Below are 45,353 nucleotides of genomic sequence, written 5' to 3'. Positions count from 1 at the left end.
CTTATCCGGTTTATGACAGCGAGTACAAGGATGCTCTGGACACGGTCAGCGGCTGGCTGAACACGCTCAAGAACTTCCAGACTGTTGGTCGCAATGGCCTACACCGCTACAACAATCAGGATCACTCGATGCTGTCGGCGATGTATGCTGCCCGCAATATCATGGGTGAGAACAATGATGTGTGGGATGTGAATGTCGAGCGGTCCTATCACGAAGAGTTCGAGGCCGACACCAAGAAAAAGTCGGAACCAAACAAAAACCTCCGTAACAGAACCGCAACCTGAGTCTATGTCTCAACCGGGGACGACAGCATTTGCAGGCTTAGCACAAGCTGAGCAGGTCGGGCGATATCCGTCAGGCAAAATGTTGATGTAGTCGTGCAATCTGGTCGTTTCCTGCGCTTCGTCCTGATGGTACAACCGGCACCGCAACCAGACTTCGGCTAGCAGCAATCGCAGCTTCAGATCGGGGTCCGTGCTGAGGATCGTCTCTTCCATTTGGGTGTTGGTCAGGCTGAACAGGTCTTGCAACTGACCGTTTCTGAAATACTCAGAACGGATGTCCAACCGCTGAAACACGGTGGCTCCAGACCCGCTTCCAATACGTCGACTCAGGGTGTGCGGAACATATCGTTTGGTGACTTCTCGCACGACCCATTTCGTGCGGATAAAGGGGTGGACTTTGTCGAAAGCAAACGGTGATGCTTTGAGCTTGTACCGCGTTGGCAGGTTAATTCCGAAACGGGCGATCCGGGTGTCGAGAAACGGAAACCGGGTCTCGACCCCGGCGGACATGCCCATTGCTTCATTGCGATGCAGAATTGCGCGCAGAGGTTCATGCATGTACTCCAACATCAACTGTTTGCCGCGATCTATAAACCTGTCGGGCAAAGCTTTAAGATTACGTTGGACAGCCAGTGTATCCTCGGTAATTACGGCACCATTCAGAACACTGTTAGCTTTCTCTGCGCGCCCCAATTGGAGAGGGCCCATTCCGGAGAAAGCCCGCATCCCGGACATGAGCGCGAAGATCCTCTGCTTACAACCATCCACTAGGTACTTCCTCGCAAGCAACGGATAACCATTGAATAATACATCCGATCCGCCACCAGACAATAGCTCCGTTATTCCCGCATCAGCGGCAAGTTGAGACGCCTTTATCAGCGCTGCGCCATTAGAGTGGGAGGCGAACGGAATCTCATAGTGCCGCATTGTCTGTGGGATCATGTCGATAACATCCTGTTCTTCGACTTTGGCGATATGTAGGTCCAATTTAAGGCTTTTGCTAAGGTCTCGGGCTGCCTCCGCCCCGGTCCGATTGCTTCCTACATTGACGTGGATTAAGGGAATTTTGTGGTGTTGGCTCGCAGAGATAGCCGCGATCAGAGAGGTCTCGACCCCATCCGAACAGAAGGCCCCGATCCGCGCATCAACAGGTAAATGTGCGGTTAAGGATCTGTGCATGAGATCGGCAAATTCATCAACGATTTCCGCCGCCGGCAGATTATCGAGCCGCGCCATCTCATTAAGATCAAGAAAATCGGTCAATTGGAAGAAAGGCGCAATGTCAACCTTCTCTGACCCATCATACCACAGGCGGCTTCCTGGTGTTAGACTTCGAACGTTCTGGTAAAAGGTCGAACCACGGATCGGATTGTTGTAGCCCAGCAGATACCCGGCCATCGTGTCGAGGTCAGGCTGCAGGGCCATCCAAGGTTCAAATGCTTTTATTTCCGAGGCGAACAGAAAGGCTGGGCCGTCTTCGGTCATGCCCTGCGCCCAGTAGAGGGGCTTCATTCCGAAACGGTCCCGGGCCAGTAGGAGGCGGTGGCTCCGCCGATCAATAAATGCCAGTGCAAACATCCCTTCGAACCGCATCAGCGCTTCTTCTCCCCATTGAACTAGGCTGTGCAGAACAACTTCGGCGTCTGAGGTTGTACGGAACGCAACCCCCAGTTTCTCGAGTTTGGTGCGCAGAAATCTGACGTTGCGGATTCCACCACTATAAACAAGGCTGTAGAGATCCATTGAATCGTTAAAAGGCTGCGGCGCCAAGCCCAAGCCTGGTTCCGTGACAGTATTACAGGCATCCAAACTACGATGGCGGATTGAGAACGCACTTTGTCGCACCCGCACGCTGTCAGGGGTACGAGCGCCATTCTCAGGGCGGATACCAAACAGGCCACTCATTCGAAACTCCGGTATCACATGGGTTAGTGGGTAAATTTTGTTCATTGCGAAAGGATCACTTTCGACAACGGCTCCGGTGAAATATAAATTGAGGGGCGTGAATGGCGCATGTCCGGCCCTGTCATCCCCCATTCATGTTTAGTCCTGATGCAGTGTGAGGGTTTGATGAAAATACTAGTTGCCGAAGACGATGATACACTGCGCAACGATCTTGACCGTCTGATGCGTACACGGGGTGACATCGTAAAGCTGGCTGAAAACGGGAATGATGCATTGTTTCTAGGTGAAACCGAAGACTGGGATGCAATTGTCCTGGATCTAGGGTTGCCTGGCTTAGACGGGCTTTCGATCCTGCGCGAATGGCGGAGCCGCAACATGGCGGCACCAGTTTTAATCCTGTCGGCACGCGACAGCTGGAATGACATCGTTTCGGGCTTGCGGAGTGGTGCGGATGATTACTTGTCAAAACCGTTTCATTCTGAAGAACTCATGGCCCGCCTCGAAGCTTTGGTGCGGCGAGCAAGCGGGCGTGGTACGCCATCGATTGATGTTGGAGACCTGTCCGTTTTGCCTGATGAAAAGGCTGCCTTTTATAAAGGGCGCAACGTGTCTCTTACGGCTTTTGAATTTCGCGCTCTGGAGCATCTTGCTCGCCATGCAGGCTCGGTTGTTAGCCGGGCGGCTCTGATTGAGTATATCTATGCCGAAGACATAAATCTGAACTCGAATGTGATTGATGTTCTTGTCTCGCGTTTGCGCCGTAAGATTTCGCCATCACTTGTAGAAACCGTGCGCGGGCACGGTTATCGCGTACCCACAAATGATGCATGACTGGGCCACGATTACGCGACGTGTTTCGCTTGCGACGATTGCAATCTGTTGCGCCATCCTAGGGGTCGGGGCCACAATCTGCATTCTGCTATACCGGACATATGAGCTTGTAGAATTGGACCTCCTGCTTGCTCAGGATATGTTGATCGAATCCGGAAGGATTACTCTGAACGGGAAACAGACCAAACTATCAGGGCCCGTTGGACGTGGGCTTTATGATGTCGCTGGTGAGAACTGGCTGTGGCAACTAACACAGGATCAGGGCGACGGCCCTCCTAGAATTCTGTTGCAGTCACCCTCACTGGGACCGGTCAATGAAGACAGCCAAATTCTGGCTATTCCAAACGAGGGGAAAGGGAACTTTGAAAGCCCGGAGGGTGGCGTTGTACGCGGCTTGTCGCAGGGGTTTCCTGGAACAAACCCCGAGGATGGAATAACCTTTCGGATCGCAGCACCGATGAAACGTGTGACAGAGGAGATAGACCATGCGGTCAGGTTAATTGCTCTGATATTCATCGGGCTCGCTCTGATGGTATCGATTGCGGTTTACTCAACGGTTAACCGGGGTCTCAAGCCGCTCAAGCGGCTCAGTGAGTCGGTCAAATCTATGCGCCAAAACGATGCGATCATTGACGGGCGGAACTGGCCGCCTGATCTGATTCCAGTGGTCGAGGAGTTGCGCGCCTTGCATAGACGTAACAATATGAATCTTGAAAAAACACGCAGAAAAAATGCGGAGCTGGCGCATGGATTAAAAACACCGCTGGCCGCATTGATCCGTGTCGCCGAGAATCTGAACGGCGACAAGCGAGATCAGGTGGCAGACCTTGTTGACCGTATGACACGTGTGATCAAGCGCAACCTCAGCCGCGCGCGGACCGAACGTCCTTATGGGAAATCTTCGCCCGTGCGGTCCAGTGCCGAAGACGTGGTCTATGCGCTTGGTGTCATTTTCAGAGATCGGATGCCTGAAATTGAAAACAACATCGATGAGGGAACCCTGTTTCTCGGCGAAGTGGCTGACATTCAGGAAATCCTTGGAAATTTGCTCGAAAATGCTTGTTACTGGGCAGAAACCCGGGTGCACATATCAGCCCCTATCAACGGGAAAGGTATGATCGCTTTAAGTGTAGAAGATAATGGACCAGGTATGGAGCGCAGTCAGACAATGCCAAAGTCACCTTCGCACGGGGCCGGAGGTGAGGGTGAGAATGAACATGGGCTGGGCCTTTTGATTGTTCAGGATATTGCCGAGCTTTATGGTGGGTCGGTTCACACAGGGAAATCGTCTTTGGGTGGTGCGCGGGTGACGGTCATGCTGCCTGGAAGGATTGCGGAATAGGAGTAACGCGACCGCGGTTTTTTGTTTCCACAAATGCATCAATACCTCGTGGTTTGATTCATTGGCGTATAATTGCATATTCAAGAAGCCCAACTGGTACAAAACTCGCAACGCACTGAGGGTTACGTGTTATCAGTAAATTGGTTGATTGAAGGATGTTTCATTTAGTTGGGTAGTCAGGGCATATATACCTTCCATTGAACAATCATCGACTACTGTGTTTTTATGAGTTTGAATAAGACGTGATGGTGTTGCGCCTTTTAATATTTCTCATTGTTCTGGCTTCCATTGTGCTGGCTGGTCGGGATGTTGCGGAATCACTGGCGGAAAAGGTCGCTCTGGCGGACGGTGCATCGCCCTATTTTGTCGCAAGTGACGCTCTGTTTCTTTATGTCTGGGTTCCGCTGGTCGCGATATCGGCTTCGATGCTATTTGTGTCTCCCGGTCTGTTCTTGATGTGGGGAGTTGCCGCGTCTGAGGACCGTTTTGAGCACTGCTTACTCAAGGGGTTTACGCTGTCTTTGTTTGGTGTGCCTGCTTTTGCAGCCGCCCTGCAGGCAGTCAGTGGCATTCCGATGGTTGGGACGGCTTTCATTTGTCTAATTGTTCTACTCTGCCTGCCCGGCATTGGCCTGATCGCCGCCCGACCCTGTCCGGCTATCCTTCAGGGCAGGTGGTGGGATTTAGCAGGTATGATCCTGCTGCCGCTTGGAGTGTTGATTTTGATGAGTCCCAAATTCTATTGGGAGGCACTAAACGATGACGGGGCGCACAGCTTTCTGAACGCAATACTGTTCATGACCCGTGGTTCACCCTTCTGGCCGCCGGAAGCAGGAGGACTAGGAGGCTACCCAACCCCCAAGATGATGACGGAAACCTTCCTGCAAACCGGGTTCATGAGGTTCTTTGGGGGCCATGAAGTCTCTATCCGTCTCGCATATTTACCAGGGGTTTCGGTCCTATTTGGGATGATGCTGTCCTTTGTTCGCGACTCCGAAGGGCGTACTGACCCACGGACCGTTTTAGGGTTGGGAGCGGCCCTGCTGTTGTTTTCCTTCGTGATGGCGTTCAACCCGTCCTATAATCCGTATTTTGCTGATATCGCCTTGCCCATGACCCGCGAACCGATGATTTTGCTGGGGGTGTTGGGCTATATCCTGTTCTTTACCGAGCGGAGATTTGGCTGGATGGCGGTTGTGTCCACGCTGGCGTTGCTGACCGCGCCGAACGGTATTCTGCTGATTGGTTTCTTCCTGATTTCCTATCTCCTGCTGACCCGGCCTTTGCCGTTCCGGCAGGTGATCGCCGGAGGAGTGATCGCCGTTGGCGTCGTGATCCTGGCATCGCTGCTTGAAATGGGGCTGCGGTCGTCGGGGTTGACAGGTGTGTCCAGCGAGTTCAACACGGGCAGCATCCTGCGCCGCCTGCGGTACGTCACGATCTTTGATACCGGACGGTTCCTGTTCTGGCTGCTGCCCTGCGGAATATTGCCCGGTCTCGCATTGCTGGCGTGGCGCTGGCAGGACAAGCTTTCCAAAGCCCTGACCCTGACTGTTATCGCCTATGTTCTGTTTTTCTATGTTCAGGCCTATCGCATCCTTCCGCATCATTTCGCACCCGCCGCAGTCATTCCGCTGATCGTTTTCTGGCGCCTGCGCCCGGTTCAGGCTGCGCCTGCACCGGCGCTGGTCTGTGCTCTGGCCGGGGTGATGGTCAGTGCCTGGATCAGTTGGCCGGAATCATTGCGCCCGTTTACCCTGACGCGGGACTTGGGGCATCGCATTACCATTGAAACAGAGACCGCTCCGTTCCCTGATCTGGACGAGATACGCGTCGTGCAGGCGCTGCTCGATAAAGCCTTCCCGCCAATCTGGACACAGGCCGAGCTTGAAAACCGCTATATGGCCGGTGGGCTTTCGGTTTATGTGCATGCCGGAATGCCCGCGCCGGACAACACCGTCGCGGACTATTTCATCCGTGCCGCATCCGAACCTCTGCAAGACGGAGAGGTCATGATCGGCGAAGCGGTCGAAGATCGGATACTGGTGATGCGTGATCGGGCCGCTTACGAAAGCGACTTTGGGAACGCCGACGTTCCGATCAGCATTGCGCGTGTCTATCACGTGCCATTCGACACAATTTTCGGGCGTGGAACGCGCGAAACACTGTACCCGGTGTGGGATATCGCGAAAATTGCAGGGTTAAAGTAGCCGATGTCTGTGCAACAATGTTTTTGCCCGAAAAGCCAAAAGCGGGCGGTTAAGTGGAGAACTTTATGAAGCAGAATCTCACCAAGCTGGTTGAAACCTATCCACTCCTCCAGAAGCCAGCCTATTTCGCTTATATCGGTGTGGTCAGTACCCGGAATTTCAGCCGCCGATTTGCCATGAATAATCTTGGTTACATGCCCAAGCAGGTTTCGGACCGTGGGCAGGACATGTGGGTGATCAACGAAGTCTATAACGGCAAACGCAACGGATTTTTTGTCGAACTGGGTGCTGCGGACGGGTTTTCCGATTCCAATACCTTTGCCTTGGAAAAGCATTATGGCTGGACCGGGTTGCTGATCGAGCCCAATCCGGTCAATTACAACAAGATCATCAACTGGCATCATCGTTCGGCCACGCCGGTCCCGCTGGCCGTCGACCCCGAACCGGGCCAGTTGGAATTCATGATCGACGGCCAGCGCAGCAGCCTGCTGGTGGAGGAAGCCGACAACATGACCGAGCGCCGCGCCGCGAAACTGGCAAGGTTCCGCGAGAAGGGCAAGGTTGTCACTGTAGAGGCGGTACCTCTGGAGGAGGTGTTCGACCGCTATGACGCGCCAAAGGACATCGACTATTTCAGCCTAGATGTCGAAGGGTCCGAGACACGGATTCTGCGCAATTTCCCGTTCGACAAGTACCGCTTCCTGGCGATGACAATCGAGCGCCCTACGCCCGAGCTCAACGAGTTGCTGTTTGCCAACGGGTATCACTTTGTGCGCAATTCGCTTTACGACACGTTCTATGTGCACGAAAGCAACCCGCGTTTCGATCAGGTCGAGAAACTGCCGTTCGAACAGTTGCCTGCCAAGCAGTTCTGAGCCCCGTCCGGTTAATCAGCCATGTCACGCGATCTGTCAGTTTCGCGTGACGCGTAGTTTCTGCTTTTGTCCCAGTACGTGATATTCGAACAGGCACCAGACATAGACGGTGGCGGAATAGACGTAATAGACCTGATGGTAGAGCAGGCATTTGAACCCAAACCATGGCCCGCCATGTCCGGCCATGGCGCGGACCAGATCAAAGTTGGCGACTAGGGCGGTTGCCAGTAACAGCAGGGGCAGGGGCCAGGTCCCGGGCCAGAACGGTAAAGCCAGAAGAGATAGCAGCAACAGCCCAGCGATTGCGGCCCGCGCCCGCTCGGCCATCGACGTATTCAGGTCATCCGTCAGCCCCTCGCGCGAGATCATCAGCCGGGCCCAGGGCAGAGCGCGGCAGAAGATATCGGTGCTCAGGCTGTTGCGGATGGTCCAGACTTTCAGGTGCTTGCCCTGCAAAAGCGGCTCGACCAGGATGCGGCGACCGGTAGCCGCGATCCGGTAGCCCAGTTCGATATCTTCGATCGAGGGGATCTCGTAGGTTTTCACATCGAAGCCACCGACCTCAAGAAACACATCGCGCCGGATCGCGCCGCAGCCGGCCCAGAAGGTACGTGCCTCGCGCTGCGCGCGCTGATGGTGATAGCGGTGCAGAAGGTTCTTGTAGCGCGAAAACCACGCCTGCCCGTCCGGGGCATCGTCATAAGATCCAAACACGGCGCCCACATTGTCTTCGGACATCGCCCGGCGAATATGCTCGGGCCCGTCCGGCCAGGCGACGACATCGGAATCCACAAACCACAGGATATCGCCCGTGGCCTGCTGCGCGGCCAGATTGCGGGCCGCGCCGGGGCCGCCATTGACGGGCGTGGTCAGCACGGTTGCCCCCATCTCGCGTGCCAGCGCCGCGGTGCCGTCGGGGGATTGGTCATCCACCACCAGAACCTGCTGCACCTGACCGGTATTCAGCATTTCAATTAATGGAGGCAGGACGCGCGGCAACAGGTGTTCGGCCCTGAAGGCGGGCATGATCACACTGATGGTAGGGGATTGATCTGACGTCATGGGGCTTCTCCGGCCGTGCCTTGCGGCGCTGATGATCGTTGAACAAGAAAAAGAAAGGCAGCTATGAAGGGCAGCAACCACATCACGCGAGCACCATATCGGTCTGCGGGTTGCGAGACCCCACCACAGACCAGCGCATTGATCGCTATTCCGATCAGAATGAACAACGCAAACAGCTTCAGCGGAGGCGCAACGCGTTCGGGCCATAGCAACAATACGATCACGGATGCCGCAGAAACCAGGTAGATCGCCGAATGAATGAAATTCGCAGATCTAAGCCAAGACTGATCGCGCGTTAACACAACGTTGTTCAGTACTCCAAGTCTTTCCTCGGGCAGGCCGGATAGCGATTTGGCATTGTTAATGACGGCCTTATTCGGAATAGTCATTTTAATGCTGTTCATCCCAAGCTGCGTCATCGCGTTTTGACTCAAGGCGAATATTGTTCCGAACGGTCGCGCCGCTAGCACTCGCAGAAAGAAAGCCCGCTGTTCTGCAGCGACAGCCTGTTGATCATCGACAGGCATCAACCGGAATGATCCAAGCCGCTCGGATTGTTCGAAAATGATATGAGTAGCGGTCATCCGATACGGATCGTCAGACCAGGATAGCGCTTCATGTAGAGCACAGGTTGCCAGATCGGATTGAGGGCAAACGTCATCTAGGTAGGCCAGACCGGGGCCATCAACGATCAATCGTGCTGTGATGTAGGGTGTATAAACCACCTCTTTTCTCGCCACGGTTTCGGTCGCGAACTCAAATGTTTTACGTTCGACTATGCCCATTACAACAATGCCTACGGTGAACCCCACTGCGAGCCATCGTCCCTGACCGATATGCAGCAAGCATGTCATCAAGACAAAGGGCACCATCAGCACTGCGATGCCCAGATGAGACGGGTGCAGCGTCACGGCAAATGCTGCCAGCACCATAGCACCCAGCCATTCCACCCAATGCATGTGGCGGCCTGCAGCCGTAGCTGCAGCAATCAGAATCAACATGATCGATGCAAAAATATCCGGCATGACATAGGCAATGTAAAATGGCAACGAGGTCGTCGCACCTGCCAACAACGGAATTGTCACTAGCTTCAGTGTGCCATGCCCGGCCTGACCAGCGCGCTGTAGCGCGCGCATTGCCAGCCAGACGGCAAGCAGCAGCATGGCCATATGTACGCCAACAATACCTGCCAGTGCATCAACCCGCCAGAAGGCCGCAACCAGAAGCGCATAGACGATAGAACGTGACCCGCCCGTTGTCTCATCCGCTTTACCGGGTGCATTCTGCTGGCCATTGCTTGTCACGCCCCCCGCTTCCTCCGTTTTCGGTGTGGGCAGGATCATTGACAGCGCCGCATCGCCTTGCCGGAAATAGCTTCCGGTATCAAAATAATAAAGCGGGCCGCGGTTGATTGGCAGGATCGCAAGACAGACGATCAGCGTCGCTGCAAGCAGCAGAAAAGCCCTGAACCGTCTGGGCAATCTTCCAGAGAATTCATGCGCGTTCATTGCTGTTCTACAACTCCCTAACAACCATGGCAGCGTGCATTTTTGCAGCTGTTTTCTGATCAGCGCCCATTCGCATCATCTTCTCTTTAATAGGCGTACACAGCAAACAAAAAGCCAGTCAGCAAATTTAGATCAAGAACGTATGCCTGAACTTCGTTTAAAAACACATCAACGCTACACGAATCCTTAGACTCTTCTAATGACAAATCCCGCCGGTCTTTCCATTCTGTGCCTTTTTCCGTCAAGCGCGATTTACAAGCCTTTCGCAAGTACAATAGGTCACTTGTTTGTGTTAATGTTTCCGATCGTGTGTGGCGTGCTTGCTACTGAACGCAGCAGGTCCGCTCGCATCTCGGCATCAGAATCAAGTCCATGGACATAGACCTCACCTGCAGAATCGAACGGGTTTAAAGCAAGCTTCGCCAAGATTTGGACGCAATATGTTCAAGAATTGGAAACAAACCTTAGATTGCAGGGGTATTATTCTGGACGGAACGCCACGTTGCCATGAAAAAGCCAGAATTATCCAAAAAAGTCTTCGTAATGATATGTAAATGAACTATTAATATTTGAAGGTAGGTCATGTGTGACTTCTGCACGTTCGAAGATATGTAAAAAGTAGGGTGGGAATTTGATGCTAAAATCTTTCAAAATGGTGGCGGTGGCTCTTGCTGCGGTTGTGACAATGGCCGGTTCAGCTAGTGCGCTGACCTCGGTATCTGCTGGTGGTAGCTATGACATCACGTCCGATAATGCTTTTATAGGCAACGTCATCGTTGACACGTCGCAACCCGGTGGAACAGGACCAGGTACGTATTCAGTCAACTTTACATCGCCTCTTACCCCGCTTCTCAGCAAGGCGAATGCATCGGTGACCTTGAATGTATCTAAAGCGTTTACCGGTTTGAGCATGAGCTGGATTGATGCCGCGACAAACAGTGTAATTTCGACGGCTGCTGTCCTTACTGGCGTAACTACACTTAACTCGACCTTCACTGCCGCAAACACTAGCGGTCAAAACCTTGTATTCTCTTGGGCTGGTGTTGCAAATACTGGCGGTAATGTGGGTTTTGACTTTGACGTGGCTGCCGTTCCGCTGCCTGCTGGTGGACTGCTGCTTCTGACTGCACTGGGTGGTTTGGCTGTCGCACGCCGCCGCAAGACGGCCTGATTACACAGACAACCCTGCATTTTTGACGAGGGGCCGTTTCCGCGGTCCCTTTTCATTTAGCCTGATCAGATCGTACCACCTGTTGCCTGGCGCAACATCCAGATCATCCGCTGGCATCTGAGGCGAAACAACGTTGTGATTGCTAGCAAAATCTCGCTGGCCGAAGCAAGCTTGCCACTGGAGATGACTTTGGGCGTATGTACGATCGCGCTCGCGGGCATGGCCAGCCCACGGATCATCCATCGCAAACGTGCGGTCATCCCATTTCCATTCAACTGGTACGCTTCCTGTGTCGTCCGCCGCCATTTGGCCTTTAGTGCAGGCCAATCCTGCCTTGAGGGATGACTGACCCGAAATGTATCTTCGTAGATCAGGCTATAACCTCGGGCCACCGCCCGCATGGTCCATTCCCGATCTTCGGACACGCCATTGATGAACCCACCGATCGTGTTGAAGACATCACGCCGCGTAAGTAGGTTGCCTGCGCCAGAAAAGCCCTGGACCTCGATATATCGGCGAAAGTTGAAAGCAAACACTGCTTCAAATGCTTCGGCCCCGCTGCGCGGCGCCGGCGTTTCGTCAAATACATCGACCCGCCCACCAATCAGATCGGCCCGATCAGAAATCGAGCGACCAACCTCCAACCAATCAGACGCCGGTACACAATCGGCATCAATAAAAAACAACCTCTGAGCGGTGGTTTCGGCAACGCCGCGATTGCGGGCATGGGCCGCACCTTTTTGGGATTCCACCACGAACCGCACCTCGGGGAAAAGCCGCTGGATCCCCTCCAAGGAAACCGGCGAGGCATTATCAACGACGACGACTTCTGTATCCGTTAGATTATTCTCTTTAAGGGCGTAAAGGCAGCGTTCCAGCCTAGGCAGGTCATTATAATGAGGAATGATAACTGCATCTGCAAAAGCCAGATCAATAGGAGCCGTACTCATTACCAAAAGCTCCGCTGATGTAACGGCATTTATTCAGAACAATCCCCATGACCTTTGTAAGTTCCGCAAGCTGCTGCTCGGCGACATCAATATGATCAATGCTGGTCTCTTCGGCCGCTGCCAGAAGCAGCGCGCAATCAACATTTCGCAGGAACCCATGACTGTCATCACTTGCCATTAGCGGAGGCGTGTCGAAGAGAATGATATCGGGTTTATATTTAGCCTCAAGCTGCTCAAGCATCTCGATTGTCCGACGGCTTTGTAAAATTTCTGCTGGGTGGCGCGTCGGAGAATAGTTTAGCCCAAAAATCACATTATTTCCGTGGCGTAATGCCTGCTCATGGAACGGCACTTTTCCTTGAATCACGTCAGCCATATTGTGCGCACCGGTCTGTTTTAATATTTCGGACAGCCCCATGCGCCGCATGTCAAAATCGATCACAATCGTGCGTAAATCTTCCTGACGCCCCAGACTGAAGGCTAGGTTCGCCGCTGCTGTACTCTTACCGCATCCACTATAAGGGGAGGTTAGCGCCACACGACGCCACCCATTGGATAAAATCTGCTGCAGCATCTTGGTTCGCAACATGTCATAGGGCGTAGCAGCTGGCCCAGCATGATATGACATCAGGCGGTTGCTTGATATGAGGCGTGATTCAATTGTGATCTCTGGCACAGCCATCCAGATATCTTCATCAGCTTTCCCCTCGGGAACATCACGCTGCTCGTCAGTTAACGGCAGAGGTTGTGGCTGGCGACTGTCGCGCGCCTCACGGGCTTTCTGAATCGCCTGTTGAAGACGGTCCACTATACCCTCCCTAACTTAATGAGAACGGAAATCACCAATAAACCTCCAGCTTGTTGATTAACTGCTCGGCAATCAGATCCAAAGGCAGATAATAAGTATGCAACGCCCACACCCCTGCCGGCACCCCAATCATAATCGCCAGAATTACCGCCACCCAAACAATTCGTTGCCTTATCACTTCGCCCCGAGACCGAACGTATGGAATAGTTGCGATCGGCCAGACATTCAGCTTGTTGATTAGGTCTTCCGGTCGACGCGCCGCCCGGTTCAGAAGCTCCAGCAAAACAACAAGTCCCAGACCCATCATTATACCTGCGGCTGTACCGCCACCCGCAATCATCAATCGATCCGGTTTGCTCGGCGCGCTCGGGACGGAGGGATGTTCTATTACCGAAATACGCTGCCCCTGTGAAGTGACCTCAATGCGTTCCCCGGTCGAGGCCGATGCAAGGCGGCTGACTGCAGTATTGTATTGGGCTTGGATATTGGCGTGATCCCGCTGCAATTCCGCCAGCGTAATTGCGTTGGCGGGAGTCTGATCGATGGTCAGCGTCACCTTTTCCAAGCGCTCTTCGGTAACTGCACGCTGGTCTTCGAGAGCTGCAATTTGTGAATCGATCTGAGCCAGTTGAAGGTCGAGCGTAGAATTGCCAGTTTGGGTGCTAGCTGACGCTGCGCTAGTGGCTTGCTCTGCTGCGACAATTTCTTCCAGGCTGCTAATCCGGCCACGCAAAAATCTGATCTGCGGGCTAGTTTCGGAATAAATTCCTCGTTGTGTGTCAAGCTGATTACGTAATTGGCTCAATTGTTGTTGAGCCTGTGTTTGAGGCTGTTGTCCTGCGGTCGTAATCTGACCCGTTGTTCTATAAATTTCCAACAGCTTTTCGCGTTGGGTCTGAAGAGTGAAAATCTGCTGATCAGTTTGCTGAAGGCTGGTCTGCAACGACCCCTGCTGAGCCATGCGGAATTGCAAACTGGTGGGCAGAGCATCCGAGTTCTCATTCTGAAACTGAAGAATACTCGCACTGCGTTTGTCGAGTTCATCGCCCAGACGTTCAACTTCTTGCTCAAAGAACTCCAATGTATCTGAGGCCCGATCCTTGCGGTAGGAAACATCAAGCTTCTGGATTTCTGTCAGATACTCATTCAGAACACCAGCCGCAATTTGGCCAGTTCGACCTTCAAATGTAATGGTCATCAAATTGGCCTGATTGCGACCCGAAGCAATACGGATCCGGGTTTTTGAGCGCAGTTCGTTTAAAATTTCATCGGGACTAGCATTATCCTGATCCGGCAAGACGGCAAACTTCCGTGAAATGTCCAGCAGAACCGGCCGTGTCAGCAGGCGTTGTTCAATAATCTGTAGCTGTTCAAACGCGGGCGTGTTGACCGTACTGGCGGCAAGATTTCCCGGAATTTGTGGAGATTCAACGATCAATCGCATATTTGAAACATAAGTCGGCGGCAAGGTCATCGCGACCGAGATCGAAACCGCTGAAACAATTGTTGCGACAATCAGGAAGTACGGAAGCCGCCTCAAAAAAATGGAGGAGTAGTAACGAACAGGACTCATGTCAGACTATCAGCTCCTTTTCGAGTGAATTTCCTCCAAAGAACACGCCGTCGTCGATCACTTGATTTACAACCCCCTCATCAACCTTTTCTGCCTCATTGGTCCAAGCGTAGAGTAGGGCGAAATCGCAAAACTGATTCACCAGGCGAGGGACACCGCGAGTCTGCTGAAAGATCAACTTACACGCTTCTTCTGAAAATTCGCCGCCCGAACCGCCAGCCGTTTTCATCCTGTGTCTAATATAGGCTTCAACTGACGCTTCATCCATCCGCTCCAGATGAAAACTCGCGGCCACACGCTGCGTTAGCTGGCGCATCTTGGGATCCAGAACCATGTCGCGCAATTCAGGCTGGCCAACCAAAACAAGCTGAATCAGCTCATCCGTGTTTGCATTGATATTGGTCAGCATGCGGATTTCTTCCAAACCTTCGACAGTCAGGTTCTGCGCCTCGTCAAAGATCAGAACCACACGCCGCCCTTCGGCATATTCCGCGACCAAGAAATCCTGTAACTCCCGGAACAGCTGTACGTAGGGGGCGTCGTTGTCAATTGGCAAGCCTAAAGCATGTAGGACCCATTGTAACAGCTCTCCCCGGCCGCCTTGCGCATTTGAGATCAGCCCAACGGTGATCGAATTTTCCATTTCACTTAGAAGATGCTGTACTAGGGTTGTTTTCCCTGCCCCAATCTCACCCGTCAGCACTGTAATTGGCGCACAGCTCATTATGCCGAATTGCAGCACTGAATAGCCGCGCTTGTGCAGCGGTGACCAGTACATGAATCCGGGATCTGGAAGCAGTGTGAAAGGCCGTTGGTTGAGCCCGAAATAATCTAGATAAAACCCGTCGCTGGACGCCATTGTACCTCGGTTACCTTCCGCCTTGTCAAACCTTGCACCGGCCCCCTGGAGATTATCCGAACTCATACTCTGAACCACCAGAAATCCTTCACATAAAGAACACATCACATAAACAAAAAGTACTTGGGTACGACTTTGCCACAAAATCAAGATAGTAGGCACCACTAAACTGCACACGCGGTGAATTGACCTGCACTCCCCCTCAATCAGATGTATTTCCCGAAATTGTTTCCATTTACGTCTTTGGAAAAAGGCTCGGCGAAGGAGCCGCAGAAATCAGGCCTGAGCACGGGAAAAAGGCCTCGGAGAGCCCAATTTCAGGCTCAAAAGCACAAAATTTCATCGATTGTCACTATGGAAGAAACGATAATTCGGTAACTTTCAACAGATCAGTCAGGCAAAGTTTCACGATACCGTTAGAAAATGCCCGTATTCAGTGGCTCTGAGGTGTGCATGTTCGTATTAATGTTTTGCAAGCCAGACTGAATTTGTTAACACTTAGTTACAGGAAAGTGACCTCGCGAGCGAGTAAGCGCAGGGTCGAAGTGACATAAAATACAAGACTTTTAGTATATGTAGTTGAGGTCGAGCGTGTTCTGTTCCTGAGTTTGGTAAGTGGTTCGAGAGTATTAGTGTGTGTTGGGGGTTTAAATAGTGACAAGTCATTCAAAAGACGTGGCCGACGCTGGCGCGGGCTACTCTAGCATCTCTGTTATGCCAACCTCAGTGCAATATTCGGGGTTCTACAGAGGTGTGGGAAAACGCATCTTTGATATTGCGTTTACGCTGCTTGCAGCGCCATTCGTCGTTCCGATGATTGTCCTTCTGGCCGTATTTCTGGTTTGTCAGGGCGTGACACCGTTTTACCGACAGGAGCGAGTTGGCAGAAATGGCAAGGTTTTTAAACTCCTTAAAATGCGCACAATGGTGCATGACGCTGATGCGGTGCTCCAGAAGCATCTAGATGCCTATCCCGAAGCCAAGGATGAATGGGATCGGAACCAAAAACTCCGTAACGATCCTCGCATCATCAAGTTTGGGTCGTTGCTGCGCAAATCCTCGATGGATGAACTACCGCAGTTCTGGAATGTCTTAATGGGTGAGATGTCCATGGTCGGCCCTCGCCCAATGATGGTAAACCAGCAAGACCTTTATCCCGGAAAATTCTATTATTCTATGCGTCCGGGTTTGTCAGGACCATGGCAGGTGTCCAAACGCAATCAATCCTCATTCGCCGAGCGCGCGTATCATGATACTGAATACTGGAAGTGCATGTCATTTGGCACGGATATTACCATTGTGATCCGGACCTTCTCGGTTGTTCTGCGCGGCACCGGCTGCTGAGGCCCTGGCACGCAACCGGACGTGTCCGCTGATTGCGTGCCTTTCGTAGTTTACGTGGGAGCGCAGCAATGGGCAAAACCAGAACCCCAATCGGCAAAAAACTAGCAGTGACCTGCCTTGCCCTAACCTTGTTTCTAAGCGCATGCGACACGGCAGAAGAACGGGCAGAGGCGCATTTCCAAGCTGGTTTGGCGCATCTGGAAGCAGGTGACGTGGAACGCGCGCTGATTGAATTTAAAAATGTCTTTAAGCTGAATGGTCAGCATAAAGAAGCCCGGCTAACCTTTGCACGAGTGCAGCGAGAAAGGGGCAATGTATCCGCCGCCTACGGCCAATATCTGCGGTTGGTGGAACAGTATCCGGATAACCTTGAAGGGCAGCGTAGCCTTGCCGAAATGGCTCTCGCATTGGGCAATTGGGAAGATGTCCGGCGTTTCGGCGCAGTGGCCGCCGAGTTGGCGCCAGACGACGTTGGCATCAAATCCATTAATAATACGCTGGCCTATACCGATGCGGTCAGAAACGGCGACACTGTCGGCGTGGACTTCACCGTTGATACAGCCCGCAAGATGGTTAGGGCCGATCCAGCACTGATTACTGCGCGGCAAGTCGTGATTGATCACCTAATCCGGGATCAAGACTGGGCGGGCGTGCTTGAAGAAACAGAGGCTGCTCTGTCCATAGCTCCAGACCAGGGAAACCTTTACGGAATTCGGCTTCGTGCTCTACAAGAGCTAGAGAAATCTACCGAAATTGAGGCGCTGCTCAAACAGATGGCCGTGATATTTCCAGACGATGAAGGCATCGAACAGATGCTTGTGCAGCATTATATAGATGAGAACAATCTAGACGCAGCCGAACAGATGTTGCGTGCTAAGGTCAATGTGCAGGACGAAGATCATATGCCAGCCCAGAGGCTGATCGCGTTTCTGGACGAGCATCGCAGCACTACAGCGGCAATTGCCGAAATGGACACAATCATCGCACAGGGCGGGCCCAACATTTCCCGGTTTCGGACAACACTAGCAGCTCTGAAATCCCGCTCTGGTGACAAAGACGCCGCGATCGCTGAGATGCGAGAGTTACTTAAAAACGCCGAAAGAACCACCCAAACCCGTGAGAATGAAGTCGAGTTTGCCAGAATCCTGTTTCAGGCGGGCGAATCTGACGAGGCGCGCGCCCTGATTGAAAAGATCCTCGCAGAAGATTCCACCCAAGTGGATGCTATTAAATTCAAAGCCTCCTGGCTGATCGAAGAAGATAATACCGGCGATGCCATCCTTTATTTACGCGAAGCACTTGGTCAGGCACCGCGCGATCCACAACTGATGACCCTGATGGCCCAAGCCCATGAGCGCAATGGAGACCGGCAGCTTATGGGTGAAATGCTAGCACTGGCGACAGAATTATCCCAGAACGCGCCGAAGGAGACACTGCAGTATGCCCGGTTCCTGATTATCGACGGCGATGCGGAAATCGCGGAACGCGTTCTACTTGATGCGCTCCGCCAAGCCCCGGAAGAGCCCGATCTTCTGTTCTTGCTGGGCGAGGTTTACCTGAACATTCAGGATTGGGATCGCATGGACGTCGTACAGCAGTCAATTCGCAAGTTGAACACCCCCGAAGCCCGGCGTTTGGCCAATGAACTAAAGGCGCAAATGCTCGCAGCTCAGGATCGGATCGGCGATCTTAAGGCCCTATTAGACGAACTGGCAAATGATCCCGAATTCGGCCTGCCAGCCGATATCGCGCTTGTTCGTACGATGTTGACACTGGGACAAACCAACGCCGCGTTCGCTCGTCTTGATGAACTACTTGCAAGAAACCCCGACTCTCTGCAGGTACGATTGATCAAGGCCAACGCTTTGGCAAATCAAAATAAAATTGATGAAGCCGAACAACTCTATCGCGAGATCCTTGATGATGCGCCGTCCACTACGCGGGCGTGGCTGTCGCTGCACATGCTTGCGAACGGACAGAACGAGCCGGAAAAGGCGCGCGACATCTTGGATGAGGCACTGGCTACGTTACCCGAAAGCCCCGATCTCCTAATGCTGCAGGCCACAGATTACGAACGCGCCGGGGATCTGGACCAAGCTATTGCGGTCTATGAAAAGCTTTATCCGCTAAGCAACCGCTCTCTGGTCGTCGCCAATAACTTAGCAAGCCTGCTGACAACGCATCGCAGCGATGAGGCAAGCCTTCAGCGCGCCTATGTCATAGCGCGACGCCTCCAAGGGACTCGCAACCCCGCATTTCAGGACACCTACGGCTGGATCGCCTATCGGTTGGGAAATTATGAAAAGGCGGTGATGTATCTTGAATCCGCAGCGCAGGCGATACCTGATCACCCACAGGTTCTTTATCATCTTGGCAAGGCCTATGCCGCCGTTGACAGGCGGGAGGACGCTTTACGTGCGTACAGGGCGGCGCAAGCAACGGGTATTCCACTTGAAGTTTCACCTTCACTAGAAACTGAAATTGAAAGGGTCAGTGTCGCAGAAAACCCGGGACAGTAACATCCCGACGCGGATTCCGCTGCATTTCTGCCGCATCTCGCGGGCTCCGGAAACATGAGCAATTGTTTCACACATTAGAAACCGGCATAAACAAAAAAAAGTGAGAGATTTGAATATGCGGACGGTAATCGGAACGTTTATCACTCTTGTGATTTCCTTGGTGGTCTCAACCAGTGCGTGGGCCCAAAATTACCAAATTCAACCGGGCGACGCGCTTCAGGTAGAGGTTCTGGAAGATCCCACCCTCAACCGCACTGTTTTGGTCCTGCCGGATGGTTCCATCAACTTCCCTCTTGCCGGATCGCTCAGGGCCGCTGGCCAATCCACCACGGGGCTAAGTTCATCTCTGTCGTCGGCGTTGGCGTCCAACTTCAATGCGCCACCAACTGTTTTTATCTCTATCGCGTCACTTGCGCCATCACTGATTCCAGGTACGGCTGGTGTGACGGGACCGTCGATTGACATCTTTATAATGGGAGAGGTCAACATACCTGGAAAGTTTTTGGCGACCGAAGGTACTACCATTCTTCAGATTTTGGCTCAGGCCGGAGGCCTGACCAATTTCGCGGCTCGCAAGCGCATCGAATTGCGCAGAGCTGACAGTAAAACAGGCGTGGTGAATAAATATATCTATAACTACAATGGATCGGGAGGTGGAATCCAGGGCAATACAGTGCTGAAGACTGGAGACGTCGTTGTAGTGCCATCGCGCCGCTTGTTTGAATAGGGGCTGATACAGGTGGGGAAATCCAAATTCAGGCTGTCCACCGCATTAGGCGGCGGGCTTGCTTTTATAGTTTCGCTAACGCCGGCATCCGGACAGCAAGTACTGACGTCCAGCCAACAAACTACTGCGCAGCAGACGGCAGTTCCGTCTTCTCGTGTCACGCAAACACCCAGCCAACAACTCATTTCGCAACAAGCCCAACGAAACCCCGCCCGACGGGTCGGCCAGACCGGTCAGCAAATTGGTACTGGAACCGGGCTAAGCGTTACATTGGATTTCCTTTCCTCACTCAGGCATGATGATAACCTGCGCCTGACTGACCCGTCGCTTGGCTCCACCACCTGGTGGGAAAATACGCTGGCTTTGGGGATTGTGAACCAGACGCCAGATTCGACACTGACATTCGATCTATCTGGGCTGTACCGAATAGCCAATGAACCGATTATCGGGACAGAGGCCGACTTTTCAGATCCGTTTTCACGGTTGACCTATCAACGAACCCGCGCCAACAGCCAATTGAGCTTGCTTGCAGAATATCGCGAGAGAGATCTTGCTTTTAACCGATCACTGACCGACACCAACCTAGATGGCATCATCGACGCCTCCGACGTAATCGGCACCATAGGCGATCAGGTAAATACCCGCGGAAATCTGGACTGGCAAACAGGTCTGAACGACCCCTTGGGTTTCCGGTTCGTCTACAATCACCGCGAACGCAGTTATACGAACACAATCGATCCTAACTTGTTCGACAACAGGGCCGATGATTACAACGCAACAGTATTAATGCAGATTTCTCCGGTTTTTCAGGGGAACGTGAACGTTAACTACAGAGAATTCGTAGCTGATGACACTGCGCTAACTGACCGGAAAACGACGGTCGTATCGGTCGGCGGGACATATAACGTGTCTTCCATTACGACATTCAGCGCAAACGTTGGCTACAGCCAAGTCGATGACACACAACGCGCGACCAATACAAATAATATAACAGAAGACTACGTTTGGCGCTTTTCTTGGAACAAAACTCTGCCGGATGGGACCGCAGATGTTCAGTTTGACCAGACCTTCGGCGTCAACGGCGCCAGAATCAACGCCACTTTTGGTCGAAGTTACCAACGAGCTAGCGGAACATTCGGATACAATATCGGGTTTACCCGGGGGCCGTTTGACGAAGTCACTCCAATCGGACAGATTGACTACAGCTACCAGCTGGCCAGTTCTCGGATTGGGGCAACGATTCAACGCCGGGTAGGCACCAGCACTCAGAGTGTGGAAACTCGCCAAACAGTCGCCTTCCTGACGTATGACTATCTAATCAACCCGCTCTCTGGCCTGTCTTTCAGCCTCAACTTCATCGACCAAGAAAATGAAGGGTCTGGCCCCGCTAACCCACGTCAGCGCGGCACGTTCAACGCTTCCTACACCCGAGCGATCACAAAAGACTGGGCGATGAACATAGGGTACCAATATGAGATGGATGATCAGAATGGCTTTAAGGCCTCTTCAAACGCAGTCTTCCTAACACTCGGGCGGCGTTTCACGCTCAAACCCTGAACCTCTCTGGGACGATTTCCAATACCGAACAAATGCCACCAGAGAGCTTCTATTGTACCGGAATCCGTTCAAAATCTTGCGATCCGCAACCCACGTAATTCAAGATAAAACTTTATTATGCATGATGGGCAGTGATGCATCGTTTCGATTCGAAAAACGGCCGCGACAATATCATTGAAGCGGCCCGAGGCGGCCTGCCGGTGATAAACACCGTCGGGCTGTTCTGGTTTGTCCTGTTACTGCTTGGCTCGATGCCGATCTTTTGGATCGGGATCGTGTCGCTAGGGGCTGCGTGGAGCACCCCCGAATATAGCCATGGTCCGCTGATCCCGATCATTTCGCTGTATCTGTTCCTGCGCGAATTGCGGGATATGCCGCCACCCAATCCGGTTGTGCGCGATCGCTGGCCCGGTGTGGCGGTGATTGCCGTGGCCCTGATCATCGCCATTCTGGGCAATCTGGCCCGCATCCCCGACATCGTCACCTATGCCATGATCATCTGGGTGGGCGGCGTTATGCTAACCGTATTCGGCTGGCAGCGGGGCAAATACCATCAGCTGCCCGTGCTGCATCTGGTGTTCATGCTGCCCCTGCCGCAGTTCGTCTATTGGAAGCTGACGATCTTCCTGCAATGGATTTCATCCGAGCTGGGCGTGTGGTTCGTGCAGATGGCTGGTGTTTCGGTCTTTATCGAAGGCAACATCATCGATCTGGGCGTCTACAAGCTGCAGGTGGCCGAGGCCTGTTCAGGCCTGCGTTACCTGTTCCCGATCCTCAGCTTCTCGTATCTCTTTGCCCTGCTTTACCGCGGCCCGATCTGGCACAAGGTGGTTCTGCTGGTTTCAGCCGCGCCTCTGACAGTACTGATGAACTCGGTCCGTATCGGTGTGATCGGTGTGCTGGTCAACCATCACGGCATCGAACATGCCGAAGGCTTCATGCATTTCTTCGAAGGCTGGATCATCTTCCTGCTCTGCGTGGCCATTCTGTTCCTGATGGCCATCGGGCTGCAGCGTCTGACCCCGAATCCGCAACCCTTTGCCGAAACAATCGATCTGGACACCCAGGGGTTGGCCCCCATCGCTCTGCGTATCTTAAGCATCCGTGCGTCGGTAGCACTGGCTATCGCGGCCCTTTTGACACTTGCGGTTTCAACCGCCTGGACCTTTCGGCCTGCCTCGGAAGTAAAGCCGATCGAGCGCGATCCCTTTGTCCTCTATCCGCGCCAGTTGGGCGACTGGTCCGGCTCACCCACCAGCCTTAACCCACAGGTCGAACGCACGTTGGGCGCAAGCGATTATCTCCACGCCACCTATATCGACAGCGGGTCGGGTGATTTCGTGAACATGTTCGTGGCCTTCTACAACAAGCAGACCGATGGCGACGGCATCCATTCGCCCGAGGTTTGCCTGCCGGTAGGAGGCTGGGAAATCTTCAGCCTCGAGCCTTATGAGATAAATCCGGGCGATACACCTTATGGCAGCTTCACCGTAAATCGCGCGGTAATCCAGAAAGAGCTGTCAAAACAGCTAGTCTATTACTGGTTCGAACAGCGCGGCAAACGCATGGTCAATGATTTCCGCGCCAAGATGAGTGTGGTTCAGGACGGTTTTACCATGGGCCGCACCGATGGGGCCTTGGTGCGCTTTGTAACCCCGATCCTACCCGATGAAACTGAAGCAGATGCGGATGCAAGGCTGCAGCGGTTCATGGAACCCAGCCTGAACCGCTTGCCGCAATTCGTGCCATTTTGACTTAAGATAAAATCAGGCTTTAGGTTTACCTTGATTGCACTCGACAAATTCTGCGGTGTGTCCAAGGGCAGACGAACAAGGAACGACGCCGGAAGCCCTACCCAATCAATCAATGCCCACATTACTTTGTAACGCAACCACCTTATCCTGTCATAATCACCAAGCTCGACTGGAAAAGTCGAGTTGTCGAAAGCTTGAACTTAAATAAGAGCACCTAAACGAAAGGGTGCCAACAAGCGACTTTTGGATCTTAGCCCTTCCAGATCCGCCTATACGCCGCAATCAGCGCGGGCACCTGATGGGGCCAGGCCATTTCGGCCTCGACCCGGGCACGCCCATAACGGCCCATGACAGCGCGGCGCTCGTCATCCGCCAGCAGTTCGGTGATCTTGTCGGCCATATCCACTGGATCATTGGCCTTGACATAAAGCGAGGCCTCCTGCGCCGAGAACCGCCCTTCGGTCACGTCGAACTGAACGATGGGTTTTTCGAACGCCATGTATTCCAGGATCTTGTTCATGGTGGATTTGTCATTCATCTCGTTCACCCGGTCCGGGTTCACGCAGACATCGGCGGTCGACAGGATTTCAAACAGATCCTGATCCGGTGCACGGCCGGTGAAAGTAACATAGTTCGACAGGCCCATATCAACGGATTGCTGCTTCAGCTTGTCCAAGCTGGGGCCGCCGCCCACAAGGCAGAACTGAATGTCGTCGCGCCCCTGAACCTGCACCAGATGCGCCACGGATTCCAGCAGCAGATCGATGCCTTCCTGATCGCCCATGACGCCGACATAGCCGACCATATATTTGCGCCCATTGCGCCAGTCCGGGTTCGGCGGCAGGTGCTGCAACCGGCTGAGATCGGGGCCTGAGCGGACGATAAACACATCCTCGGGCGCCATGCCGCCGCGTTCGATGGCGATCTTGCGATAGCTTTCATTGGTGGCAATCGACACCCGGGCCGAGGCGAAGGTCAGCCGTTCGAACGTCTTCATCAGCTTCCAGAAAAAGCCGCGCTTATCGAACTTGGCCTCATAAAGCTCGGGGTTGATGTCGTGGTGGTCGAACAGATAGCGCACGCCAAACAGCTTGAAGGGCAGCGCCACCAGAAAGATCAGGTCAGGCGGGTTGCAGCCATGGATGACGTGAAAACCGCGGGTAAACTTGATCTTCAGTGCCAGCCAGCTTTCCCAGAACAGCGCCGCGCCATATTCCAACAGATACCCCAGCGCGCCGCTGGCATCCAATGGCAGCGGGTGGCGATAGACCTTGATGCCTTCGTCTTCCCAGACACGCTCCTCGTGCCCCTTGCCGGTGGGACAGATGACCGAGACCAACGCGCCTGCGGCGGCCAGCGTGCGCGCCTCCATCCACACGCGGCGGTCGAAGGGCACGGGCAGGTTTTCCACCACGATCAGAACCTTCAACCCCTTCAGGGGCTGGTTCTGGCGCAGCTCTTCGAACGAGATCGGCTGAACGGCGGATACGGGGCTAGTCATATTCATAGGTTCTTAGCACCTCTGTATCGCCAAGGTTCAGGTCATTCACGATCCGGTTTGATCCAACCACCAGATCCCAGGGTCCGGCCTCGGCCGTGGCGCGATCCACCAGCAGGCTGCCCACATTGGGCAAATGGGTAAAGGCATAGCCCAGGTTCTGTCCGCGCAGATCGGCAGGCTTGATGGCCGGGTCATAGACCGACAGCTGATAACCTGCCTGTAACAGGCGCCGGGCGATATCGACATTGGGGCTTTCGCGCAGATCGTCGGTTCCGGCCTTGAAGGCCAGCCCCGCCATCAGCACCCGGCCCCCGTCAGGCAACCGCGCCATGATATCCTGCGCCTGATAGGTCTTGTGCGCCTGATTGGTCTGCAACAGGCTGTCGATCAGATGGGTATGCGCCCCAACCTCGCCCGCGATATGCTGCAGCGCCCGCACATCCTTGGGCAGGCACGAGCCCCCGAACGCGCCCCCCGGACGGGTGTAATAGGCTGAGATGTTCAGCTTGGTATCCGAGACGAAAATCTCGTGCATGGTTTTGGCGGATACGCCCATGCTGTGGCAGATGCGGCCGACCTCATTGGCGAAGGCCACCTTGGTGGCGTGCCAGGTATTGTCGACGAATTTGGTGATCTCGGCCTCTTCAAAGGCGGTATAGAACACCGGCGCATCCAGCCCTTCGTGCATTTCATCCATCACCGCCGAGCGGTTGCCATCGACCGTACCGACAACGATCTTGGGCGGGTTGAAGAAATCATCCACCGCCGAAGCCTCGCGCAGGAATTCGGGGTTATAGACAATCTCAACCGCCTGCGCCGTTTGATCGCCCAGATAGCTTTGAAAGATCGGCTCGATCAGCTGCCGCACGGTGCCCGGCCGGAAGGTCGAACGATAGGCCACGGTCAGAGGCCGCGCCCGGTCCGGCGATACGGTTTCAGCAATTTGGCGCGTCACCTCGGCCACAAAACTCATGTTATGCGAGCCATCTGTGGAACTGGGCGTGCCGACACAGACAATGGCCAGCTCCACATCCGAGAGGTCCGGCATTTCAATCGTGGCCCGGATCAGGTTCTTTGCCAGCGCCTTGGTCAGCAGCTCGGCCACTTTGGGTTCCTTGATCGGGGGCTGCCCGGCGTTGATTTCGGACACCTTGTCGGCATTCACATCGATGCCGATTACCTCGTGTCCCTCGCGGGTCAGACAGCACGAAGCCGTGAACCCCACATACCCCAACCCAAAAATCGCAATCTTCATACTGCCTTACCGTTTAATGACTGGCGGCTGCCGTTCTTATTGCCGCCAAAAAGAAATATCAGGCACCCTTGAATAGTCAGAGTCTAATCTGAGAAACTGATGAAAATTCACCTTGAAATGTGATGCAAATTTCTGACACGCATCGGAGACGTTCTAAAAAACATTACGCAACCTTCTAACTGTGAATAAAAAAAATGAGAACTCGATATACAGAACCCTTTCTTGATTTGACTATCAGTCAGTTCGACAGATGGCCAGATTTAGGATTCTTCGGTTCATGGCACAAGCTTGACAGAAGCCGTGAAGGAAACATTGACGTGAAAACTTGGTTTTTATCCAACAAACGGAAATTTTGTGCACGTGCAACAAGTCCCTCGTTCTGACCCAACCCCCAGTGCTCTCTCCCGCCGCTCTGCGCTAGCAGTTGGGGTAGCCACGTTGCTGGCGTCTGGTCTGTTTCGTCAAGGTTTGGGGTTTGTTACACTTGCTGTTACAGCGCGCCTACTAACGCCTGAAGATTTTGGTATCATCGCATATTTTCTAATCGCTACAGCTTTGCTGGAAATGTTCCAACGCCAGATCGGAATGGTTCTCATTCGGCTTGAAAATGTGACGTTTGAACACTTGGACACAGTATTCTCGTTCCAGATCATCTTCGGAATCATCGCGGCCATTGTTTTTTGGGCAGCGCGCCCTCTAGTCGATTTGATGGGGATTCCAGCTCTTTCAGAATTAATGCCTGTACTTTCGGCCATGTCACTGGTCATTGCCATAAAAAGCCCACGTTTTCTGCTATTTGAGCGTGGCTTGCGTTTTGGTTATGCCGCCGGGGAGGAAACCTTTAGCCGTATCGTCTACGCTATGCTTGCCATCATCTTGTCTTGGTACTGGAGAGATTACTGGGCCATCGTTGTAGCAACCTTTGCTGGCCAGGCGATACGTGGGGTTTGGACCTTTTCCATTGCCCCCATGCTTCCCAGGCTGTCCTTGTCTCAATGGCGTGAGAGCCTGTCGTTTTCATCATGGTCCATCGGGGCGCAGCTTGCACAGTTTTTAAGCGCCAACGCACCACAACTGATTATCGGCGGCACCTTGGGGCTGGCCGACGCCGGCCTGTTCCGAATTGGAACACGGCTAGTCAATGTCGTTACCCATCAGCTTTTCACGCCAATTCTACGAGTAGTCTATCCCGGCCTTGCTGATCTCTCCCGAAAAACCAATCAGAGCAAAGAAGGTTTCCGGAAAATCAACGCCGGGTTCCTAGCTATTTTGTTGCCGGTCAGTGTCGGCTTTGCACTGGTCTCTCAGGACGTAATTCGGATTGGTCTCGGCTTCAAATGGATCGCAGCGGCTCAGGTTGTTTGGGTTCTTGCGCCCCTGTACGCGTTAAACGCTCTGCAGGCCAATGTTCGTTCAGCCGTTTATATCGAAGGATCTACACCTCTACTTTTCTATAGAAACACGATTCTTCTGGTGGTCGTCTGCGCCGTGATGTGGGTCGGCGTGCAATATGGATTTAACGGTGCCCTAATCGCTGCGGGGGTGGCTAATCTGGCCGCATTGTTTGCAACGCTGATCATAGCCAAACGATTTGGAGACGGTGGTTTCTTTGAGCCATTAACTGTTGGCTGGCGCAGCTTTCTATCTTGCGCTGCTATGACCGGGGCGGTTATAGCCACTGACTTCGCCTTGCACTCTGGAGTTCATGTGCCCCGCACCCTGGTTATCGTGCTGACTAAAATCGCTGTTGGCATGATTGTCTATCCGGCAGTCCATATCGCCCTGTGGGCTATGGCTGGTCGACCGGAAGGGTTCGAAACACTTGTATTTTCCCTCCTGGCGCGTTTACGTGGCCACCTCCGCCGTCAAAGAGCGTAAGATCTCTACAAAACCTGCCGAAGTTGGGTGACAATATGCTCAAGATGCGCAGAACCGAGAAACTGGTGCAGCGGCAGGGACAGCACGTTGTTTTTCAGCGCCATCGCCTCGTCCTGACCGGTCCAGTCCAGATTGCGGTTGAACCCCGCCCACCAAGGCGTGGCACCGATGCCGCGCGCCTGCAGATCGCGGGCGACCCGGTCCCGATCCGCCACTAGAAGCGGCATGTTCAGCGGGCAGGTCCCCAGCTCAAGATCCGATTTCAGCAGCGTAACACCCTGCACCCCGTCCAGAACTTCGCGATAATGGTGCCAATTGGCCTGCCGGGTGGCAATGATATCCGCCACCGAAAACGACCGAAGCGGCCGCAAGGCAAAGGCACTGATCCGGCGGTTTTGCAGGCCTGGGTTGAAATAATAGTGCCACGGGATGTCATCCATTTCATCCGAGGGCAGATCAGCTGGTTTCGCCGTGTCCGCCCCGTTGCGCAAAGCGCGCTTCAGGCTTTGCGCCCGGTCCGCCCCCAACACATTGACCAAAGCAGACCGCACCAATGTCTTTGCGACGATCTTTCCCGGGGCCGGGCGTGAAAACGGAGAGGCCGTGCCCAGATCAGGGGCATTCACGACCAGAGCGCCCCCTTCCAGCACCGGGACGAATTTATAGAAACAGAAGACCGACACATCGCCCGCACGGCCTTCGGCGGGGGCTGCGCCGCTAAGCAGGCTCAGCGCGCAATCTTCGATCATCCGCAATCCACGCCTGTCGCAAAGCGCCCGGATCGCTGTCAGTTCCGGCTGGATGATCCCGAAGTAATGCGTGACATAGATCGCCCGTGTCCGGTCGGTGATCAAAGGCTCAACCCGGACCGGATCAATGCGCAAATCCTGCGCAACCGGATACAGGCGTACCGACAGCCCGGCATGGATCAGCGGATCAACCTCTGAGCCGCAATTATAGGCAGGCACCAGCACCTCATCCCCGGGGCGCAGGCCCAGCAGATCACACCCCGCGCGGATGGCGACCCGGGTGTTAAAGCTCCAATGCACCTGACGGCCTTCGAACAGCCGCGTGAACCCGCCATCGGGGTCGCGCTGAAACAGCCGCGCAAACCGCATCGACGGGTCACTGCAATTCAAAGGGGCCGTATTATGCGCCATATGTGTTCTCTTTCCCGATCACGCCGCCGCGTCCGCTTTGATCTTATCCAGACGGGCCATGATCTGCGACCGGGTTTCATCCTCGGGCTGCCGGCGGATGGTGATGCCGGGCAGGGGCTGCGGGGCCGGTTTGCGCATGACATCCAGGCCGTTCTGCACGAAGAAGGCCTCCATGTCCGAGAGGGCGCGCTCGGGCTCGGTACACAAGGCTTCATAGCTGATTTTCAGGACCCGATCCGGATGATCCAGCGTATTGAAGCCTGCCACCAGATCACGATGGCTCAGCACAACCTGCGCGCAGGATTGTGTGACCGGATCGGCATCGGCATAGGCCTGCCACCCGGTCGGGCGCAGCGACCACCAACCCGAGGCATCCATCGACGCCTTGTCCTGCCGCGCCCGCACAAGTGAGTGTGCGTTATCCGCCCAATCCCGATCTATGTAGATGAACACCGCGTTCGGAAAGGTTTTCAGCAGCAAAGGGAAATCCGATTGCAGGATCATGTTCTTGACGATCATGGGCCTGCCCGCGATCCGGCCGATGGCTGCCAGTTTGCGGCGCATCCGGGCCGGTGTCAGCCCGGGTTTATCCAGCAGATAGGGGGCGGCATAAGGCATCCAATGCGCCCAGACCCGCCCGGCCTCGCTGGGGGCGGCGTTGCCCTCAAGCTCACCATAGACACTGTCGAACGACCCCTGCCGATCCCGCATCACCTTGCGGCACAGCCAGGTTGCGGCAACCGGCACGCGGAACAGCCGCTTGGCCAGGTTCGAGAAATACCCGCACTGAAACCGGGTCACCATCAGCTCATACAGCAGCGTCGACCCCGACCGGGGCGGCCCGACGATGAAACAGATCGGCTGATCATCGGACCGGGCCCGCTGTTCCAGAACAAACTCCAACGGCGACAACAGGCACGAGACGATCAGGTTCAGATATTTGGCACGCCAACTGCTGTAAGAGACAAGCGGTTCCTGACTCATATCCCGCCCCCCTCAGCGTCTGCGCGCCGACAGCAGCCGCTTCGGGCTGAGCTGGCGCAATTGCGGAAACAGGCGCTTCAACTCGTTCTTAACCTGCCCCGGCAGGGCATTTGCCGAATGACTGGCCGCATTCAGAACCAGCGTATGTTCCGCGATGCGCCGGACATGGGTCGGTTTGAATTCGCGCTTGTATTCATAGACGTTGAAATTCGGATGGCTCTTGTCTTCCACCGGTAGGAAGCCTTCGACATCGAACCGGGTACAGCCTGCGCGTTTGGCCCAGAACATGCCCTCAAGCCACAGGGCGGGCGCAACCCGCAGATTGCCCACGTCCCGCGCGGCCTCGGGGTCGGCGACATAGCGGCGGGCATGCGCGGTGGTGCCGCTGCGATACAGCAGAAGCCCGCCCAGAAAGACATCCCCGTGATAGGCGTTGAAGACCACGCCAATGGACGGATCGTTGAAGACATGGCGAAACCCGGCCTCATATTCGGCCCGTGGAATCGGAGTCAGATTGTGGCGTGCGATCACCAGCGTATTTAGCCGTTCAAAAAAGGTCTCAGCCTCTTCGAACCGGGTGGCGGTGCGGATCTCGATATCGGATTTATCGACCAGCCTCACCTTGCGCCGAGCGCTGCGCGAGAATGAGGCGCGCAGGTCGTCCTCGGTCAGGGTCAGGTCGATCATACCGGTGTCACGATGCGGTTTGGGATCGCTGATCCGGAACCCTGCCTGCGCCAGCGCAGCGGCCAGATCGTCTGCTTCCTGTTCCAGCCAATAGGGCGTGATCCGCAGCGCATCGACCTTGGCCAGATGGTCCTGCCCAGCCAGCCCCTGCAGGAAGGCGATCATATCCGATGCGCTGTCACAGACCGGCCCGCTCAGCGCCGAGGCCACAGCCATACGCCCGAGCACCAGCCGGTTGGGCTGCAGCACAAAAATCCCCACCGCACACAGCCTGCCGTCCCGCCGTCCGGTGGCAAACATCACCGGATGGCCCATTGCCCGTTCCACCTCGGCAAAACGGGGATCTTGGCGGGGGTGCTGATGGCGGGCTTGGGCGAGAAAATCGCGCCACTCTGACATCTGCACATCGGTCAGAGCGTCTAGGCAATCAATATCCATCCACCATTACTTTCTTTATGCGCTGGCAGGAAACCCGCCCGATATGCAGTATTACATCAATACCCGGAATATTATTTGCGGCGACTATGGCTTCAAACCCAAAATCATGATGCAGTTGCCCAATAGTCGTTCATTTGTAACTCGTTTAGCAGGATTAACGCTGCCATGTATTCAAATCGCGATCCAGTGCAGTCAGGATGTGCCATTTCGATTGTTATCGTAAGCTGGAATACTAGGGCTATTTTGCATGATTGTCTCAAATCAATAAAAAATCAAACCACCCGGCCACATGAAGTGATCGTAGTAGACAACGCATCGACAGACGGATCGCAAGACATGATCCGCAACAGTTTTCCCGATGTGAAGTTAATCGCTAATATCGACAACCACGGCTTTGCCGCAGCCAACAATCAAGGGCTGGAAATCGCGACCGGCGACAAGCTACTGCTGCTCAACCCCGATACGATCATTCTGGATCGCGCGATCGACGTCATGAGCGAGTGGCTTGATGCACATCCGGATGTTGGATGTGTCGGATGTCAGGTTTTCGAAGACCCCGAAACAATCCAGCTGACCTGCTTTGCCGATCCGGGACCGCTGAGCCTGGCGGTGATCGAGTTTGGGCTGAGGCGACTGTTCTCCTGGCCTGAATACGGCGGCTGGGACCGGATGACACAACGCGATGTGGATGTGGTGTCCGGAATGTTCATGATGGTGCCGCGTCCCGTGTTCGAAAAGGTAGGCCTGCTGGACGACGCGTTCTTCATCTACTCCGAAGAGGCCGATTGGTGCCGCCGCATCCGCAAAGCCGGATGGCGCTGCGTCTTCGCCCCCGAAGCCCGGATTCTGCACCTTGAGGGCGGGTCCAAAAGCACCGCTCAGATCAAGTCGCGCATGTATGTACAAAAACAGAAAAGCAAGACGATCTATGCCAGAAAGCATTATGGCCGCAACGGGGAATTAGCCACGCGCGCGATCTTTGTGACCAGCGCGCTGCTGCGCGGAGTCGCTTTCGGGCTGATGAACCTGCTACGCAGAACGCCGGAGCGCGCCGCCCGCCTGCGGCTGTCGGGGGCTGCCATCCGGTATCACCTTTTCGGTCAGGAACCGGCCACGTGATGGATGCGGTTTCAACCCAGGCCGGATGCCCGATTGAGTGCGTCGAAGCACCGGCCCAGACGCTCGCCGCCAAGGCGGAATGGGATGATCTGATCGCTGCGACCGGGGCCGATATCTATTTCCTAAGTGACTGGCAGGCCGTCTGGTGGGATCACTATGGCAAGACCTTTGCTGCCAGCCGCCGTCCGGTCTGCTTTCTGATCCGGGACGGGGCAGAGCTGGTCGGGGCACTACCCTTTTGCATCGAAACGATCTGGGCTGGCCCGGTTACGGTGCGTGTCGCCCGGCTGGCGGGTGTCGACACCAATTTCGCGGTCATGGCCCTGCCCATTGCCGCCGGTCACGAGCAGACCGTCCTGCGGTCCGTTTTCGATCATCTGACACATCAGCTGAACTGTGCCGCCATCAGCCTTTCGCCGTTATCAGAGCGGGCGGCACAGCTGGACAGCCTCCGCGCCGCCGAAGGGCTGTCCATACTGCGCGACGACAGCCCGCGCGGGCACACCTTGATGGACCTGCCCGACAGCTTTGACGGCTTCATGAAAGCGCTGTCGAAAAGCCGCAGGCGCGAGGTAAGGCGGGATATCAAGCGCCTAACTGAAACCACACCACTCAGGAATATCAGTTCGACCCCGGATATGGTCGATCCGATGATGGACAGGTTCATCACGCTGCACACAAAGCAATGGCAGGCCGCAGGAAAGGGTGGGCATTTCTCGGACTGGCGTTTCGCTGCCGCATTCTACCGTGGCCTGCTGCACCGGCTGGCCCCCAAGGGGCAGGCCATGATCGATGAGCAATGGCAGGGCGATAGGCTGTTGTCGAGCCAACTCCGCTATACGCTGGGCAACAAGGCCTATTGGTGGCTGAATGCGCGCGAAATCGACCCTGAATTTGCAAAAATCGGGCTGGGCCGCGTCGGGCTGGTCGAACGGGTGGAAGGGCTGATCGGGGAGGGTATTAAACTGGTCGAAGCCGGTGCGGGAGAATACGAATACAAGCTGAGTTACGGCGGTGAACTGATCCCGATCCATAACATCGTGCTGGCTTCTGACCGGCCCAAAGCGCGGCTGCGGGCGCGGGTTTTGCTATGGTGGGCAGATGCGCTGCACCTGTTTTACTACCGTGCCTGGTTCCTGAAGTTCCGGCCCCGGCTGGGGCTGAGGCCCGGCAGACTCTGGACCAGTTGGATACGGACGCGGCTATGACCGACCCTTTGACCCTGCAGACCGTCACCGCCTCAGACTGGCCCCAGATCAGTGCCGGTTTCCACGACCTGACCTATGAACAGACCCTGTCTTACGCGCAGGCCGCAGCGCAGCGGATCGGAGCCAAGGCGCAATTCGTCACCCTGTTGGATCAGACCGGCCAACCTGTCGCCGCCGCCTGCCTGCGCCTCAAGCCGGTGCCGGGCCTGGGGCGCGGTATCGTCTGGATCGCGGCAGGGCCTCTGTTGCAGCGCGGCTGCGGGGCAGAAGACCTAAAGGCTGTATTCGCCGCCCTGCGCGCATATGCGCAGAAAAGCGGCCATATCCTGCGGCTGCGGCTGCCTGCCTCGACCCTGCGTGATGTGTCTGCGGTAGACCGTATAGCGACCGAGGCCGGTTTTGCCTCAACGGACCGCTCCGCGCCTTACCGGACAGTCATTATCGATTGCGAACAGGATGAAGACGCCCTGATGCGCACCCTACACGGCAAATGGCGCAACCCTCTGCGCAACGCCTTGAAATCGGGAATGGAGCTTGAAATCCGGTCGATTGCGGCCTGCGCGGACCGGTTTCACAGCCTCTATCAACAGGTACAGGCCGCCAAGGGGTTCAGCCCGGACATCCCGCCCGAATTCTACTATCCGCTGAACGGCCCGGATTTCAGCCATGAGGTTCTGTTCGCGCGGCAGGACGGGGCCGATGTGGGGGCCATGACGATCGGGCAGGCGGGCACCAATGGCGTCTATCTGTTCGGAGCCACGTCCGAGGCCGGACGGCGGCTCAATGCCGGGCACTACCTGATGTGGCAGGCCATCCTGCACTGCAAGGCCCATGGGCTGCGCTGGTTCGATCTGGGCGGCATTGATGTCGATAGCAATCCTAGCGTGACGCGTTTCAAATTACGAACGGGAGGTAGCGAAGTCATCGCCCCCGGCCCCTATGAATTTCAACCCTCGGGCCTTACCACGTCCCTTATCCGAACCGCCGAGACGGTTCATACGCGCATGAAAGCTCGCAGATGACACATAAAACAGGTCTCAACTTCCACGGCATCGGTGAACCCGGACGCTCCCTCGATCCCGGTGAGGCCCCATTCTGGGTCTCGCCCGAACAGTTCGAGCAGGTTCTGTCTCATGTGGTCAAGGCCCCCGCGAATTTCGAAATCACCTTTGACGACGGCAATCTGTCGGATCATGACATTGCCCTGCCTGCATTGCAAAGCCTAGGACTCCGAGCGCGGTTTTTTATGCTAACCGGGCGGATCGGGAACCCCGGATCTCTGGACAAGACCCATCTGCGGACGCTCTCGGAGACAGGCATGACGATCGGTAGTCATGGCATCGATCACACCGCTTGGCCCACGCTGAGTGATGCCGATCTGAAACACGAATTACGCGCCTCGCGCGCCCGGCTTGAGGATATCTGCGGCCATGCGATTACCGAAGCAGGCATCCCTTTTGGCCTCTATGACGCGCGTGTGCTGCGTGCGTTGAAGGCAGCCGGATACACAACCATATGGTCCAGTGACGGCGGTAGTTTTCGGTGTAAGAGCTTTCTACGACCTCGGACTTCCCTACGTGGCGACATGAGCAATGAGGAAATACGCTTGGTATTATCAAACCGCATGCCACCCCTGCGCCGTCTGCGGCGTGCTGTGCGGATGGCTCAGAAACGCTGGACAACCACCGGATGACGGTGATGGCCTGTTCTATGAAGATACATCCGCAGTAGGGCTAGGAAATCTTGTATATCTAATCTTTCGTCTTGCTGTTTTAGGCGCATTACCCTCGTCTGCAATTTCCTGCACACACTCGGGATCAGAGAGCCATACTCCGGCCCCCATCAGAAACATGAAAACGCAATATGTCGCGTCCCACAGATGGACTGTGAAAGCAGAGACAACCATACTGATGAATGCAATCAAATACCCACGTCGTATCCGTGCATGTTCTCCGGACAACGGAGCAATAATGGCTTTCCAGCAGATCAGAACCGCCGAAAGCGTCAGCAAGAACCAAGGCAGAATTCCGTAGCGTAGTGCTACAAGCAGCCAGAAATTGTCGACACTTGGTCGCAGCCAATGTGGACGAGTCCAGTCACCCAGGCCAATGCCAAAGATCGGGTTTCTGAACACATCATCAATCGCATGGTTGAATATATGAATTCTGTTCCAAGCGGAGCCCGGTGAAAACGTCATCTCGGTTGCGATGATCTGAAACGCATTCCGGTTCGATGCCAGTTCCAGCGCGACATAAAGAGCGCCGAAAATATAGGCAAAGATTTTCCAGCGGTTTTTGATGTTTTTCAAAACCTCATCCCAACCAATCAGAAAGGCTTGCAACAGCACTCCCATGAACGCCCCGGAAGACAATGAACTGAAGACCGCGACCCCAACAACAAGCGGTCGGCGGATTTGATTGAAAAGCGCCCCTTCCGGGCTGAGTGTGTACCACGTGAGGGCAAAAGCAGGAGCACAAAACACCCCAAACAAAATTGGATGGGGCATCGTGGTTTGCGCGCGCTCTAAACCTAATCTGGGCTCCTGAGCAACGTCGGCATATACCGAGAGAATGCCGCGGAAGAAATCGAGAAGGATCGGGTCCCCAGTTTTGTTTTCGTAGAGCGCAAATGGCAACAGCAAAGCCACAATCAGAAAATACCACCACACAAAAGTCCGGAACGAGGCAAGGTTCCGGATCAGCACGCGCGCAGCGAGGTAGGGGATGATCGTCTCGATCACCAAAATACCCGCAAATTCGAACCGATTGGCCCCGTGATTGACGAAAAGCCCCCCCATCATCCAGAAGCTGGCGATAATCACCATAATATCGGGGGTACGCAGCCGCCCCGCTGAGCCATTGACCCAGCGTATTAGAAAAAAAAGCCCAAAAACGAGCAAATATAAACGGTACATGCTCAGCCGCAGGCCACCCAGAAAAAAGAAGAATGGCATCACAAGCGATATGAGCAAAAGCGCAATGAGAAGACGGTTGGGCGAGGCGGCTTCCGCCTGCCCTACTATTCGGGTCCCGCTTTGTGCGACATATGCCATTGCATCAGTCTTTCTTCTTTCGCCCCGACATCATCACGCGGCGAGGCTTTTCTCAGCCATTTTGATATCATAAATATCCCCAAGCAAAGAGTAGTCCTCTTGGGTGATTTGAAGCAAAGCATCAATTTGCCGAGGAGTAAGTGTATTGTCGCGCCGACCGGCCCCGGATTTATTCACATGCTGCACTGGGAACGGTCTGCCCAGCCGATTACTCAAAAACGCATTCATCTCCTCCACCGCTTCCAATCGGAACACATGATCGAAGAGACTTATGTCATTCCCCAGATGCCATGAATATGGTGTTGTATGCACGCGCACCGGGCGACTGACCGCGCGGTATTCATTGAAATGATCGATGAACTCGCCAAATGTCGGGTCGAGTGGCAAATCTTCGTTTTCGATGTCCATCTCTTCGTTGCGCCATCGGAACTGATTTCGGTGTACTTTATCTCTCCAAGCCGATCTGATTCTGGCAACTGGATCGCGTACTAGCGTGAATGTCGTATACCCCTCGGGCACGACGGCCTTAGAAAAAATCTGCGTGCGATAGCCATCCTGTTCATGAATATTGCGCGGCGGGATCAGTTTGGCGCTCGCGAGCCGCCAATGCAGGTTGTTAACGACGCGCTTGATCCCGCGCCCCTTAAAGGGTTCGCCATGATCTAGTTCCCAAAATGTTTCTTTCAGACTGCTGCTGCCAACCTTCGTGATATCGAAATAAACGGCTTTTAAAACCCGCGATACAATCGCCATAATATTTACCTTTCGGGCTCAGAACCCAATCCCTTAGAATCATACGTTTCTGACCGCTGTTTACAATAGATCTACAAATGCGGCGGCATCTTGAGACCTGTCATCCGACAATGACCTGTTTTAAGCCTTATTGTTGCCACCCCACCACTATGAGCTGAGGCCTTCACCGGAAATCCAATGATATACCACCCGTGGCTGGTGCAAAATTTGAGTGGCGATTAGAAGATTGGTAAAATGTGTAATGGAGTATGTATGCGCACTGTTAAGCCTTGGACTTGGCTGTTCGTTCTGATTGTGTGGGCCCGTATGCTGCCGACAATTGTGCGGCGTACCCGCAAGAAACTGAATGGAAAACCCAACCACTTTGCTCAATCCGCGCCACGCCCAATACCTAAGAAGATCTGGATTTACTGGGATCGAGGCGAAGAAAACGCTCCTGATTTGGTCAAGGAATGCATCGCGTCATGGCGTTTTCATAACCCAGACTGGGACATTCACGTTCTGGATACTAAAAGCGCGGCACTGATCGCCGATTTGCGCCATGACCCGTCGAAATTACCGGTCCAGTCATATGCCGATTTACTAAGACTGAGACTCCTGAGACAACAGGGGGGCGTCTGGGCGGATGCGACAACATATTGCCTGACCCCGCTTGACAACTGGCTTCCAGTCGCGGCTCAGCGGGGTTTTTTTGCCTTTACATGGACTAAAAACGATCTCTGGTTCATCTGGCCTGGCATACGCCGGTCAATGACAAACTGGTTTCTTGCTTCTGAACCAGAAGGTAAATTCATCTCTCTATGGGAGGAAGCGAGCTTTGGCTATTGGGAAGGCCGAGCAAAGCCACATAATTATTACTGGCCACATATCATGATCGACTATCTGTATCTGACAAGCCGTACGTTCCGGCGCGCTTTCAACGAAGTACCTAAACTCAGTTGCTATGGCCCGCATTTGGTACATGACGCGGTGACACACAACAGCAACGTGGAAGAAACTGCTGCAGTGCTCAAATCTGGCGCCGCACCAGTGCAGAAACTTCGCTGGAACTGGAGTGAGGATCGCATTGCTGCTGCTCGCAAGCTTCTGGAAGCCAGCAACGGCAGCCCCTGATCACATTCTCTGCTGATTTAGGCTATAAATGGCCATGTCTGCCTGAACCTCTTTGTACAGAGCAACATCAGCCTCGTAATAGTTGGCGATAAAATCTCTTATCTCTGGCTCATCAAAAACCGGTTGCTCGGCCCTGTTGACTGGTTTCATAAGCACTCGCCGTGCTGACCGGCGTAACGTCTCATGCACCGGACCGGGAAGCATCCGCCGGGCTAGCACACTACTGGTTCGGGCGACATGTTTCAGTTGTGGATGACGAAACACTTTTGTTTTGTTAGCATGCCCCAATTGCAGCGTTTCCGCACCGATATGAGTGGAAAGTGCCTGGGCAAACAAATCTAGGCGCTCGACCGGAAAAAGGTTGAACACAAAACGCTCATCGCCAATCCGCACGAAATCTGACTGCCGAGCAAAATGAATAAACTCTGGCCCAATCACATGAGGTTCTGACAGCAGATACTCTTGCACGCGGTAAAACTCGGCACGGATCTCTTTTTCCCCGAGTTGCGCAAATTCATGACCCAGGTACATCTTAGCTCTTTGCGCCATGGCTGACTGGAATCTTTGAAACGGATCACGCAACAACGCATAGCTGTCATAGATCTTCAGCTTTTCAAAAGCTTCCGGATCGAGATCGCGTAAAAGATACAGCGGTAGGTGGCGGAAATCAATTTCACCAAGTTCTGGATGTCGCTCAACCGTTTTCAGAAACCGTTCATCTGCATCGTGGTAAGGCAAAACAGCCGCCCTCACCGAAGTTCCGGCGCATTTCGGCACATGCACGAATACGAAGCTATGACGGTCCGACAAAATCATGACAGAAAACCTTCAACCCAATACACACCATATGCAGGAGTCGTAACAGGTTTGACAATGCATCTGGCAAAAATCGAAAGGGCAGATCTATAATACCCGATCTGCCGTTCCACTGTTCTCATTACTGTCAAGGCCCTTGGTCGTCAGGCCAGCATATCAACAGATCCACCCATGGTATCGACGAACTGCACCTCGTCATCGATCGCAAAACCACTGAGGTTGCCATCGGCATAACGGTTGTTGCTGAAACCAATGTCCCAACCCCATTCCCGGCCGCCGGTAAAATCGAAATCGACATCTGTTACGTCGAGCACAACCTCGCCGTCGACCAAAACCTGCAAGCGGTCCTCGACCTCGTCGACCATCAAGATGATCTCATGCGTTTCTGTGTCGTTCAGACCCAGGTTTTCAACATGGAAACCTTCATGGAACTTGCCGTCGTTATTCTTGACATGCGCCTTAAGGCCGTCGCCAACCAGAGTCAGCCCTACGTGCCCCTTGTTCCAGACCAGCCGCTGTGCATCACCGTCGGCTTCATCGCGGGCGAACTCAACCTTAAAGGCAAGCTGATCTGAATTCTCGAACTGGTGCAACCGTCCAATCTTTACCTGATCCTTATGACCGTCGAGATGCACGGTGGGGCCGTCTACTGTATTGATGATTTGGGCATCGTCTCTCAATTCTGCCTGACCATTGTGCGGCAATCCGGCAATATCCAAAACGAAATCATCAAAAACCATCAGAGATGAGGTCGATGTACCACTGTCAGGTGCTGTCGGAGTCGATGTACCACTGTCAGGTGCTGTCGGAGTCGATGTGCCACTGTCAGGTGCTGTCGGAGTCGATGTACCACTGTCAGGCGAGGTCGTGCCTGTGTTGTTTGTTCCCGAACCGCCGGGGTTAACCACTGTGGTACTGGAACTTCCAACCCAGCTATCGTAGTCAAGCGGATAGAGATCAACCAGACTTGATCCGGCGTCCAACAAATCCACCTTACTGCCGGGGATAACACCATATTGGTTGTACCCGTCAATAGCGGCCGTCGCAATGTAGGTGAACATGAAGTCGTAATGGTCAGGAAGCGACGGGTCCCTGTTCTGAATGATGGCATTGTCCTGAACAATCCAGTCGCTCTGGCCTGTATACCCAACGACAGAAGGCGTGACGTTTTGTTCAACCGTCACGTTCTTGGAACTTCCCCCAACGATGATCTTGGGCGTAGCCACACCGCCGGTCTGTTGCGACGGCACGGTAATCAACGTGTTACTGTCGATCGTCAACCCGTTGGTCATATGCACGGCGATGCCATTTGCATGGGCATTGTAAAGGACGTTATTCTCGATAACGATGTTGTAGTTCCAGTCCGCAGCATCTGAATAGCTGGCCTTGTCCTGCCCAGCCCAGATACCCTGCGTATAGTCACCCGTTCCCATGTCGAGAATGTTGTTGCGGATGGTGATATCGCTACTACCGGTTCCGTTGGAGCGCTGAATCTGGATCATGTCGCGATGGTCACCGGACCCTGCTGCTCCGCCGAAGTCATGAATATAGTTATTCTCGATAAGAACGTTCTGAACTTCGCCGAGCGAAATACCGTCCGACCGGATTGTGTGGATATTGTTTCCGGAGAAGTTGATGTCAGTTGATCTGGACGCACCCAGGGCCTTCCACCAGGAATGGAATTCTGTATTGATGACATCGATACTGCTCGAGTCTCGGATCACCAGCCCCTTGCCAAAACCGGTACCATCTGCATTGGTTCCGGTGCCGCTGGCGAAGTCCCCATCAAAAACTGAGTTGTCGATGGTAATATTGTTGCTGCTGCTGATCAGGAACTTGGTGGTATGGTTCGCATCTCCCTGACTGAAAGTATAATCGAACTTGATCTCGTCGAACGTAATGTTCGAGGAGTTCGTCAGGTAGACCTCGGAAAAGCTCGCCAGCGCGTTTGGATCCGCGGACTTGAGTGTTACGTTGGATGCATATTGAGCGTTCTTTAGGCTTAGCTTACCATAATTGCCTGCCGCTAGGAGGATGGTTTCCCCACCTGTCGCCTGTGACAAAGCTTGGTTCAGCTCTGCCGCAGAGGTCACCGTGATAGTCGTCGACATATCTCACCTTCTGTTTCATAGGCGCTGTGAGTTTCAGCGCACAAGATCCCGCTCACCCAGGACGGATGGAACAGTCGCACAAAGGCGACAGATTGGCCGGAATATGGCTATGTTTGGAAATTGTTGCCTGCTTTAGGACAATACTGCCCTTTTTGCCTTCATTTCCGAGTGAACTCGATACTCGATACCGGGAATTGTTCCCCTTCCCTTAGCGGTACTTGTCGATTTGCCAAATTGATTCCCCTCCCGCAACAATAGACACAGAAATGCCACCATTCCGGCGTGTCCTCGCGTATCTATTCGGAGAATAGGCAACGAATTGCCCGATGCCGTTGCGTAAACTCGTGCGATCCCCCCATAACCGCCGATACTTTGCGCAGTACGCTGTTATGGACACGACTCACTCATGCCCGTAGCCTTTTACAGGTGGCAAATGTGATAAAAACAGGTCCTTCATGCGAAACAAATTGAGCTCTGTTGGAACTCTGATCTGCATTTTTGTGTTCCTGCTCACTTTACCGACACCGCCCTCTGCCGCTCAAGTCTGTACCGGGCCAAGGATCGCGACACTTGCATCTGGCACAAACACCGGACAGATCATCAGAAACGCGTCAGAGCTTTCAGCGGCAATCAGAAATGCCAAAGGTGGCGAAACACTCACATTGCAGGGCGGGAATTACGGCCCTCTGAAAATCAACAAAGCTTTCCAAAACCTTGTCACAATCCAATCAGTGGCTCCCGGGTCGCCGGCCTGCTTTACTGAATTACGCTTAAAAAAAGCTAAGAATGTCGCGCTTGACGGTTTGTTCTTCGACTATGAGTATTCAAAGGGTCACAAGGACTCGGCTAATCGTTTTAGTATTCTGGAGAGCCGGAACATCACTATTACCAATTCGGTATTCGATGGTGGCCACCGATCAGGCGCCGGACACGGGCGCGGGCTGCGTATCCGGAATAGCTTAAGCATCAACATCACGCATTCGATCTTTCGGAAGTGGTGGAAAGCACTAACCGGGGACAGCGTTGTCGACCTTACAATTATTGGTAATGACTTTTCTGATATCCGGTCGGACGGCATAGCGCTTGGTGTGATTGACGGGCTGGTGATCGAAGCCAACCGCCTGCATAATTTTCGGGGCGTGAAGGGTAATAAGGATCACCGTGACATGATCCAGATTCTGCGTAGTTCAAACCAGCGAAGTACTGACATCGTCATCCGCAACAACATTTTTGACATCGGCGCCGGGGATTATGCCCAAACAATCTGGATGGGCGGCGACGGCAAGAATTTAGGGAATCCAATGTTGCGCCATCAGAATGTGCTGATCGAAAACAACATGATCTACAACGCGCATACTCATGGCATTTCCGTTCATGGGATCGACAATCTTTCGATCCGCAAAAACTCGGTCATCCGAGTCCGTCGTGCCGAGAAGGGAAAAGTCACGGTTCCGCGTATCAATGTCTCTGGCTCGACCTATGTTGTAATTGAACAAAACGCGGTCGGAGGCATCATCGGCTACAAAAATCAAAAGGACTGGGTGGTGCTCAACAATGTCATCATTCAGGACCAGTCTCCTTCAGCGCCTGGGTACTACGATCGTGAATTCATCTACTACGCAACCGGACAGGCGAACGGCTTTCATGAATATGGAGTACGCCCCGGTAGTGAAATTGACCGTCTCAATGCTGGTTCATCATTGGTAAATAAATATCCAACTCGAAAATAATTCTTAGTTCGAACGGTGTACTATCTATACCAATTTAAAGAGTGGATAATCAGAATCCAGATCATTCAAGTCAATCTCCGGCAAAGACAAAAAGGTATCCCTGCCTAAGCACAGTTCTGACAGGGCAACTCATAAATACAGTCGAATATTTTCTATGTGCCCCCTCTACAAATATCTTTAAATACTCGGGGCTTATCGTAATATTAACCAAACATCTTCGATCTTATGACTAACTACCTACACTTGTTTTTCCAGACGAGCATCATGAGCACAGTCAAAAAAAATAGTATTTTCCAAACTGGGCGTGAACACCGAAACTTAGTCGTTTTCATTGCGCTGGTAATCGTAATTGTACTGGCGGTTATTTTACGGTTATGGGGGATTGAATACCGCAGTCTTTCTCATCCGGAAATCTACGTTCCTGGCATCCCCCTTGTTCCCGACATCTCCGAACCCCCCCCACGGCTTGGGCTTATGGAAACGATCTGGTGGCACTTTCATGACGAACCGCACCCAATGGGGTGGTATGTGGCCATGTTGGGCTGGACCAAAGCGTTCGGAACCTCTCATCTCGCACTACGGTTTCCGGGTGTCCTGTTTGCCTTGGGCACCATCCCGCTGATTTTCCTGATCGCGCGAAGCGTATTCGGATCGACCGTGGCCTGTCTGGCTGCTTTATTGCTGGCACTCCATGGCTTTCATATCTACTGGAGCCAGCTGGCTCGCATGTATGTCGCAGGCACCTTCCTGTCACTCTTGGCAACCTGGCTTTTGATATCCCTTGTCAGGACGCGCAAGCCAAGACCCAAAATCGAGATAGCTTATATCGCTTCGGTCTTGGCCGGAATTCTGACAGTCGAGTTCTTCTGGCCGTTAATCTTAATTCACCTGTTCTGGGCAATACTCGTTTTACCCCAGCCCGCGAAGGAGGCCGGGCAACTTTCACATTGGATTATTCTAAGACGGGGGCCTCGGCTACTTCAGATTCAGGCTCTAGCCTTCATCCTGTCCGCTCCAGCGCTGACCCATATCGCCTACCGCGCGCGCAAAGCCGCAGCCCGCGATCCGGAACCTGATTTTCTGATTGAATATTTCTCTTTCGGATTTCTTTTTGCAAAAGATCATCGCATCATTCCGATGCTGCAGATTGAGCCGATCTGGACCTGGCTTCTTCTCGCCTTTTCTCTGCTGCTGCTTGCAGCCAGCCTAAAAGCACCAAAGCGCGAAGCACCGGTCGTAAGCATAGAGCGAAACGTCCCTTTTTGGGTTTTGAGTTTTGCTGCCGTTGGTTCGGCCTGTTTCATGCTTTGGCTTGCCTCAATCGCACACCGTCGGACCGAGGCGCTGATGGCAATGTCCGTTTTACCCTTTTTTGCACTCCTTATTCCTGCCATAGGCACGACTTGGCGCGCGCTGGTCCCCAGACTACCGTCGAAGACCCTACGCTACCCACAAGAAAGAACCTGGCTCTTATGGCTTCTTGCAGTGGTTTCGCCACTGATCCTTTTTGTGACATCCTACGAAGTATATGTTCTAGCCAACCGGGCCTTTTTACTCTTCATACCCTATCTTCTGATCCTCTGTGCCGCGGGTGCCGTCTGGATGTTCCGGAACACCACCCTCAAGCTGGCATCGGTAGGGATGTGCGTCATCGTATTTGCTTTCAGCATACCCTATGCCGCCCAAAAGCCCGGCGCTCCCAACGATTACCAGGGAATTGCGCAGGCGATGCTACCTGAAATGCGCCCTGATGACCTTGTGTTTATGCGGCAGACACGCGACTGGACTGATACACCCCTGTTCTATTACATTAACGACGCTAATTTTATCGTATCTGAGCATGAGTCAGCTTTGCGCGCCCACCCAGCTGCCCGCGTCTGGCTGGTCACATGGCCCGGTGAAGGGAAGCCCCCCGTATCCGATGTTAGGCGCGAAGTCCTTAGTGACTATAAGCCGATACTAAAAATCAAAAAATTGCGGGCCAGCGCAGAACTCTTTGAACCCAAGACGCAACCATGATCACCGATATCTGACTGGACAAAAAATGGCCGGGCCATGTCGTCGCAGAACATAGATAATCCCTCATCTCTGTCTCAAATACTTCCAAAAACGTTTTAGGTAGTACGATCAATCAAATGAATTCAGGCTCCACACTGTTTGACTGCTAATTAGCAAAAGCCCACCGGCGGGATGCGAGATAAGTGAGCGTCGGAACTGTCGCGATGATCACCGTGAGGGCCAAGAAATAGCTGAGACCAGCCAGATTAAC

At 53.9% G+C, this 45,353-nt stretch carries 35 protein-coding genes and 1 pseudogene (1 of these 36 only partly in view); 19 read left to right on the top strand and 17 right to left on the bottom strand.

Annotated elements, in window-relative coordinates:
* Nucleotides 1-284: pseudogene (locus I9187_RS19730) on the top strand (hypothetical protein); the annotation flags it as partial.
* 9 nt (nucleotides 285-293) lie between these two features.
* Here the strand turns inward: I9187_RS19730 and I9187_RS19725 are convergent.
* On the bottom strand, nucleotides 294-2,189 hold the full coding sequence (locus I9187_RS19725; RefSeq protein ID WP_209509835.1) for an asparagine synthase-related protein: 1,896 nt from the start codon (nucleotides 2,187-2,189) through the stop codon (nucleotides 294-296).
* 165 nt (nucleotides 2,190-2,354) lie between these two features.
* Here I9187_RS19725 and I9187_RS19720 point away from each other — a divergent pair, with 165 nt between their 5' ends.
* The 4 genes from I9187_RS19720 to I9187_RS19705 all read left to right on the top strand — a co-directional run bounded on the left by I9187_RS19720 (nucleotide 2,355) and on the right by I9187_RS19705 (nucleotide 7,447).
* Complete coding sequence (locus I9187_RS19720; protein WP_209509836.1) at nucleotides 2,355-3,020, top strand: response regulator transcription factor; 666 nt, start codon at nucleotides 2,355-2,357, stop codon at nucleotides 3,018-3,020.
* Complete coding sequence (locus I9187_RS19715) at nucleotides 3,010-4,362, top strand: HAMP domain-containing sensor histidine kinase (RefSeq protein WP_209509837.1); 1,353 nt, start codon at nucleotides 3,010-3,012, stop codon at nucleotides 4,360-4,362. The genes I9187_RS19720 and I9187_RS19715 overlap by 11 nt, the downstream gene beginning before the upstream one ends.
* A 248-nt stretch (nucleotides 4,363-4,610) precedes the next feature.
* Nucleotides 4,611-6,572, top strand: coding sequence for a hypothetical protein (locus I9187_RS19710; RefSeq protein ID WP_209509838.1), 1,962 nt, complete (start codon nucleotides 4,611-4,613; stop codon nucleotides 6,570-6,572).
* A 65-nt stretch (nucleotides 6,573-6,637) separates the two neighbouring features.
* Nucleotides 6,638-7,447 (top strand): FkbM family methyltransferase, encoded by an 810-nt coding sequence (locus I9187_RS19705; protein ID WP_209509839.1) that lies wholly within the window; start codon nucleotides 6,638-6,640, stop codon nucleotides 7,445-7,447.
* Between the two features lie 36 nt (nucleotides 7,448-7,483).
* On the opposite strand, the gene I9187_RS19700 is transcribed toward I9187_RS19705, so the two are convergent.
* Together I9187_RS19700 and I9187_RS19695 are read right to left on the bottom strand one after the other, a co-directional pair.
* A complete protein-coding gene (locus I9187_RS19700) occupies nucleotides 7,484-8,509 on the bottom strand; it encodes a glycosyltransferase (protein WP_209509840.1) in 1,026 nt (341 codons plus the stop codon).
* Nucleotides 8,506-10,017: a hypothetical protein gene (locus tag I9187_RS19695; protein WP_209509841.1), complete on the bottom strand. Its 1,512-nt coding sequence runs from the start codon at nucleotides 10,015-10,017 to the stop codon at nucleotides 8,506-8,508. Before I9187_RS19695 ends, I9187_RS19700 begins: the two co-directional genes overlap by 4 nt.
* A 634-nt stretch (nucleotides 10,018-10,651) precedes the next feature.
* On the opposite strand from I9187_RS19695, the gene I9187_RS19690 reads away from it, so the two are divergent.
* The gene (locus I9187_RS19690) at nucleotides 10,652-11,188 is read left to right on the top strand and encodes a VPLPA-CTERM sorting domain-containing protein (RefSeq protein ID WP_209509842.1); all 537 of its coding nucleotides are present in this window, start codon (nucleotides 10,652-10,654) and stop codon (nucleotides 11,186-11,188) included.
* Between the two features lie 65 nt (nucleotides 11,189-11,253).
* Here I9187_RS19690 and I9187_RS19685 read toward each other — a convergent pair whose 3' ends face one another.
* Genes I9187_RS19685 through I9187_RS19670 form a run of 4 tightly spaced genes read right to left on the bottom strand, consistent with a single transcriptional unit; the run spans nucleotide 11,254 to nucleotide 15,540 of the window.
* On the bottom strand, nucleotides 11,254-12,138 hold the full coding sequence (locus I9187_RS19685; RefSeq protein WP_209509843.1) for a glycosyltransferase family A protein: 885 nt from the start codon (nucleotides 12,136-12,138) through the stop codon (nucleotides 11,254-11,256).
* A complete protein-coding gene (locus tag I9187_RS19680) occupies nucleotides 12,119-12,946 on the bottom strand; it encodes a CpsD/CapB family tyrosine-protein kinase (protein ID WP_209509844.1) in 828 nt (275 codons plus the stop codon). Before I9187_RS19680 ends, I9187_RS19685 begins: the two co-directional genes overlap by 20 nt.
* Nucleotides 12,947-12,977: 31 nt before the next feature.
* Nucleotides 12,978-14,519: a lipopolysaccharide biosynthesis gene (locus I9187_RS19675; RefSeq protein ID WP_209509845.1), complete on the bottom strand. Its 1,542-nt coding sequence runs from the start codon at nucleotides 14,517-14,519 to the stop codon at nucleotides 12,978-12,980.
* A gap of 1 nt (nucleotide 14,520) precedes the next feature.
* Nucleotides 14,521-15,540, bottom strand: a complete 1,020-nt coding sequence (locus tag I9187_RS19670) for an AAA family ATPase (protein ID WP_348540154.1) — start codon at nucleotides 15,538-15,540, stop codon at nucleotides 14,521-14,523.
* A gap of 492 nt (nucleotides 15,541-16,032) precedes the next feature.
* Between I9187_RS19670 and I9187_RS19665 the strand changes: the two genes are divergently transcribed.
* From I9187_RS19665 to xrtD, 5 genes are all read left to right on the top strand, one after another.
* Complete coding sequence (locus I9187_RS19665; RefSeq protein ID WP_348540153.1) at nucleotides 16,033-16,722, top strand: sugar transferase; 690 nt, start codon at nucleotides 16,033-16,035, stop codon at nucleotides 16,720-16,722.
* Nucleotides 16,723-16,934: 212 nt separating this feature from the next.
* On the top strand, nucleotides 16,935-19,241 hold the full coding sequence (locus tag I9187_RS22225) for a tetratricopeptide repeat protein (RefSeq protein ID WP_209509846.1): 2,307 nt from the start codon (nucleotides 16,935-16,937) through the stop codon (nucleotides 19,239-19,241).
* 115 nt (nucleotides 19,242-19,356) lie between these two features.
* Nucleotides 19,357-19,968, top strand: a complete 612-nt coding sequence (locus I9187_RS19655) for a polysaccharide biosynthesis/export family protein (protein ID WP_209509847.1) — start codon at nucleotides 19,357-19,359, stop codon at nucleotides 19,966-19,968.
* A 12-nt stretch (nucleotides 19,969-19,980) separates the two neighbouring features.
* Nucleotides 19,981-21,525 (top strand): hypothetical protein, encoded by a 1,545-nt coding sequence (locus tag I9187_RS19650; protein ID WP_209509848.1) that lies wholly within the window; start codon nucleotides 19,981-19,983, stop codon nucleotides 21,523-21,525.
* A 134-nt stretch (nucleotides 21,526-21,659) separates the two neighbouring features.
* Entirely contained in the window at nucleotides 21,660-23,279 is a 1,620-nt protein-coding gene (gene xrtD, locus I9187_RS19645; RefSeq protein ID WP_209509849.1) for a VPLPA-CTERM-specific exosortase XrtD, read from the top strand.
* A 250-nt stretch (nucleotides 23,280-23,529) separates the two neighbouring features.
* Here the strand turns inward: xrtD and I9187_RS19640 are convergent, their stop codons facing one another.
* Together I9187_RS19640 and I9187_RS19635 are read right to left on the bottom strand one after the other, a co-directional pair.
* Entirely contained in the window at nucleotides 23,530-24,780 is a 1,251-nt protein-coding gene (locus I9187_RS19640) for a glycosyltransferase family 4 protein (RefSeq protein WP_209509850.1), read from the bottom strand.
* Nucleotides 24,773-26,035, bottom strand: coding sequence for a nucleotide sugar dehydrogenase (locus I9187_RS19635; protein ID WP_209509851.1), 1,263 nt, complete (start codon nucleotides 26,033-26,035; stop codon nucleotides 24,773-24,775). Before I9187_RS19635 ends, I9187_RS19640 begins: the two co-directional genes overlap by 8 nt.
* A 438-nt stretch (nucleotides 26,036-26,473) precedes the next feature.
* Here I9187_RS19635 and I9187_RS19630 point away from each other — a divergent pair, with 438 nt between their 5' ends.
* Nucleotides 26,474-27,913 carry an oligosaccharide flippase family protein gene (locus I9187_RS19630; protein WP_209509852.1) on the top strand — a complete coding sequence of 480 codons (1,440 nt, stop codon included), beginning with the start codon at nucleotides 26,474-26,476 and terminating at the stop codon, nucleotides 27,911-27,913.
* 5 nt (nucleotides 27,914-27,918) lie between these two features.
* On the opposite strand, the gene I9187_RS19625 is transcribed toward I9187_RS19630, so the two are convergent.
* The 3 genes from I9187_RS19625 to I9187_RS19615 are packed head-to-tail and all read right to left on the bottom strand — an operon-like array spanning nucleotide 27,919 to nucleotide 31,182.
* The gene (locus tag I9187_RS19625; RefSeq protein WP_209509853.1) at nucleotides 27,919-29,073 is read right to left on the bottom strand and encodes a DegT/DnrJ/EryC1/StrS family aminotransferase; all 1,155 of its coding nucleotides are present in this window, start codon (nucleotides 29,071-29,073) and stop codon (nucleotides 27,919-27,921) included.
* Nucleotides 29,074-29,091: 18 nt separating this feature from the next.
* Nucleotides 29,092-30,057, bottom strand: coding sequence for a sulfotransferase (locus I9187_RS19620; RefSeq protein ID WP_209509854.1), 966 nt, complete (start codon nucleotides 30,055-30,057; stop codon nucleotides 29,092-29,094).
* 12 nt (nucleotides 30,058-30,069) lie between these two features.
* Nucleotides 30,070-31,182: a GNAT family N-acetyltransferase gene (locus tag I9187_RS19615; protein WP_209509855.1), complete on the bottom strand. Its 1,113-nt coding sequence runs from the start codon at nucleotides 31,180-31,182 to the stop codon at nucleotides 30,070-30,072.
* A gap of 165 nt (nucleotides 31,183-31,347) precedes the next feature.
* Here I9187_RS19615 and I9187_RS19610 point away from each other — a divergent pair, with 165 nt between their 5' ends.
* The 4 genes from I9187_RS19610 to I9187_RS19595 are packed head-to-tail and all read left to right on the top strand — an operon-like array spanning nucleotide 31,348 to nucleotide 35,202.
* Complete coding sequence (locus I9187_RS19610; protein WP_209509856.1) at nucleotides 31,348-32,301, top strand: glycosyltransferase family 2 protein; 954 nt, start codon at nucleotides 31,348-31,350, stop codon at nucleotides 32,299-32,301.
* Entirely contained in the window at nucleotides 32,301-33,509 is a 1,209-nt protein-coding gene (locus tag I9187_RS19605; RefSeq protein WP_245223320.1) for a GNAT family N-acetyltransferase, read from the top strand. Before I9187_RS19610 ends, I9187_RS19605 begins: the two co-directional genes overlap by 1 nt.
* Nucleotides 33,506-34,531 carry a GNAT family N-acetyltransferase gene (locus I9187_RS19600; protein ID WP_209509858.1) on the top strand — a complete coding sequence of 342 codons (1,026 nt, stop codon included), beginning with the start codon at nucleotides 33,506-33,508 and terminating at the stop codon, nucleotides 34,529-34,531. The genes I9187_RS19605 and I9187_RS19600 overlap by 4 nt, the downstream gene beginning before the upstream one ends.
* Nucleotides 34,528-35,202: a polysaccharide deacetylase family protein gene (locus tag I9187_RS19595; protein WP_209509859.1), complete on the top strand. Its 675-nt coding sequence runs from the start codon at nucleotides 34,528-34,530 to the stop codon at nucleotides 35,200-35,202. Before I9187_RS19600 ends, I9187_RS19595 begins: the two co-directional genes overlap by 4 nt.
* 15 nt (nucleotides 35,203-35,217) lie before the next feature.
* Here the strand turns inward: I9187_RS19595 and I9187_RS19590 are convergent, their stop codons facing one another.
* Both I9187_RS19590 and I9187_RS19585 read right to left on the bottom strand, forming a co-directional pair.
* Nucleotides 35,218-36,561, bottom strand: a complete 1,344-nt coding sequence (locus I9187_RS19590) for a hypothetical protein (RefSeq protein WP_209509860.1) — start codon at nucleotides 36,559-36,561, stop codon at nucleotides 35,218-35,220.
* Between the two features lie 33 nt (nucleotides 36,562-36,594).
* Nucleotides 36,595-37,314: a sulfotransferase family 2 domain-containing protein gene (locus I9187_RS19585; protein WP_209509861.1), complete on the bottom strand. Its 720-nt coding sequence runs from the start codon at nucleotides 37,312-37,314 to the stop codon at nucleotides 36,595-36,597.
* Nucleotides 37,315-37,620: 306 nt separating this feature from the next.
* Here I9187_RS19585 and I9187_RS19580 point away from each other — a divergent pair, with 306 nt between their 5' ends.
* Complete coding sequence (locus I9187_RS19580) at nucleotides 37,621-38,427, top strand: capsular polysaccharide synthesis protein (protein WP_209940303.1); 807 nt, start codon at nucleotides 37,621-37,623, stop codon at nucleotides 38,425-38,427.
* On the opposite strand, the gene I9187_RS19575 is transcribed toward I9187_RS19580, so the two are convergent.
* The gene (locus I9187_RS19575) at nucleotides 38,428-39,243 is read right to left on the bottom strand and encodes a sulfotransferase family 2 domain-containing protein (protein ID WP_209509863.1); all 816 of its coding nucleotides are present in this window, start codon (nucleotides 39,241-39,243) and stop codon (nucleotides 38,428-38,430) included.
* A gap of 143 nt (nucleotides 39,244-39,386) precedes the next feature.
* Nucleotides 39,387-41,354, bottom strand: a complete 1,968-nt coding sequence (locus tag I9187_RS19570) for a right-handed parallel beta-helix repeat-containing protein (protein WP_209940302.1) — start codon at nucleotides 41,352-41,354, stop codon at nucleotides 39,387-39,389.
* A gap of 455 nt (nucleotides 41,355-41,809) precedes the next feature.
* On the opposite strand from I9187_RS19570, the gene I9187_RS19565 reads away from it, so the two are divergent.
* Both I9187_RS19565 and I9187_RS19560 read left to right on the top strand, forming a co-directional pair.
* Complete coding sequence (locus I9187_RS19565; RefSeq protein ID WP_209509793.1) at nucleotides 41,810-43,084, top strand: right-handed parallel beta-helix repeat-containing protein; 1,275 nt, start codon at nucleotides 41,810-41,812, stop codon at nucleotides 43,082-43,084.
* Between the two features lie 264 nt (nucleotides 43,085-43,348).
* Complete coding sequence (locus I9187_RS19560) at nucleotides 43,349-45,103, top strand: glycosyltransferase family 39 protein (RefSeq protein ID WP_209509794.1); 1,755 nt, start codon at nucleotides 43,349-43,351, stop codon at nucleotides 45,101-45,103.
* A gap of 145 nt (nucleotides 45,104-45,248) precedes the next feature.
* Here I9187_RS19560 and I9187_RS19555 read toward each other — a convergent pair whose 3' ends face one another.
* A protein-coding gene (locus I9187_RS19555) for a GtrA family protein (protein WP_209509795.1) crosses the window boundary here: on the bottom strand, nucleotides 45,249-45,353 show its final stretch. Its footprint extends 279 nt past the window's final position; 105 of the gene's 384 nt are visible here — the last part of the coding sequence; the start codon falls outside the window, past its right edge — the gene reads right to left on this strand; its stop codon occupies nucleotides 45,249-45,251.

It is taken from the genome of Ruegeria sp. HKCCE4148, from assembly GCF_017872495.1.
In the GTDB taxonomy this organism is placed as follows: Bacteria; Pseudomonadota; Alphaproteobacteria; order Rhodobacterales; family Rhodobacteraceae; genus Ruegeria.
The sequence above is the reverse complement of the archived record's forward strand: the minus strand, read 5'-3'. Positions and strand labels throughout refer to the sequence as shown.

Bases quoted from the DNA above. Each gene is read 5' to 3' on its own strand.
- I9187_RS19725 (WP_209509835.1), bottom strand. From the start codon at position 2,189: ATGAGTGGCCTGTTTGGTATCCGCCCTGAGAATGGCGCTCGTACCCCT.
- I9187_RS19720 (WP_209509836.1), top strand. From the start codon at position 2,355: ATGAAAATACTAGTTGCCGAAGACGATGATACACTGCGCAACGATCTT.
- I9187_RS19715 (WP_209509837.1), top strand. From the start codon at position 3,010: ATGATGCATGACTGGGCCACGATTACGCGACGTGTTTCGCTTGCGACG.
- I9187_RS19705 (WP_209509839.1), top strand. From the start codon at position 6,638: ATGAAGCAGAATCTCACCAAGCTGGTTGAAACCTATCCACTCCTCCAG.
- I9187_RS19700 (WP_209509840.1), bottom strand. From the start codon at position 8,509: ATGACGTCAGATCAATCCCCTACCATCAGTGTGATCATGCCCGCCTTC.
- I9187_RS19695 (WP_209509841.1), bottom strand. From the start codon at position 10,017: ATGAACGCGCATGAATTCTCTGGAAGATTGCCCAGACGGTTCAGGGCT.
- I9187_RS19690 (WP_209509842.1), top strand. From the start codon at position 10,652: ATGCTAAAATCTTTCAAAATGGTGGCGGTGGCTCTTGCTGCGGTTGTG.
- I9187_RS19685 (WP_209509843.1), bottom strand. From the start codon at position 12,138: ATGAGTACGGCTCCTATTGATCTGGCTTTTGCAGATGCAGTTATCATT.
- I9187_RS19675 (WP_209509845.1), bottom strand. From the start codon at position 14,519: ATGAGTCCTGTTCGTTACTACTCCTCCATTTTTTTGAGGCGGCTTCCG.
- I9187_RS19655 (WP_209509847.1), top strand. From the start codon at position 19,357: ATGCGGACGGTAATCGGAACGTTTATCACTCTTGTGATTTCCTTGGTG.
- xrtD (WP_209509849.1), top strand. From the start codon at position 21,660: ATGCATCGTTTCGATTCGAAAAACGGCCGCGACAATATCATTGAAGCG.
- I9187_RS19640 (WP_209509850.1), bottom strand. From the start codon at position 24,780: ATGACTAGCCCCGTATCCGCCGTTCAGCCGATCTCGTTCGAAGAGCTG.
- I9187_RS19635 (WP_209509851.1), bottom strand. From the start codon at position 26,035: ATGAAGATTGCGATTTTTGGGTTGGGGTATGTGGGGTTCACGGCTTCG.
- I9187_RS19625 (WP_209509853.1), bottom strand. From the start codon at position 29,073: ATGGCGCATAATACGGCCCCTTTGAATTGCAGTGACCCGTCGATGCGG.
- I9187_RS19620 (WP_209509854.1), bottom strand. From the start codon at position 30,057: ATGAGTCAGGAACCGCTTGTCTCTTACAGCAGTTGGCGTGCCAAATAT.
- I9187_RS19615 (WP_209509855.1), bottom strand. From the start codon at position 31,182: ATGGATATTGATTGCCTAGACGCTCTGACCGATGTGCAGATGTCAGAG.
- I9187_RS19610 (WP_209509856.1), top strand. From the start codon at position 31,348: ATGTATTCAAATCGCGATCCAGTGCAGTCAGGATGTGCCATTTCGATT.
- I9187_RS19605 (WP_245223320.1), top strand. From the start codon at position 32,301: ATGGATGCGGTTTCAACCCAGGCCGGATGCCCGATTGAGTGCGTCGAA.
- I9187_RS19600 (WP_209509858.1), top strand. From the start codon at position 33,506: ATGACCGACCCTTTGACCCTGCAGACCGTCACCGCCTCAGACTGGCCC.
- I9187_RS19595 (WP_209509859.1), top strand. From the start codon at position 34,528: ATGACACATAAAACAGGTCTCAACTTCCACGGCATCGGTGAACCCGGA.
- I9187_RS19590 (WP_209509860.1), bottom strand. From the start codon at position 36,561: ATGGCATATGTCGCACAAAGCGGGACCCGAATAGTAGGGCAGGCGGAA.
- I9187_RS19585 (WP_209509861.1), bottom strand. From the start codon at position 37,314: ATGGCGATTGTATCGCGGGTTTTAAAAGCCGTTTATTTCGATATCACG.
- I9187_RS19580 (WP_209940303.1), top strand. From the start codon at position 37,621: ATGCTGCCGACAATTGTGCGGCGTACCCGCAAGAAACTGAATGGAAAA.
- I9187_RS19575 (WP_209509863.1), bottom strand. From the start codon at position 39,243: ATGATTTTGTCGGACCGTCATAGCTTCGTATTCGTGCATGTGCCGAAA.
- I9187_RS19570 (WP_209940302.1), bottom strand. From the start codon at position 41,354: ATGTCGACGACTATCACGGTGACCTCTGCGGCAGAGCTGAACCAAGCT.
- I9187_RS19565 (WP_209509793.1), top strand. From the start codon at position 41,810: ATGCGAAACAAATTGAGCTCTGTTGGAACTCTGATCTGCATTTTTGTG.
- I9187_RS19560 (WP_209509794.1), top strand. From the start codon at position 43,349: ATGAGCACAGTCAAAAAAAATAGTATTTTCCAAACTGGGCGTGAACAC.